Annotated in this window: 49 protein-coding genes, 12 tRNA genes, 1 pseudogene and 1 riboswitch (1 of these 63 running past the window's edge); of the genes and pseudogenes, 14 read left to right on the top strand and 48 right to left on the bottom strand. The window is 37.6% G+C overall.

Annotated features, from left to right (window positions below; translation table 11 throughout):
• A protein-coding gene (gene mprF / locus IGJ14_RS05050) for a bifunctional lysylphosphatidylglycerol flippase/synthetase MprF (RefSeq protein WP_019723507.1) crosses the window boundary here: on the top strand, window positions 1-1,212 show its final stretch. Its footprint begins 1,374 nt before the window's first position; 1,212 of the gene's 2,586 nt are visible here — the last part of the coding sequence; the start codon falls outside the window, past its left edge; the stop codon is at window positions 1,210-1,212.
• A gap of 71 nt (window positions 1,213-1,283) precedes the next feature.
• Here mprF and fic read toward each other — a convergent pair whose 3' ends face one another.
• The 3 genes from fic to IGJ14_RS05035 form a co-directional block, all read right to left on the bottom strand.
• The gene (fic, locus tag IGJ14_RS05045) at window positions 1,284-1,889 is read right to left on the bottom strand and encodes a protein adenylyltransferase Fic (protein WP_019723508.1); all 606 of its coding nucleotides are present in this window, start codon (window positions 1,887-1,889) and stop codon (window positions 1,284-1,286) included.
• A gap of 318 nt (window positions 1,890-2,207) precedes the next feature.
• Window positions 2,208-3,395 carry an elongation factor Tu gene (tuf, locus tag IGJ14_RS05040; RefSeq protein WP_019723509.1) on the bottom strand — a complete coding sequence of 396 codons (1,188 nt, stop codon included), beginning with the start codon at window positions 3,393-3,395 and terminating at the stop codon, window positions 2,208-2,210.
• Between the two features lie 406 nt (window positions 3,396-3,801).
• Window positions 3,802-5,685 carry a glycosyltransferase family 2 protein gene (locus IGJ14_RS05035; RefSeq protein ID WP_195273954.1) on the bottom strand — a complete coding sequence of 628 codons (1,884 nt, stop codon included), beginning with the start codon at window positions 5,683-5,685 and terminating at the stop codon, window positions 3,802-3,804.
• Window positions 5,686-5,926: 241 nt separating this feature from the next.
• On the opposite strand from IGJ14_RS05035, the gene IGJ14_RS05030 reads away from it, so the two are divergent.
• On the top strand, window positions 5,927-6,283 hold the full coding sequence (locus tag IGJ14_RS05030; protein ID WP_029594083.1) for a YxeA family protein: 357 nt from the start codon (window positions 5,927-5,929) through the stop codon (window positions 6,281-6,283).
• A gap of 128 nt (window positions 6,284-6,411) precedes the next feature.
• Here IGJ14_RS05030 and IGJ14_RS05025 read toward each other — a convergent pair whose 3' ends face one another.
• Window positions 6,412-7,416 (bottom strand): nucleoid-associated protein, encoded by a 1,005-nt coding sequence (locus IGJ14_RS05025; protein ID WP_019723512.1) that lies wholly within the window; start codon window positions 7,414-7,416, stop codon window positions 6,412-6,414.
• Window positions 7,417-7,575: 159 nt separating this feature from the next.
• Here IGJ14_RS05025 and IGJ14_RS05020 point away from each other — a divergent pair, with 159 nt between their 5' ends.
• The 3 genes from IGJ14_RS05020 to IGJ14_RS05010 all read left to right on the top strand — a co-directional run bounded on the left by IGJ14_RS05020 (window position 7,576) and on the right by IGJ14_RS05010 (window position 9,744).
• Window positions 7,576-8,427, top strand: coding sequence for an aldo/keto reductase (locus IGJ14_RS05020; RefSeq protein ID WP_195273956.1), 852 nt, complete (start codon window positions 7,576-7,578; stop codon window positions 8,425-8,427).
• Between the two features lie 22 nt (window positions 8,428-8,449).
• The gene (locus IGJ14_RS05015; protein ID WP_010735801.1) at window positions 8,450-8,695 is read left to right on the top strand and encodes a hypothetical protein; all 246 of its coding nucleotides are present in this window, start codon (window positions 8,450-8,452) and stop codon (window positions 8,693-8,695) included.
• A gap of 308 nt (window positions 8,696-9,003) precedes the next feature.
• Window positions 9,004-9,744 carry a hypothetical protein gene (locus IGJ14_RS05010; RefSeq protein WP_019724283.1) on the top strand — a complete coding sequence of 247 codons (741 nt, stop codon included), beginning with the start codon at window positions 9,004-9,006 and terminating at the stop codon, window positions 9,742-9,744.
• A 122-nt stretch (window positions 9,745-9,866) separates the two neighbouring features.
• Here IGJ14_RS05010 and IGJ14_RS05005 read toward each other — a convergent pair whose 3' ends face one another.
• The 4 genes from IGJ14_RS05005 to IGJ14_RS04990 all read right to left on the bottom strand — a co-directional run bounded on the left by IGJ14_RS05005 (window position 9,867) and on the right by IGJ14_RS04990 (window position 16,848).
• A complete protein-coding gene (locus IGJ14_RS05005) occupies window positions 9,867-11,468 on the bottom strand; it encodes a phosphatase PAP2/LCP family protein (protein WP_019724284.1) in 1,602 nt (533 codons plus the stop codon).
• A gap of 20 nt (window positions 11,469-11,488) precedes the next feature.
• Entirely contained in the window at window positions 11,489-12,628 is a 1,140-nt protein-coding gene (locus IGJ14_RS05000) for an FtsW/RodA/SpoVE family cell cycle protein (RefSeq protein WP_010735804.1), read from the bottom strand.
• The gene (locus tag IGJ14_RS04995) at window positions 12,618-13,763 is read right to left on the bottom strand and encodes an FtsW/RodA/SpoVE family cell cycle protein (protein WP_010735805.1); all 1,146 of its coding nucleotides are present in this window, start codon (window positions 13,761-13,763) and stop codon (window positions 12,618-12,620) included. The genes IGJ14_RS05000 and IGJ14_RS04995 overlap by 11 nt, the downstream gene beginning before the upstream one ends.
• 84 nt (window positions 13,764-13,847) lie before the next feature.
• Window positions 13,848-14,015, bottom strand: a riboswitch (M-box (ykoK) riboswitch).
• Between the two features lie 394 nt (window positions 14,016-14,409).
• A complete protein-coding gene (locus IGJ14_RS04990; protein WP_081277455.1) occupies window positions 14,410-16,848 on the bottom strand; it encodes a hydroxymethylglutaryl-CoA reductase, degradative in 2,439 nt (812 codons plus the stop codon).
• Window positions 16,849-17,303: 455 nt separating this feature from the next.
• On the opposite strand from IGJ14_RS04990, the gene IGJ14_RS04985 reads away from it, so the two are divergent.
• Window positions 17,304-18,461 (top strand): hydroxymethylglutaryl-CoA synthase, encoded by a 1,158-nt coding sequence (locus IGJ14_RS04985; protein WP_062805420.1) that lies wholly within the window; start codon window positions 17,304-17,306, stop codon window positions 18,459-18,461.
• 30 nt (window positions 18,462-18,491) lie between these two features.
• Here the strand turns inward: IGJ14_RS04985 and IGJ14_RS04980 are convergent, their stop codons facing one another.
• On the bottom strand, window positions 18,492-19,214 hold the full coding sequence (locus IGJ14_RS04980) for a class I SAM-dependent methyltransferase (protein ID WP_195273958.1): 723 nt from the start codon (window positions 19,212-19,214) through the stop codon (window positions 18,492-18,494).
• 204 nt (window positions 19,215-19,418) lie between these two features.
• Complete coding sequence (locus IGJ14_RS04975; protein WP_430608354.1) at window positions 19,419-22,085, bottom strand: cation-translocating P-type ATPase; 2,667 nt, start codon at window positions 22,083-22,085, stop codon at window positions 19,419-19,421.
• Between the two features lie 337 nt (window positions 22,086-22,422).
• Here IGJ14_RS04975 and cls point away from each other — a divergent pair, with 337 nt between their 5' ends.
• The gene (gene cls / locus IGJ14_RS04970; protein WP_195273961.1) at window positions 22,423-23,874 is read left to right on the top strand and encodes a cardiolipin synthase; all 1,452 of its coding nucleotides are present in this window, start codon (window positions 22,423-22,425) and stop codon (window positions 23,872-23,874) included.
• A gap of 183 nt (window positions 23,875-24,057) precedes the next feature.
• Here cls and IGJ14_RS04965 read toward each other — a convergent pair whose 3' ends face one another.
• The 8 genes from IGJ14_RS04965 to IGJ14_RS04930 form a co-directional block, all read right to left on the bottom strand.
• Entirely contained in the window at window positions 24,058-24,597 is a 540-nt protein-coding gene (locus tag IGJ14_RS04965; RefSeq protein WP_155756830.1) for a hypothetical protein, read from the bottom strand.
• A complete protein-coding gene (locus tag IGJ14_RS04960) occupies window positions 24,584-25,243 on the bottom strand; it encodes an ATP-binding cassette domain-containing protein (RefSeq protein WP_019724307.1) in 660 nt (219 codons plus the stop codon). Before IGJ14_RS04960 ends, IGJ14_RS04965 begins: the two co-directional genes overlap by 14 nt.
• A gap of 10 nt (window positions 25,244-25,253) precedes the next feature.
• Window positions 25,254-25,997, bottom strand: coding sequence for a hypothetical protein (locus tag IGJ14_RS04955; protein ID WP_019724306.1), 744 nt, complete (start codon window positions 25,995-25,997; stop codon window positions 25,254-25,256).
• Window positions 25,976-26,731 carry a hypothetical protein gene (locus IGJ14_RS04950; RefSeq protein ID WP_019724305.1) on the bottom strand — a complete coding sequence of 252 codons (756 nt, stop codon included), beginning with the start codon at window positions 26,729-26,731 and terminating at the stop codon, window positions 25,976-25,978. Before IGJ14_RS04950 ends, IGJ14_RS04955 begins: the two co-directional genes overlap by 22 nt.
• A complete protein-coding gene (locus IGJ14_RS04945; RefSeq protein ID WP_019724304.1) occupies window positions 26,721-27,503 on the bottom strand; it encodes a hypothetical protein in 783 nt (260 codons plus the stop codon). The genes IGJ14_RS04950 and IGJ14_RS04945 overlap by 11 nt, the downstream gene beginning before the upstream one ends.
• Before the next feature lie 318 nt (window positions 27,504-27,821).
• Window positions 27,822-28,637, bottom strand: coding sequence for a bifunctional hydroxymethylpyrimidine kinase/phosphomethylpyrimidine kinase (gene thiD, locus IGJ14_RS04940; RefSeq protein WP_065096600.1), 816 nt, complete (start codon window positions 28,635-28,637; stop codon window positions 27,822-27,824).
• A 149-nt stretch (window positions 28,638-28,786) separates the two neighbouring features.
• Complete coding sequence (locus tag IGJ14_RS04935) at window positions 28,787-29,227, bottom strand: universal stress protein (protein WP_010735813.1); 441 nt, start codon at window positions 29,225-29,227, stop codon at window positions 28,787-28,789.
• Window positions 29,228-29,422: 195 nt separating this feature from the next.
• A complete protein-coding gene (locus IGJ14_RS04930) occupies window positions 29,423-30,820 on the bottom strand; it encodes a glycoside hydrolase family 1 protein (RefSeq protein ID WP_019723474.1) in 1,398 nt (465 codons plus the stop codon).
• Between the two features lie 153 nt (window positions 30,821-30,973).
• Between IGJ14_RS04930 and celB the strand changes: the two genes are divergently transcribed.
• From celB to IGJ14_RS04910, 4 genes are all read left to right on the top strand, one after another.
• Window positions 30,974-32,245, top strand: coding sequence for a PTS cellobiose transporter subunit IIC (gene celB / locus IGJ14_RS04925; RefSeq protein ID WP_019723475.1), 1,272 nt, complete (start codon window positions 30,974-30,976; stop codon window positions 32,243-32,245).
• Window positions 32,246-32,548: 303 nt separating this feature from the next.
• Window positions 32,549-33,271, top strand: a complete 723-nt coding sequence (locus IGJ14_RS04920; RefSeq protein WP_195273963.1) for a GntR family transcriptional regulator — start codon at window positions 32,549-32,551, stop codon at window positions 33,269-33,271.
• Between the two features lie 252 nt (window positions 33,272-33,523).
• Complete coding sequence (locus IGJ14_RS04915; RefSeq protein WP_019723477.1) at window positions 33,524-34,501, top strand: ring-cleaving dioxygenase; 978 nt, start codon at window positions 33,524-33,526, stop codon at window positions 34,499-34,501.
• 20 nt (window positions 34,502-34,521) lie between these two features.
• Window positions 34,522-35,124 (top strand): alpha/beta hydrolase, encoded by a 603-nt coding sequence (locus IGJ14_RS04910; protein WP_019723478.1) that lies wholly within the window; start codon window positions 34,522-34,524, stop codon window positions 35,122-35,124.
• A gap of 207 nt (window positions 35,125-35,331) precedes the next feature.
• On the opposite strand, the gene IGJ14_RS04905 is transcribed toward IGJ14_RS04910, so the two are convergent.
• The 8 genes and pseudogenes from IGJ14_RS04905 to IGJ14_RS04870 all read right to left on the bottom strand — a co-directional run bounded on the left by IGJ14_RS04905 (window position 35,332) and on the right by IGJ14_RS04870 (window position 39,261).
• Window positions 35,332-35,595: a hypothetical protein gene (locus IGJ14_RS04905; protein WP_019723479.1), complete on the bottom strand. Its 264-nt coding sequence runs from the start codon at window positions 35,593-35,595 to the stop codon at window positions 35,332-35,334.
• A gap of 371 nt (window positions 35,596-35,966) precedes the next feature.
• Window positions 35,967-36,272, bottom strand: a complete 306-nt coding sequence (locus tag IGJ14_RS04900) for a hypothetical protein (protein ID WP_019723480.1) — start codon at window positions 36,270-36,272, stop codon at window positions 35,967-35,969.
• A 9-nt stretch (window positions 36,273-36,281) separates the two neighbouring features.
• The gene (locus IGJ14_RS04895) at window positions 36,282-37,529 is read right to left on the bottom strand and encodes a lipase (protein WP_195273967.1); all 1,248 of its coding nucleotides are present in this window, start codon (window positions 37,527-37,529) and stop codon (window positions 36,282-36,284) included.
• Window positions 37,526-37,933 (bottom strand): hypothetical protein, encoded by a 408-nt coding sequence (locus IGJ14_RS04890; RefSeq protein ID WP_019723482.1) that lies wholly within the window; start codon window positions 37,931-37,933, stop codon window positions 37,526-37,528. Before IGJ14_RS04890 ends, IGJ14_RS04895 begins: the two co-directional genes overlap by 4 nt.
• Window positions 37,929-38,203 (bottom strand): annotated as a pseudogene (locus IGJ14_RS04885) (lipase); the annotation flags it as partial. The pseudogene IGJ14_RS04885 and the gene IGJ14_RS04890, both read right to left, overlap by 5 nt.
• Window positions 38,200-38,607 (bottom strand): hypothetical protein, encoded by a 408-nt coding sequence (locus IGJ14_RS04880; RefSeq protein ID WP_019723485.1) that lies wholly within the window; start codon window positions 38,605-38,607, stop codon window positions 38,200-38,202. The pseudogene IGJ14_RS04885 and the gene IGJ14_RS04880, both read right to left, overlap by 4 nt.
• A gap of 19 nt (window positions 38,608-38,626) precedes the next feature.
• Window positions 38,627-38,857, bottom strand: a complete 231-nt coding sequence (locus IGJ14_RS04875; protein WP_019723486.1) for a hypothetical protein — start codon at window positions 38,855-38,857, stop codon at window positions 38,627-38,629.
• Complete coding sequence (locus tag IGJ14_RS04870) at window positions 38,854-39,261, bottom strand: hypothetical protein (RefSeq protein WP_195273970.1); 408 nt, start codon at window positions 39,259-39,261, stop codon at window positions 38,854-38,856. Before IGJ14_RS04870 ends, IGJ14_RS04875 begins: the two co-directional genes overlap by 4 nt.
• Window positions 39,262-39,725: 464 nt before the next feature.
• On the opposite strand from IGJ14_RS04870, the gene IGJ14_RS04865 reads away from it, so the two are divergent.
• Window positions 39,726-40,946: an MFS transporter gene (locus IGJ14_RS04865; protein ID WP_195273972.1), complete on the top strand. Its 1,221-nt coding sequence runs from the start codon at window positions 39,726-39,728 to the stop codon at window positions 40,944-40,946.
• 136 nt (window positions 40,947-41,082) lie between these two features.
• Here IGJ14_RS04865 and IGJ14_RS04860 read toward each other — a convergent pair whose 3' ends face one another.
• The 7 genes from IGJ14_RS04860 to IGJ14_RS04830 all read right to left on the bottom strand — a co-directional run bounded on the left by IGJ14_RS04860 (window position 41,083) and on the right by IGJ14_RS04830 (window position 48,177).
• Window positions 41,083-41,751 (bottom strand): DUF624 domain-containing protein, encoded by a 669-nt coding sequence (locus IGJ14_RS04860; RefSeq protein ID WP_195273974.1) that lies wholly within the window; start codon window positions 41,749-41,751, stop codon window positions 41,083-41,085.
• Between the two features lie 12 nt (window positions 41,752-41,763).
• Window positions 41,764-42,600: a carbohydrate ABC transporter permease gene (locus IGJ14_RS04855; RefSeq protein ID WP_019724157.1), complete on the bottom strand. Its 837-nt coding sequence runs from the start codon at window positions 42,598-42,600 to the stop codon at window positions 41,764-41,766.
• Window positions 42,601-42,613: 13 nt separating this feature from the next.
• On the bottom strand, window positions 42,614-43,510 hold the full coding sequence (locus IGJ14_RS04850) for a carbohydrate ABC transporter permease (protein WP_065095643.1): 897 nt from the start codon (window positions 43,508-43,510) through the stop codon (window positions 42,614-42,616).
• A gap of 219 nt (window positions 43,511-43,729) precedes the next feature.
• A complete protein-coding gene (locus IGJ14_RS04845; RefSeq protein ID WP_066025600.1) occupies window positions 43,730-44,995 on the bottom strand; it encodes an ABC transporter substrate-binding protein in 1,266 nt (421 codons plus the stop codon).
• 35 nt (window positions 44,996-45,030) lie between these two features.
• Window positions 45,031-46,164 carry a glycoside hydrolase family 88 protein gene (locus IGJ14_RS04840; protein ID WP_195273976.1) on the bottom strand — a complete coding sequence of 378 codons (1,134 nt, stop codon included), beginning with the start codon at window positions 46,162-46,164 and terminating at the stop codon, window positions 45,031-45,033.
• Window positions 46,165-46,175: 11 nt separating this feature from the next.
• Window positions 46,176-47,963 (bottom strand): DUF2264 domain-containing protein, encoded by a 1,788-nt coding sequence (locus tag IGJ14_RS04835; protein ID WP_195273978.1) that lies wholly within the window; start codon window positions 47,961-47,963, stop codon window positions 46,176-46,178.
• Window positions 47,872-48,177, bottom strand: a complete 306-nt coding sequence (locus IGJ14_RS04830) for a hypothetical protein (protein ID WP_181055179.1) — start codon at window positions 48,175-48,177, stop codon at window positions 47,872-47,874. Before IGJ14_RS04830 ends, IGJ14_RS04835 begins: the two co-directional genes overlap by 92 nt.
• A 331-nt stretch (window positions 48,178-48,508) precedes the next feature.
• Here IGJ14_RS04830 and IGJ14_RS04825 point away from each other — a divergent pair, with 331 nt between their 5' ends.
• A complete protein-coding gene (locus IGJ14_RS04825) occupies window positions 48,509-49,564 on the top strand; it encodes a LacI family DNA-binding transcriptional regulator (RefSeq protein WP_065095639.1) in 1,056 nt (351 codons plus the stop codon).
• A 181-nt stretch (window positions 49,565-49,745) separates the two neighbouring features.
• Here the strand turns inward: IGJ14_RS04825 and IGJ14_RS04820 are convergent, their stop codons facing one another.
• Both IGJ14_RS04820 and IGJ14_RS04815 read right to left on the bottom strand, forming a co-directional pair.
• Window positions 49,746-51,419: a heparinase II/III family protein gene (locus tag IGJ14_RS04820; RefSeq protein WP_104775703.1), complete on the bottom strand. Its 1,674-nt coding sequence runs from the start codon at window positions 51,417-51,419 to the stop codon at window positions 49,746-49,748.
• A 3-nt stretch (window positions 51,420-51,422) separates the two neighbouring features.
• Window positions 51,423-52,271, bottom strand: a complete 849-nt coding sequence (locus tag IGJ14_RS04815; protein ID WP_104775704.1) for a discoidin domain-containing protein — start codon at window positions 52,269-52,271, stop codon at window positions 51,423-51,425.
• Between the two features lie 595 nt (window positions 52,272-52,866).
• On the opposite strand from IGJ14_RS04815, the gene IGJ14_RS04810 reads away from it, so the two are divergent.
• The gene (locus IGJ14_RS04810) at window positions 52,867-54,378 is read left to right on the top strand and encodes a helix-turn-helix domain-containing protein (RefSeq protein WP_195273980.1); all 1,512 of its coding nucleotides are present in this window, start codon (window positions 52,867-52,869) and stop codon (window positions 54,376-54,378) included.
• A 417-nt stretch (window positions 54,379-54,795) separates the two neighbouring features.
• Here IGJ14_RS04810 and IGJ14_RS04805 read toward each other — a convergent pair whose 3' ends face one another.
• The 13 genes from IGJ14_RS04805 to IGJ14_RS04745 all read right to left on the bottom strand — a co-directional run bounded on the left by IGJ14_RS04805 (window position 54,796) and on the right by IGJ14_RS04745 (window position 57,662).
• Complete coding sequence (locus IGJ14_RS04805) at window positions 54,796-55,803, bottom strand: hypothetical protein (protein ID WP_430608345.1); 1,008 nt, start codon at window positions 55,801-55,803, stop codon at window positions 54,796-54,798.
• A gap of 738 nt (window positions 55,804-56,541) precedes the next feature.
• Window positions 56,542-56,625, bottom strand: a tRNA-Leu gene (locus IGJ14_RS04800).
• Window positions 56,626-56,641: 16 nt separating this feature from the next.
• A tRNA-Gln gene (locus IGJ14_RS04795) sits at window positions 56,642-56,713 on the bottom strand.
• Between the two features lie 9 nt (window positions 56,714-56,722).
• Window positions 56,723-56,795: transfer RNA gene (locus IGJ14_RS04790), tRNA-His, on the bottom strand.
• 64 nt (window positions 56,796-56,859) lie between these two features.
• Window positions 56,860-56,944: transfer RNA gene (locus IGJ14_RS04785), tRNA-Leu, on the bottom strand.
• A 16-nt stretch (window positions 56,945-56,960) separates the two neighbouring features.
• Window positions 56,961-57,031 (bottom strand) — tRNA-Cys (locus IGJ14_RS04780).
• A gap of 38 nt (window positions 57,032-57,069) precedes the next feature.
• Window positions 57,070-57,141: transfer RNA gene (locus tag IGJ14_RS04775), tRNA-Gln, on the bottom strand.
• A 10-nt stretch (window positions 57,142-57,151) separates the two neighbouring features.
• Window positions 57,152-57,224, bottom strand: a tRNA-His gene (locus IGJ14_RS04770).
• 2 nt (window positions 57,225-57,226) lie between these two features.
• Window positions 57,227-57,300 (bottom strand) — tRNA-Trp (locus tag IGJ14_RS04765).
• Between the two features lie 6 nt (window positions 57,301-57,306).
• Window positions 57,307-57,387, bottom strand: a tRNA-Tyr gene (locus tag IGJ14_RS04760).
• A gap of 1 nt (window position 57,388) precedes the next feature.
• Window positions 57,389-57,464: transfer RNA gene (locus IGJ14_RS04755), tRNA-Phe, on the bottom strand.
• A gap of 43 nt (window positions 57,465-57,507) precedes the next feature.
• Window positions 57,508-57,580: transfer RNA gene (locus IGJ14_RS04750), tRNA-Asp, on the bottom strand.
• Between the two features lie 9 nt (window positions 57,581-57,589).
• Window positions 57,590-57,662: transfer RNA gene (locus IGJ14_RS04745), tRNA-Val, on the bottom strand.
• Window positions 57,663-57,671: the final 9 nt, after the last annotated feature.

Below are 57,671 nucleotides of genomic sequence, written 5' to 3'. Positions count from 1 at the left end.
ATCGTGATCGGTGTTTATAATATGCCCACTTTCCCACATCGTAATCATCGGTTTATTTCATTTTTTCTATTTCCATCAGAAAAAATTTGGTTGTCTGGTTTTCTAGCAATTTTAGCAGTAGCCTTTATCATGATTTTATTTGTCCACTATCTCCAAGGTAAAAAGGCACAAGTTGGACAAGAGTTAGATGAAGCGGTCGCCACCACGATTTTAGAAACTTACGGCGGTAATTCAGATAGTCAACTGATTTTTTTGAAAGATAAACGGATGTTTACCTATGAAAAAGACGGGGAAGCAACCGTCTTGTTACAATTTGCTAGTTATAACAATAAGTGTGTGGTGATGGGCGATCCCTCAGGCAAAAAAGAAGATTTTCCAGAAGCAATCGAAGCCTTTATCGCAGAAACAGATCGCTTATGCTACTTGCCAGTCTTTTATGAAACGAGCGAAGAACTGGTTATGATCCTTCATGAATTTGGCTATGATTTTATCAAAATGGGCGAAGAAGGCCATGTTTCGTTAGCCGACTTCACGACTTCTGGGAAAAAAATGAAAGGCACACGTGCGATACTGAATCGCATCGAACGAGAAGGATTCACGTTTGAGGTACTTCAACCACCATTTTCTTCCCAACAAATGGCTGAGCTTAAAACCATTTCTGATCGTTGGCTAGGCAGTCGCAAAGAAAAAGGCTTCTCATTAGGTTTCTTCTCAGAAGACTATTTACAGCGAGCACCGATTGCAGTCGTCAAAAACGATCAAGGTGAGTTGGTCGCTTTCGCTTCGATCATGCCGACTTATACGAATGATAAGATCGGAACGATTGATTTGATGCGCTATGATCCAGATACTGCACCTTCCGGTAGCATGGACTATTTATTCATCCATCTTTTTGAATATATGAAGGAGGAAAATATCCAATGGTTCAATTTGGGTATGGCTCCTTTGTCTAATGTGGGGACTTCAAGAAAAAGTTTCATTCAAGAACGGATTGCTTATCTAGTCTATGAATTTGGCTCACATTTCTATTCTTTTCAAGGGTTAAGAGAATACAAAGATAAATATGCCACCAACTGGAGATCTCGCTATACACTTTATTCAAGAGATAGTTGGATCGCTTATGTAATGATCACGTTATTGATCATTGACAATGCGCCCGTTGATCAAAAAACAAAGCCTTTGAATGGCTTAAAAAAATGGTTTCGTAAATAAAAAAACGCCTGATTTTGCTGTTTTAGTCAAAATCAGGCGTTTTTTGTTTATTCACAAACCTTTCCCTTCTTTTATAGATCATCAATCGTATATTCAGAATAACCTTCATAAAAATAACTCACATCGATCCCTTTCATATAAAGTTCACGATCGGAAATCTTATCCGTCAACGCGTTAGAAATCAAATAGCTGATCTCTAAGTCATTGATCGGACTACGTTCCATTGCAGATAAATAATCAGACTTGTCAATTAGATTCCAGTCAACCACTTTCTGTATCTCCGATTTCAAAATGAGATCTAACCAAATTCTAGTACTCCTACCGTTCCCTTCACGAAAAGGATGAGCGATGTTCATCTCTACATATTTTTTGATGATTTCTTCAAAAGTAGACTGTGGCATTTGGTCAATATGTTTTAGAGAATACTCCAAATACATGACCGGCGCAAACCGAAAATTTCCCTTTGCACTATTTACTGAGCGAATTTCCCCAGCAAAACCATCAATTTCAGAAAACAAATAGTCATGGATTTCACTTAACCCTTTGAACGTTCCAATTTCTAATTCATCTATTCTTCCAGAATCATATAATTTTTTTGCTTTTTGCTTACTGATTTTTTCTTCCGCTTTTGCCAACTCGACTTGACTGGTCAATCCTAATTTATTTTCTAAAATCATTGAATCCCCCATAACTTTTTGTCATAGTTTTTTAGAAACACAGATATATTTATTATAACAAATTTATAGACATGGTAAAAACAAGAAAAATCGATGGAAACAAGCAACAAGGATACTAGTCGTATTGCACCTACTAAATTCTCATAACATGTTGTTCGAAGATTCCCCCACAAAAAAAAGCGAGAAACCCAAAAATTCAAAGAAAATTTGGAGTTTGCTCGCTTTTTTATCGGTGATTAACACTTCTATTAGAACTATTGGACAAGATATTCAAGTAAATACCTTGTCCAAAGGTTTTATATTTTTCTATAAAAATACTTACGCTTCGATTTCTGTTACCATTCCTGAACCGACAGTTCGACCACCTTCACGAATAGAGAAAGTCGTTCCTTGTTCGATTGCCACTGGATGGATCAACTCTACCTCGATGGTTACGTTGTCTCCAGGCATGACCATTTCTGTTCCTTCTGGCAACACGATCGTACCTGTTACATCTGTTGTGCGGAAATAAAATTGTGGGCGGTAGTTATTGAAGAATGGTGTATGACGTCCGCCTTCTTCTTTCGTCAATACATAGACTTCCGCTTTGAATTTTGTATGCGGTGTGATTGAACCAGGTTTCGCAATCACTTGGCCACGTTCAATATCTTCTCTTTGGATACCACGTAACAAGATTCCTACGTTATCTCCAGCTTCACCATAATCTAACGTTTTACGGAACATCTCTACCCCTGTCACAACCGCTTTTTTCGTTTCAGGTTTGATTCCGATGATCTCGATTTCATCACCGACACGAACAGCTCCACGGTCGATCCGACCAGATGCTACCGTTCCGCGACCAGTGATTGAGAAAACATCTTCAACTGGTAAAAGCAATGGTTTGTCGGTATCACGTTCTGGTGTTGGGATATAGTCATCCACTGTTTCCATCAATTCATTGATCGCAGCTTCTGCTTCTGGGTCACCTTGCAATGCTTTCAATGCAGATCCTTTGATGACAGGTGTGTCATCACCTGGGAAACCATATTCATTTAGTAATTCACGAACTTCCATTTCTACAAGATCGATCAATTCTTCATCATCGACCAAATCAACTTTATTCAAAAATACAATCAAATATTTTACACCAACTTGACGTGATAAAAGGATATGCTCGCGAGTTTGAGGCATTGGTCCGTCTGTCGCAGAAACAACTAAGATCGCACCATCCATTTGAGCGGCACCTGTGATCATGTTCTTCACATAATCCGCATGTCCTGGTGCATCGATATGTGCATAGTGACGTTTATCAGTTTCATATTCTACGTGTGCTGTGTTGATGGTGATCCCACGTTCACGTTCTTCTGGAGCTGCATCAATGCTTGCATAATCTTGAGGATTTGCTAAGCCTTTTTTCCCTAATACTGTCGTGATTGCAGCAGTCAATGTGGTCTTCCCATGGTCAACGTGCCCAATGGTTCCGATGTTTACGTGTGGTTTACTTCTATCAAAATGTTCTTTTGCCATAATTAACAAACCTCCTAAATAGTCTTATGCACTGAATGATTTCAGCTCATCGTCCATAACAGTTTTTTTAGTATAAACTCAAAAAAACAACTACACTTACTTTTTGTAAGTTATGAACAAACCCTATTATACGTCAAAATTGGTCAAAGTCAATTAAAGTGTTTCGATATACTATTTCAATAAAAAGTGTGTAGGATATTAGTCTTCACGCATATTCAAAAAGCGAATATACAGCGGGAACAGAAGCAACCTCTCCGGAAATAAGACGGCAGCCACAAAAATTTGAAGAACATTTTACGTGGCTGCCGTCTTATTTCTCGAGGCTAAATACTTCTGTGCCGACCTCTGTCATATCGCTATTGTTATTATTGACAGCGTTCGTTTACTATTAGTAATGGTCATACTCTCAACTTTGTAAAGTATCGGTTTCCATATCGAATTCTAATTGTTTTGCTGCATTCAACTGATCACTGTAGTAACTTGCAAGTTCTTCTGCAGAAGCTTGTGTCAAATTATTAAATGAGAAAGTCGCATATCTCCCATGATTTTCTTTACATATCGAATTGATTCGGAGTCCAGTTTTCTCATCCATAAATAAATAAGCTTTCCCAGGTGTAAAAGTAGGAGTAACTAATTTTTTGGAACGAAGTCTAAATCCGTTATAACTCATTTGATACATCTCAAATGATTGGGATAGATAACTTAGTTGTTTCTTTGTTACAATGCTCAATGCTTCACTGTCGCTTTCAATTTTTCGATTTTTACCAATCAAAATCGCATAGAATAACCCATAGAGGTTATACACTGACCAGAGAAGTGTCACAATATAGCCTGTTTCATATCCTTCTCCTCGATAAAGTCGGTACAATGCAACGATAGAGGCGAAAGCGATCCAACCAAATAGTAACATGTGAGGAAAAACTGTTCGCCAATCAAAAGATTGACTGTCAACAAGTTCCTTTTTTGTCACTTTGAATTTTTTTTCCGAATGAAAGAACTCTTTGATCAATGCTCTAGTATGGATCGGCGCGACAAAACAATCATAGATATGCGAAGTAGTAAGATTCCTGATTTTAGGAACATACAACCGAAACGAAAGAGAAATCATGACAAACGGTGGTAAAAAGAACAATAATAACTGATTGTTGTTACTTCGAACAATAAATATATCAAAGACCATAAAAAGAGTTGGTGCTAATAAAAAAATGATTTTTTGAAATGAAGTAAACCAGTACAAATAAGAATTATAGTAACACAATTTTTGCATACGAGATAACCCTTTAAATTTACGTGGTTTAAAATGGTCAAATATTTGCTTTGTACCTTGGGCCCAACGTGTCCGTTGAGAGGACAGCTCTCGAGCTGTATAAGGCGTGATTCCCAAAGCATAAGCTTTATTTATGAAAATCGTTTCATAACCAGCATTTTGCAATAACATCCCTGTTGCCATATCTTCAGTAATGCTTTTTGTTGGGACGCCACCTATCTCCTCTAAAGCACTGCGTCGAATGATAGCGTTGGTCCCGATATGGATCAACGCATTTTCACGTGAAAGAGCTGGTTCTAAAAAACGCATAAATAATTCCTGTTCATTGTAAAATGATTTTCTCAATAATTGGAAGGGATCTTTATTATAAAAAGTTTGAGGATATTGAATTAACGCAACCTTTGGATTTCTAAAATAATCGATAGCCTCGTAGATAATATTTTTCTTAACGATGAAATCAGCATCTAAAAGCAAAATCAAGTCGCTACTTGTTTGTGAAAGTGCATAGTTGATATTTCCTGCCTTTGCGTTCTCGTTACCTTCTCTTGTCAGATAACCAATATGGTATTTTTCTGCAAGTTCTTTCAATTCCTCACGATGACCATCATCACAAATATATATTTTCTTATTTGGATAACGTAACGCTTTGACAGCCAAAGCAGTCGCGATCACTAATTTATTATCCTCATTATACGTACATATAAACGCTGCTACACTTGGTTGAAATGGCTCCTCATCGTAATGAACTCTCACGGACTCTTTCGACAACTTATTAGAAAACAAGTAAATAAAAAAACCATACACAAATAAACCAATAAATTCTGCCACATATAAAATAAGACCGAAAGTTAATGATATCACGCCATCATTTGGGATCGTGTAGAAAAGACGCCAGATCAAGTATACAACCAAAAATGCTAAAGTTAATTTGGAAAAGAATGGTTTTATCTTATTGTTTCTTTTTGCTAACACATAAAGTCCAAAAATTATACCAAACAAACCAACTAAATAATACAGTTCCATTTTAATACCACCTTTCATAACATTATTATATAATTTGTGTTTTTTTAAGCAAAGCAACTAGCTCTCCTAAAATTCGATTATCGTAAGCTCAACTTTGAAAAATGTTCTCACAGAAAAATTAAGTATTTTATACATAAAACGGCGAATATGCCATTATTATATATAAATACGATAAATTTTGGACTTTCGATAGACGAATAATAGATTTTGTTGAATAATAGTATCCGAGGTGAAAAAAATGATAAAAAAATTGATAGCATTATTGATTGTATTGGGAATTTTCCTAGGAGGAAGCTTTATCGCTTATGATTATTTCTATGGCGGTGAAACTTATTATACAAAAATCACCACTAACGGAGAAAAAGAAGTTGACTCAGCAGACAATGACATGGACGTTTCTATTTATGTATACGACCAAAATGCTTACAACGCACAAGGAGAAGAAAAAGCAGTCACTTTACGTGAAGCGAGGGAACGTCCTTTAAAAATGGATGCTTATTTAAAACTAAAAGTTAATTCACGTAAAGGCGTCATCAGTTGGGAAGAAGTAACAGCTTCTCAAGTGCCGGACAAAGCGTTAGATCAATTAGATCAATGAACCAGTTTACAATAAACAACACAAAAAAAGCAGTCAACACCACAAGACTTGAAAAACGATCTTCGTGGATATTGACTGCTTTTTTACTATTCACTTTTATTTGGTTTCTTTGATTCATCTAAAAGAAACTATAGACGATTCAATACTTCGTCCACATTTTTAATCATGACAGAGATCGTACCATCAGGATTATTGACAAATTCAATCAGATCCGGGTTACGATAAACGTCTACTGGTACAATCAATTCAATGCCATTTGATAAACGGAATTTTTGCTTTCCGAATTTTTTCTCTGAGATTTCTTGTACTTCTTTCACTGGTGGTGCTTCTGGAATAAAGCCTTGTTCTTTGACTTCTTCTTGGAATGCTAACTTGGCAGTGATATTTTCTTTGAATACTTTCTCCGCGATCATTTCATGATCCAATCTACCTTTTTCTTCGATCGTATCATACACAGCTTCTTTTAAGTCCGCCATGATATCGAACTCTTCTGCTTCAAACTTCTTGCCTAGCTGCTTCGCCACTTTTTTTATCACTTTGACGTTGTCTTCCAACGAAGGTGCCGGGACGCTCTCAATCACTTTTCCCGAAAAGTACCATTCTTTTTTACCAGAGAACTCATAGCGTTTTTCAATCAACTCATACGTCAGATCTGTCAGATTGACTGCTAAGGCTTCATCTGCTTTTTGAGATTTTGAGCCAAGGATCGCTCGGTTCAAAATCAAACGGTTGTCAATACCGGCTTCATCTGCTTCCACATAGTGAGTATAAGCATCACGATAATTCACTTTCAATAAAGCTAAATACATCACAGTATCTACTTCATACAAGACAACGAAAACATCTGCACTAGGTGCTTCCTCACTTTCTGCATAGATGTCAAACCACCGTTGGACTAAACGCTCACTTTCTTCGACAAAATTTTCTTGACACTGTTTCAAGTTTTGAGAAAATAGGCTTTCTTCAGTGAGTTGCCCTGTTTTAGTTTGTGCAGAAGAGATTTTTTGGATCTTCTTTTGTAGAAAGTCCCTGACAAAATCTTTCGTAAGATCCAGTTCTTGTTGTGAAAATACAGGAGATCCTGTTTCTCGATCAATAATATGCAAGATTGCTTTTTTTAAATAGATATCCATCGTTTCATTCCTTTCTGCTCTAGTTTACGGAAAATCAAACAAAAATACCAGAGACAAAATGGAACGAACAAAAAAATATTTTATAACAAACAAAATACATTTCTTTTTTTAGAAAATAAGCTACACTTAAAGTGTACTAAAATCAAAGGAGCTGAAAGTATGAATTCACTAACATCTACTTACCGTTTATCAAATGGCTATGAAATCCCTGTTGTCGGTTTCGGTACTTGGCAAACCCCTGACGGAGACGTTGCTGTTTCCTCAGTTAAAGAAGCATTAGCTGCCGGTTATCGTCATATTGATACCGCTCAAGGGTACAAAAACGAAGAAAGTGTCGGACAAGCAATCAAAGAAAGTGGTGTTCCAAGAGAAGAGATTTTCTTAACGACTAAACTTTGGAACGAAAACCATAGCTACGATCTAGCAATGTCCTCTTTCGAAGAGTCCTTAAAAAAATTACAAACAGACTATGTGGATCTTTTATTGATCCATTGGCCTAATCCAGTTTCTTTCCGCGAAAATTGGCAAGAAGCGAATGCCGAAACATGGCGTGCTTTTGAAGAGTTATACGAAGCGGGCAAAATCAAAGCGATCGGTGTCAGCAACTTCTTACCGCATCACTTAGATGAACTTGCAAAAACAGCAAAAATCATGCCAATGGTCAATCAAGTATTTCTTGCTCCTGGCGAATTGCAACCACCTGTTGTTGAGTACGCGAAAAAACATGATATGGTCCTTGAAGCATATAGCCCTCTTGGCACTGGTAAAATCTTCGATGTCACAGAAATGCAAGAGATTGCCAACACACACAATAAGAGCGTTGCCCAAGTAGCGCTACGTTGGTCATTACAACATGGTTTCTTACCATTACCAAAATCTGTCACACCAAGCAGAATCAAGGAGAACACTGAATTATTTGATTTTGAGCTATCAGAAGAAGAAATGAAGACGATCGACCAATTAGATGGTGTCGTCGGCAAAGCAAAAGATCCAGATACTACACAATTTTAAAGGTAAAGGATAGTGATATTCTATGAACCCCGTGGACCGCTTAGATCGTTTATCTGAAAAAGTGACTCAGACATTTGATCCAGATTTCATCTTTTTGATCCGTCCAGAAAAAATCCAGCATTTTCCTGCTCGAAACTGGTCAAGGGATGAAAAACTTGCGGAAATAAAAAAACGCTTGGATCATTCATTGATGACGATGCAATGGCAAGGACATGAGGTCATCTATTCACCAGAACTAGTCACCTTTGCCTTATTGCCAAAAAAATAACTAGATGAGGGAGCATTAGTCTGTGGACTTTTGCTCCCCTTTTTGAGAGATTGGAACAGAAGTATTTAACCTCGGGAAATAAGGCGATATCTACGAAATTGTTCATCAAATTTCTGTGGATGTCGCCTTATTTCCGAGAAGTTTACTGCTGTTTCCACCGTTTATTCAGTTTTAGCATATGTGAGAGGTCGATAATCCCACTCAATTTTGTTTTTCCATCGAAGTAATAAAAGTTTTTTCTTGATAAACCTTTTCATTTGCTCGTTTTTTTCTTATAATCGAAAGGGTATGAATGAAGGAGAGTATTTATGAAGAAAAAACAAAAACAAAAATTATTAAAACAATTCCGTCCTTCTTTAGATGGAATTCGCACGCAATTATTCCGTTCATTGGAAGAAGAAAGTTTACGCCGTTATGGGCTGCCATTGCAAGTCATGCTTGATCCTAAAAACCGTCAAGTCTTAATCATTGGCTTAGCAGGACAAGCAAATGAAGATACACGCATCAATGTACCAATCGACGATAACTTTACTGCTGTCTTGAAACGTATTCGTTCTGGTGAAGCAACGATTTTTGAACGTTTCCGTGACAACCTATTGATTGAGATTGTTTCTTACTGGAATGATCAACGCATGAAAAAAGATCAACCAACGGCTCAACCTGTAGCGACACCAGTCACTAATGACGCGTCTGTAAAAGAAACACCAACAAAAGAAGTTGAAAAAGTTGAGACAACTTCTCAATCAGTCAATAAAGAAGCAACAACTGACAAGAAAACAAGTGATGAAAAAGTAGTGACAGATTCTTTGACTTTCGATGATTTTGCAAAACTAGTAGCAGAATATCCGAAGTTCACTGCTGAAAAAACAGCAGATGCTGTAGTGATCAATGAAACAGTCAAAGACGACACACGAAAATTAGCAGAGATCTCTATGTCTGCTGTCAATGAATTTACGATCGAAAAAGCTTTAGAACGTAAATACAAAGTGAAATTGACATTCGTGCCATTGATCGAACAATTTGCCGCTACACCGATCAACGAAAGATAAACGCAAGCAAATAGATTGCGTGATGATTTTTACCTAAAAAAGCAGCTGAAATGACGATCATCGTTCATTTCAACTGCTTTTTTTATCATTTATAAATGTAAAAAAGAGAATATCAATTGTTCCTATTGTTGCGCTGCGTTCTTCCCTGTTGTTTCTAATTGCTCTTGCACCAACTGCATCACTCTCATCCGTTCCTCATCGGGTATCTTCTCGTAGTAGATCCCTGCTTCTCCCAAGATGCCATCACCAATATATTGTTCACCTTTCAACTGATGGTTCGTGATATTGGATAATGCCGAATGGTATTCATTCATCATTCCGAGCATTTCATCTAAGGACATATCCGTTGTCCCATTTTCACCGACTACCTCTAAAAGCTGGCGATAATTGAATAAACTTTTCACAGATAAGAACTCATTGACTAAAATATTGACGACTTCCCTTTGCCTTTTCTGTCGCCCATAGTCATCCTCAGGATCTTCTGCTCGCATGCGCGCATACTGTAATCCTTCCCAACCATTTAATTCTAGTGTACCTTCTGGATAATGGATGTCTTCTGCTGTAAACTCAAACGCATTATTTACAGTGATTCCTCCCACAGCATCGATCAACGCTTCTAATCCATCCATATTCAACGATACATAGTGATGAATCGGTATATCAAGATATTGTTCAACCGTATCCACCATCATGTCGATACCACCGTAAGAATGAGCATGGTTGATTTTATCAACCAGTCCATCCATATTGGCAATTTCTACGAAAGAATCTCGAGGAATACTAGTGATCGTCGTTGTTTTCTTTTGATTATTCAATGTCACCAACATGATCGTATTTGCACGATAGTCCGTTTTTCTAATTGAATTATTGGCGATACCTAAAACTAAAATGCTGACTGGCGTATCCTTTTCCCGCTGAACGGTTTCTCTTTGTAGCGGTTGTTGCATCGAAGTCACGGTCTGTCTGGCATCGTAGTAAAAGCGAACACCATATGCAACTGCAGAACCTACTAATAGGAAAAGAAATGCCATAATAGACAATAAAACTTTTTGTTTTCTAGTGAATATTCGTTTTTGTTGGTGCTTTTTTCTTACTGTTTTTTCAGTGATAAAAGAGAAAAACAGACTATAACATAAGAAAACAACTGAAAAACTCAGTAAAAAACCTGCTAAGATATCGCTAGGATAATGTACTCTCAAATAAATTCTAGAACTAGCAATCAATAATGGATAAAGAGCCCCCACCCATACTAGTTTATTTACCCTTTTCTCACGATAAATAATGTACATGGTGATCAAAAATACTAAGAATAGCGTCATAGACAAAATCGAATGACCACTTGGAAAAGAGTAAGAAGATCTAGGAATCAATTGCTCCACATCAGGTCGTGTCCGCTGGATAGCTTGTTTCATCACGTAGCCAATCAAACTAACTGTCAAAACCATTAAGACTTGCCAAATGGCTAATTTATGGTATTGTTTCCGCCAACTAAAAATTGCCAGCAACCCTGTGAAAAATAAAGTAGGAATAATCGTTGCTAGTTTTGCAAAATAACTAAAAAATGTTGTTAATACTGGGAATTCGATTAATCGCTCCTGTTGATAAATGGCTAAATCGAGTTGGTTGAATAAGGTGTTTTCTGTCATAACTAGTGTGGTCAAAGTCGTCAATAAGACGAATGATACGAATGCTACCACCAATGTTCCTTTTGGCATCTGTTTCATAATAACTTCCCTTCTACTTCTCATTCATACTTTTTAAATCCTAAAATAATGCCTAAACCACAGCCAATAACCAAGAGGGAAGTTCCTCCTTGACTTAAAAATGGTAAAGGAATCCCTGTTAATGGGAGTAGACCGATCGCAGCTCCAATATTTTCAAACACTTGGAATAACAAACCAAATACGAAGACAATCGCAAAATACACATTTCCTTTATTATTTGTTTCGATTGCACTATAAATGATTTGGTAAAAAAGATAAAAATATAAAAAGAGCACAGAAACACTTCCTAAAAAGCCAAATGTTTCAGCAATCACTGTAAAGACCATATCTGATTCACGAACGGGCACATAGATAGGATTGATTGCTTCGGCCCTGCCACTAAACCCACCTGCCCCGATAGAAAGTAAACTTTGTGATTGTTGATAACCAATCGATTGGCTATATGCAAATGGATCAACCCATGCGCGTACTCGATCTAACTGATAAGTCTTAAAATTCAGACGATATAAAATCTGGTGTCCGTATTCAGTAAAAACTAAAGCAATCAAAATGGCCCCGAGAATAACTAGAATCGAGGTTATTGCCGTCATGATCTTCCAATGTACCCCAGCGATCATGAATAATGCCCCCAAGCATATGACAAAAACCAAACTTGTTCCAAAATCTTTTTGCATGTACATCAATAAAAAGGTCGGTAAACTAACCAGTAATATCTTTCCTACATAAAATAAATCAGTTTTAACGGTTCGTTGTTTCACCTTTTGCTCATAGATCAAGGTCAAATAAACAACCACTAAGATAAAGGTGAGTTTCACTAATTCAGAAGGTTGAAATGAAAAGCTGCCAATCCTAAGCCAACGTTTGGTGCCTGTGAGTTGAAACATCACCGGATCATAAAACTGATACAACAGGCCCATCACAAAAAGTGAAAAGCCATAAAGATAAGGAGAATATCTTAACAATACGACTGTTTTCACTCGTTGTGTTAGAAACAACAGCCCGACCGACATCAAACAAAACACGATTTGTCGAAGCACGACTCCTCGGACTGGAACTTGGTCATAAACAGCTGCCCCATATTGCACACCGACACTTAATAAATATAAAAGAAAGATTGGTAAAAATAATGCATAGTTGAATTCATTTATTTTAAATTTCATTTTGCTTACCTCGTGAGGACAGTTTCAGGCAAACGCCCAAAAGCATGGATAAAATCAAATAGCTTGATCCTCCATAACTAATAAAAGGAAGCGGAATACCTGTCATTGGGATCATGCCACTGATACTTGCAATATTGATACTTGTCTGTAGCAATAACAGCATCCCTGTTCCCAAATAAATCAACCCGATCTGCTGATTTGGTTCATTCGCACTCAAGACAAATAAGCGCAAAATAATCGAAAATAACATTGCTAGAATCAGTAAGCCCACGATCAGACCTAACTCTTCTAAAATAATCGAAAAAATAAAATCAGTCTCGGCTACTGGTAAATAGCCCTTTTTGGTAATACTATTTCCCAATCCTAATCCAAAAAGCCCACCGTTGTACATGGCATAATAAGATTGACTCATCTGAAATCCTTTTCCATAAGGATCTAAAAAAGGATTAAAAGCAATGCTCAAGCGATCATAAGTATGAGCAAAAATACTTGGTAATAGGTCATTTTGCCCTAGTAAATAAATAATGCCGCCAAGGAGCAAAAAGAGACTGAACAGTCCTGCAAAAAACAATAAAATATAGCGAACTGGTAATTGAACCGTCGTGATCATGATTGCAGCTAAGATGATCAACAAGATCGCACCAGCTACTTTTGGTTGGAATAAAATCAGCAGAGAACATAAAGCGATGATAAAAAAGGGTTTTTTTAATTCATTCAATGATTGCTTGGGTTTTCTAAAATAATAAGCTAAATAAAAAATCATACCGACATTGACAATTTCAGCAGGTTGAAATTGAAAACCTGCAATTGAGATCCATCGTTGCGCCCCACTGATATTGACACCAATCCCAGGTACCTTTGTCAAGATCAGACCCACGATACCGATCCCCATCATTATTTTTACGATTCGATGATTGAGTATAAATGCAGGTTTCACTCGGTAAATGAAAAAAATCATTGCCCAACTAAGTGCTACAAATACCATTTGTCGAACTAAAAGTTGATTTGTACTTTGATCGAATGACATCAAACGGAACGTACTCGCACTATAGATCATCAATAATCCTATTACACTGATCAACAGATATGGTACGAGCAAATACAAATCTATTTTTCTTATGTCTTTTACACCCATCCTATATTTCTCCTTTGTGTTACAGCGGAGATACGTCACTTACCCATCTTGAATAAAAAAAGCCAAACGAAAAAAACGATTGGCTTTTCAGTCTCATCGTGTGAGTTTTGACACTAAACAACGTAAAGATTTCTCTTAGCTATCTTATGAAGAGCCTTAATCCGACAATTCCTGTTTTACACATTGGCGTCTTTCGACGTTTCTGCGCAATAGCCTATGTTTGTTTAGGAGTCTCGCCTAACAAGTTATTCTATTTGAGGAAAAGTATACCTGTTAGATTATTTATTCACAAGAGAACCTCAAATAAGCTTAAAAAACTTTAGCTTTTTTTAATGTTATATAAATTATTTTTAAAATTTAATAATATATGTTCTATATTTTTTAGATCAGAGTATGTAAAAAAACGTAACAGAAAACCTTTAATCGACAAGGTCTGTTACGTTTTGTTTAATATTATACAACCTCACATAAAAATGAAAATAGCATAAAAAGACGTGATGGTCTCTTATGAAAAAAATAAATTTCAGATTATAGATTCTTCATACTTAGCATAGGTATTTTTTTATGTGTTTTGAGAGGCACGTTATAATAATGAAAATTATTTGTCATTTTCCCTCAGCTACTACGCCCATTTCGCAAATTATTCCTAGTTTTTGCTCGCCTGGATAGCTTCTAAGGCAGCTAGTGCGCTTTGTTGGTTGATCGTTCCTGATTCCCTAAGCTTTGCGGCAACTCTCTCGATTTCGTCCCCTTTGGCACCAACTGTGATTGCCAATGCTCTCGCTTGTAAGGACATATGTCCTTTTTGGATACCGTCACTAACAAGTGCACGCAGTGCCGCCAGGTTTTGTGCTAAACCAACAGCTGCAATCACTTGTGCCAATTCTTGTGCAGAATCAATTGCTAACATATCTAAAGAAGCTTTCGCTTTCGGTAAGACGCGGGAAGCCCCCCCTACTGTCGCGACAGCTAAAGGAACCGTCAATTTCCCTACCAAATGATCTTCCTTGATTTGCCAGTCAGTCAACCCTTGGTAACTACCATTTCGAGCAGCATAGGCATGAATAGCCGCTGCGGCTGCTCGTGTATCATTTCCTGTGGCTAAGATGACCGCTTCGATACCATTCATGATTCCTTTGTTGTGGGTCGTTGCCCGATAAGGATCCAACTTTGCGTATTCACTCGCTTGACGAATCTTTTCAGCAATCAGCTGACCCGTTTCTTTGTCCTTTGCCAATCGCTCAAAAGGAATCATACAAGTCGCGATCGCTAAAGATTCAGTCGCCAGATTACTTAAGATACTGAACAAGATTTCTTCTTCAGGGAACCATTCTTTGATACGAACCGCAACTCCTTCCAAAATCGAGTTGATGATATTCGCCCCCATCGCATCTTTGACATCCACTAAAAAATCAAGTGAAAGATAGGCATGCTCGCTCCCCATAAATTCTCGAGTAGAAATTTCTCGGACACCTCCACCACGCTTGACGATCGAAGGATAGCTTTCGTTTGCACAAGTGACCAATTCTGGTTTTCTTGCTTCAATGACTTCTTTGATTTTTCGATAATCACAACGACCAGTCAAGACGATTTGCCCACGCATCAATCGTCGGGGTATCTGAACGCTGATATCGCCACATATTTTTGCACCATTGCTCGCTGCAGCAATTACAGAAGGTTCTTCCGTTGCCATAGGAATCCATTTTTTTTGACCGTTCACTTGAAAATTCAATGCGACACCTAATGGGATCTCTACTTGGCTGATTTGATTTTCAATCAAATGGTTGGCGATATCTTCTGTTAAAACAGATTCTTTAAAACCTGTTGCTTCTGCTTGAGAAATCACTTTTTCTTGAACTAATCGCTGTCTACGTTGTTCTGGCGTTAGTTCATAAAACTTTTTTTTTTCGTTATCACCAGTTTGTTGCAAATTAGCTTCCAAAAGAACAGCTAATCCAAGACCGCCACCAATACATAATGAAGCTACTCCGTATCGTTGGTGCTGCCTTCTTAACGCATAGCCTAAAGTAGTCAAGATACGAGCGCCACTAGCACCAATCGGATGGCCTAACGCAATCGCACCACCATAAATATTGACTTTCTCTGATGGGAGATTCAATTCACGATTCACAACGATCGATGACGCAGCAAACGCTTCGTTAATTTCAAATAGATCGATGTCGTCCAAGGAAAGCTCTGTTTTCTCCATCAAGGTATTGATTGCTTTGATTGGAGCTACCCCCATGATACTTGGATCGATCCCAACTTCAGAGACTCCTTTGATCGTAGCTAAATACGGTAAGTCATGAGCAATCGCATAGTCTTTCGACGCTAAGATCAGTACAGAGCCACCATCGTTCAAAGGTGAAGCATTTCCAGCAGTAACTGTGCCGTCCTCCGCAAAAACCGTCCGTAAGGTGCTTAATTTTTCTAATGTACTATTTCCTCGCACTGCTTCATCTGTTGCAAATACTTCTTCATTACGGGAAATTGGAATGATTTCCTCCTTGAAGACCCCTGACTCGCTGGCTTGTGCTGCTTTTAATTGTGAAGCCAGTGCATATTGATCTTGCTCTGCTCTCGTCACAGAAAATTGTTTTGCCACATTTTCTGCTGTCAGTCCCATATGAGTATTGGAAAATGCATCGGTTAATCCATCATTGACCATACTTGAGATTTCTTCGATTTTCTCGTTTTCTGGATCGCTCACTTGGATCATCGGCGCTCTAGTCATGCTTTCAACACCACCGGCTATGATCAGGTCCGCTTCGCCTAGTTGGATTTGTTGACGCGCAAGGATCACTGATTTCATCCCAGATCCACAAACTTCATTGATTGTCATTGCCGGAACACTTACGGGGATTCCGCTATTGATCGCAATTTGTCGTGCAACATTTTGCCCATTCCCTGCTTGAAGCACATTTCCAAAAATGACTTGATTGATTGCTTCTTTGTTTATCCCTGTTCGTTCAAGGATTTCTGTTGTAATGAATGTTCCCAACTCAACAGCAGAATAACTGCTTAAGCTACCACGATACTTTCCAATCGGTGTTCGTGCAGCATCTATAATAACGACTTCCTTCAAGTTAAGCCACCCGTTGCCAAAGCCTATAAATTTACTCATCCACGTATTACATAAAACGCGACGGATTTATAGGTGTTACAATCTTTTGCGCAAACGGATTCCCTCCTTATTTCTCATATATTTGCGAAAAACGTCACGCTGTAACCGACGAGACATTCTTCAAAACGTTTGTCTATATCAAATGGATAGAACAATGTGAATGGTTTCGTAAAAATTAAAATACACTTCTTATTAAATTGTATAAAAGATGGACAGTTGATTATTTTCTAACTGTCAAGTATCTCCTACAAAAATATACCATTCTTTACCGGAAATACAAATATAACATACACCTTTTAAAAAAAGCGCTATATTTTTTTACAAATCCTTAAAAATTAGCTTTTTTGTATTTCTTTTAGCGATTTTGTGATACTTTAATAAAGTAAGTTTTTTATCATGAGTAAAGAGGTGTTGAAATGAAAATAGGGATTGATCGTCTTTCCTTTTTTATTCCTAATTTATTTTTAGATATGACTGAATTAGCAAACAGACGTGGAGATGATCCTGCCAAATACCATATCGGGATCGGTCAAGATCAGATGGCTGTCAATCAAGTTTATGAAGACATCGTCACGCTAGGAGCAAATGCAGCGAGTAAAATCGTCACAGAAGAAGATCGTGAAAAAATCGATATGGTCATTGTAGGTACCGAATCAGGCATCGACCAATCAAAGGCAAGTGCTGTGATCATCCATCATTTGTTAAAAGTTCAACCTTTTGCTCGTTCATTCGAAGTAAAAGAAGCTTGTTACGGGGGAACAGCAGCTTTGCACATGGCAAAAGAATATGTCAAAAATCATCCAGATCGTAAAGTCTTAGTGATTGCGAGCGATATCGCCCGCTACGGTTTAGCAAGTGGTGGTGAAGTGACTCAAGGTGTAGGTGCGGTCGCTATGATGATCACACAAAACCCTCGGATTCTTTCTCTTGAAGACCACAGCGTCTTTTTAACAGAAGATATTTATGACTTTTGGCGTCCAAATTATAGTCAATATCCTGTAGTAGATGGTCCTTTGTCCAACTCTACTTATATTGAGTCTTTCCAAAAAGTCTGGAATAGATATAAAGAAACAACAGGTCGAACACTTGCTGATTATGATGCGCTTACCTTCCATATTCCTTACACAAAAATGGGGAAAAAAGCGTTACAAAGTGTGATCGAAGAAACAGATGAGGCAACGCAAAAACGTTTGATGGCTCGTTATGAAGAAGGCATCACCTATAGTCGACGAATAGGAAATCTATACACTGGGTCCCTTTATTTGGGGTTGATTTCTTTATTGGAAAACTCTCAAGCATTGAAATCGGGTGCCCGTATCGGATTATTCAGCTATGGTTCTGGTGCTGTGAGTGAATTTTTCACTGGATATTTAGAAGAAGGCTATCAAAACTTCTTATCCAAAGAAGACAATCAAGCGATGTTAGATAACCGTGAAGCATTGACGGTTGATCAATATGAAAAGATCTTCAATGAAACATTACCGGGAAATGGTGAAACAGCTGAATATCATTCAGATCTACCTTACTCGATCTATAAAGTAGAAAATGATATTCGTTTTTACAAAGAAAAATAATGAATGCAAAAAACTGACCTCGATCGTTGACTAATAGATAGTCAATAATCGATAGGTCAGTTTATTTGTACTCTGAATTGTCTCACTGTTTTTAAATAATTCTTGGAGAGCCGACTGGAAACGTGGATCATCTTGCATTTCTTCATAATAAGCCCGCAAAAATGAAGCCGTGACTTCTTCCTGTGAATCATAAGTGAATTCAGTTCTCTTATAAGAAAGGTGTTTCTTTGCTAAATACGTCTCAAACCGATCCATAATAGTTGGCGAGGTGTTAGGGTCAGATTCCTCGATCCCTAAATGCCTTTCAAGGGGTACGAAGACATTATCTTCTGAGGAGACTACTCTTAGGATCAAACAAGCTCTCGTCGCTTTCCTACGCAGTTTTTCCAATTGTTCACAAGAAACCAAGGCGGGATTAGCTGCCGAAAAAACAAGTTCATAGATCTTCTCTTCTTGTAAAAAACTAGCAAGGTCTTGCAGAATGAATTGACAGTTATTTAGCCCCAGTACTTGTGCTTCATGTTCAGCATACACAAGCATTTCTTCTGAAAAATCAATCAGCTCATATTGATCTATTTCTTTTGCTAACGGCAGATAACGCCCTGCACCACCGGCAACATCTGCGAATGATCCAGCTGGTAATAAATCCTCGCTTTTTAGATAAGCAACGACATCCTCTACGATCGTCGCACTGGATTCTTTTTGTGATTCGTAATAGTCTTTCGCAAAGGTATTCCATTCTTCTTTGTCCATTTGGATGATTCTCCTTTCTTTTTCACTTTTCGGAATAAATATTTATATAAGAGAAACCGATGAACCTTGTTACTTAGTATAAATCAAAATCCACGAAAATCGAAGAAACGATTCTCGTGGATTTCTTTTTGATTCGAAAGACTTAAAACGATCAAATTTCATCGTCATTCGTAAGTGATAGATGAACTATTTTGTCTTTGATGATTATTTATTTCCTTGTACACGCACCAAGATCATCTTAGTGATTTCCATCAATACAACTGTTACTAGCGCGATTCCGATACATGTGAAGACTTCAGTCAATCCAAATGCTGCTGGGATCGAGAAGACTTCTTTTAGTCCTGGGATCATCGCAATACAGTAAAGCGCACTACATACAGCAACTGCTAATAGCACACTGCGGTTTGAGAAGAAACCAGCTTGGATCGCTGTTTGCGTATTTGAACGAGCAGGGAATGTTTGCAACGTACGACACCAAATCAATGTTGTAAACGACATCGCTACACCAAATTCAGGAGAATGTTGCATTCCTAACCATTGAGCAAAAATAACTGCAATACCGATCAATACGCCACGATACGTTACAGAAATCAATGTTTTGTCCGTAAAGATACCTGAATTTGGATCTCTTGGCGGACGTTTCATTGTCGCTGGCTCTGCTTTTTCAGTTCCTAACGCGATTGCCGGTAATGAGTCATTGACTAAGTTGATGAACAATAATTGTAAAGCTGTAAATGGATTTGACCAATCCGCAATCAAAGCAAAGATGATTGCGATGATCGCACCTAAGTTTCCTGAGAACAAGTAAGAGATAGCCTTTTTGATATTATCAAAGACATTACGTCCTACTTCCACTGCACTGACGATCGATGCAAAATTATCATCTGTCAGAACCATTGCCGCAGCATCTTTGGCTACGTCAGTACCTGTACCCATTGCAATACCGATATCTGCTTGTTTCAAGGCAGGAGCGTCATTCACTCCGTCCCCTGTCATCGCAGAGATATGACCTTTTGTTTGCCAAGCACGCACGATACGGATTTTATTTTCCGGAGATACACGAGCATAAACGGTTACTTTTTCTAATACTTCATTCAATTGATCTTCTGATAACTCATCTAATTCTGTACCAGTCAACGCTTGGTCACCCTCAGCAAAAATACCGATTTCTTTTGCAATAGCTACCGCAGTTGTTTTGTGGTCCCCAGTAATCATGATCGTTTTGATTCCAGCACTTTTCGCTTCTTTCACCGCTTGTGTGACTTCTTCTCTTGGCGGATCGATCATTGCCATGATACCGACTAAAATCAAATCATCTTCATCATCAAATGATAATTCTAAGCTATTGATTGGACGGTAAGCAAAGGCTAATACACGCAATGCGCGATTTGAGAATGCTTCGTTTTGTTCTTGGAATTTTTTTCTTAACTCGTCTGTCATTGGCACGACTTCACCATTTACCAACGCTTTTGTACTACGACCAAAGACGATATCAGGTCCACCTTTGACAAATAAGAATTGTTGATTGTCGATTTCATGTGCTGTCGACATCAATTTTCGATCCGAGTCAAATGGTAATTCCGCTTGTCTTGGATACGTTTGACGGATCTCACGATAAGGTTGGTTCATTTTTTCACTGAAGTCAATAAAAGCTACTTCTGTAGGATCGCCTAATTTTGAACCATCTTCACTGATCGACGCATCATTTGCCAAGACACTGATCTCAACTAAACGACGTTCATCGACAGACCAGTTTTTTGGATCATTTGAAAAATCACCAGTTGCTCCATTGGCTAAATAATAGTCAACAACCGTCATTTTGTTTTGTGTCAATGTTCCAGTTTTATCTGTACAAATGATACTCGTTGAGCCTAATGTTTCTACGGCTGGAAGTTTACGGATGATAGCATGTCGCTTCGCCATTTTATTGGTTCCAAGTGACAAGACGATCGTTACGATCGACTGCAATGCTTCAGGAATCGCTGCTACGGCAACCGCAACTGCAAACATGATGGCACTAACGATATCTGCCGTCATATCTCCTGTTCCGCCACCCATATAGATACGGAATAACTGGATACCTAAAATCACCAATGATAAGCCTAAAATGGCTAAACTTAACTTCTTACTGAATTTATCTAGCCCACGTTGTAGTGGTGTCACTTGTTCCGTTGTTGATTCTAATAAACCAGCTACTTCACCGATTTCTGTATTGTTTCCTGTAGCAGTCACTAAGAATTTCCCACGACCATAAGTAATGATCGTCCCGCTAAACACCATGTTCGAGCGATCGCCGATCGGTACAGTTTGAGTGATTTCGACCACTTCTTTTTCAGCTGAGGTCGATTCACCGGTCAACATTCCTTCGTCAACTTTTAGTGAACCAGCTTCTAATAATCGTCCATCCGCCGGTACATAGTCACCTGCATCAAGTAGAACGATATCACCAACCACTAGTTCATTCGCTGGAATCGTCATTTCTTTTCCGTCACGAATCACTTTTGCATCTGGTGCAGAAAGGTTTTTCAACGCTTCAAGCGAACCTTCTGCTTTTTTCGTTTGGATCACACTGATCACTGAGTTCAATAGCAACACGGCAAAGATAACGAAAAATTCGATATAATCACCCATCACCATTTGAATCAAGGCAACAACTAGTAACACAATTACCATCGCGTCTTTAAAAGTTTCGAGAAACAGTTTCCAAGTTGGCTTCTTCGGCGCTTCTTTCAGTTGGTTCAAGCCATCTCTTTCCAATTTTTCTTTTGCTTGCGTACTACTCAACCCATCAGGTGAGCTTTGCGTTTGTTGCATCAACGTGTCGATCGATTCTTTGTAGACCGTTGATTGTGCGTGTTCCTTGTTTTCCAACTTTCATCCCCCATTTTAGTTAGTGTTTCCGCTATCGCCTGAAAAAAAAGAGACCTAAGACAAATGCGGATTTGTCTTAGGTCTCACCATTTCATACAATACCAGAAAACCATTTGGTTAACTTACTGTTGATATTATCACAACAAATGTTGTCGGTTACTCCCCTAAGGAGATATTCAACTGTACTTTTATCCTACATGATTTATTTTTAAATTGCAACAACTTTTGCTTATCGCTCATGATATTTTCAAAAAATTTCCACCTTTGTTTTCTTGTGAATAGGCTTCTCACCTTTCTCATGCTATACTAGTGTTATTATATAAAGGAGGATTCACTCGTGGTAGGAAGCATTATTACTTTCTTATATGTACTGAACGCACTTATTGCACTTGTAACTATCTTGATCAAACCTCGTGACGTCGCAGCGATCTGGGCATGGTTGCTCGTTTTATTTGCTTTACCTGGTTTTGGTTTTATTCTCTACCTTTTCTTTGGCCGGGGGTTGACCGACAAGAAAAAATTCCATCTCCGTCAGAGTGATTTGAGAGAACTGGAGAATTTCCAAGATTTCAAGGGAGATACCTTGGAACATTATGATCCCATCATCCAGAATGAAGATCATCAGCACTTCGTTGATTTCTTTTCATCCTTGAATCAAATGCCACTCACTCGAAAAAACGCCGTCACACTCCTGACAGACGGTCAAGAAAAATTAACTGCTGTGCTGAAAGATATCGAAGCAGCCAAGCACTCCATCCATATCGAATATTATGCTTTTGTTACCGACAACATCGGTCAACAGATCTTAAAAGTATTGGAAAAAAAAGCAGCAGAAGGTGTCGAAGTCCGCTTACTCTATGATGCCTTTGGTTCTCATGGCACAAAAACAAAAGATTTTAAAAAGTTAGTCGAAAATGGCGGTCATGTCCATACATTCATCACTTCCCAGCGGGCACTTCTACGCTTCCGTCTGAATTACCATGATCACCGGAAAATCATTGTGGTTGACGGCAAGATCGGCTACACAGGCGGATTCAATATTGCCAATCAATACGTCAATCATACAAAAAAATTCGGCTATTGGCGTGATACACATATCCGTATCTATGGCGCCGCAGCCTCATTACTACAACTACGCTTTTTAATGGACTGGAATGTCTCTGTTCCAGATCAAAAAAAAGTCGGCTATCATTTAGATTATTTCTTTAAAGCAGAGAAAGAAGATCAGGATCAACTATACCAAACATCGATCCAACTTGTATCTAGCGGACCGAACAATGAACGGGAACAGATAAAGTTATCCTTTATCAAGCTGATCAGTTCAGCAAAAAAACGTGTATGGATCCAAACACCTTATTTAGTACCTGATGAGAGTGTGATTGCTGCGTTAAAAATCGCTGCCGCTTCTGGCGTAGAGGTGAAAATCATGATCCCTAACAAACCAGATCATCCTTTCATCTACCGAGCAACTCAGTACTACGCTCGCCAATTGATCAAAGAAAATGTACAGATCTTAGTTTATGAAAATGGCTTTTTACATGCGAAAACATTGATCATGGACGACGAAATCTGCATAGTCGGATCAGCCAACCAAGATATTCGTAGCTATCGTTTGAATTTTGAAAGTAGTGCAATCATTTATGATCCAGCTTTCTTGCAACAACTAGCCGACCAATTTGTACTTGATGAACAAGCAAGCAATCCGATGACTACTGAAACAATCAAAGAAATGTCAAATTGGTTGCTGTTCAAACAACAAATCTCCAGACTATTCTCACCGATTTTGTAACCTATTTTTCCTTCAATAATCAACAGTTGTAATGACAACCTTATTTCATTGATAGGATATTTCAAGAAAGAAACTCCCTTAGCAGATTTCTCAAAGGCTGCTAAGGGAGTTTCTTTTGTTGAGCTGTCTTTACAGTATTAAGAAAAAAAGAGACCCTTCAAAATTTCCATTGAATTGGAACGATCATAGCTGGATAGCTACACCTTTATAGACTCCTTTATCGTAACTAACATGATAATTCGCTTGATCAAATCGAAGTAAAGCTTGAGTTGTTAACACAAATTGAAAGGATTCTTCTACTTTTTCTGCATCGACCGTGTAGACATATGTAAGCGTCGTTTGCTGTTGAGGATCTAGTACCTGTTGCGGAAAGTCAACATCACCTGTATTGTAATAGTTGTAGCCACTAAATAACCGACTTTCTTTCAAAATTGCCAAATCCTGGGCATCCGGCGATATATTTTTGACGTTTACTGTAACTGTCACAGGCATAAACTCATATTGGTCCATCGGGTTCCCACCATCATAATGATAGGACTTTCCTTTAGAATAGTTTAAAACAGTAAGTTCTAAATCATTTAAAGAGACTACGTCGTTCAAATGGTAAGTGGTAATTGCAAATGATTTGGGTACTCCACGATTGATTTCGATAATACGAGTTGCTGCGACTGCTAAGATTATTGAACCGCCTAGACAAAAAAAGAAAATTTTACTTTTTTTCATCATTCGATACCTCAATTCTTGAAAGACTTCCACGATCAACTTGATAAAATTTGGTGCAAACTCTTTGCAAATCTTCGTTTCGATGACTAGTCAGCAAGACTAGCTTATTTCTTAACTTCAATTCTTCAATAATCTCGATCAATAATTCGATGCCTTGATTATCCAACCCATTAAAAGGCTCATCTAAAATGATCATCGTCGGGTCGCCCATCAACGCTTGTGCGATTCCTAAACGTTGTTTCATTCCTAAAGAATAGTTGGCAACCTTAACTTTCTGTTTATCCAATAAACCTACGAGTGTTAATAGTTCAACAATCTCAGCTTTTTTGACATTATCAGTCAATAACGACAAGCTATATAAATTATCAAAACCTGTCATCGAACCAATAAATCCAGGATTTTCAATCAACATTCCTGTATGAGAAGGAAAGTCTACTTCTTTGCCGATTGTTTCTTCCCCTACCTTGATCTTTCCTTTTGAAAGACGAATAAAGCCACAAATTGCTTTAAAAAGCATTGTTTTACCCGAACCATTTTGACCGATGAAACCTACAACGTCACCAAGCTCAGCTGAAATCGTTGCCTCATTAAGGATTCGTTGTTTTTTTCTTTCAACGGTTACTTCTTTTATTTCTAAAAATGCCATGGAAACCCTCCTAAAATATGTGCCTACGAATGAAAAATAAAATACCAACCAAATAACCTAACAATAATCCCAACTGTATTCCTAAAACCACGAATAATGTAGGATGGGTCAAATAGAAATGAATATCATTAGTTAGAATCAATGAATATTTATAAGGCATAAACTTAAAATTGACTAGACTTGCAACAACCAACATGCCCATGCAAATCAATAACGAGAAGATACCGTTTGAATAAATAAAATAAATGAATGTGGCTAAAAAATTAAGCAAGATTAGCGTCGAAAATAAAAGAAAGCTATAGTGTATAACAGCCAACGACCAAAAATCAGCGGAATAAAAAATAAAAAAAAGTACGCTGAAAAAAATGAGAAGATAGGCAAAACAATCCACTATGATCGTAAGAAAAATTGAAATTGCCAATTTACGTCTACTTTTGATCCGGATCAATAAAAAAATACTTTGTGTTTCCAATAATTCAATGATCGGGAAAAAAATAAATAGCAATGAGAACAGATGAAACAAAAGCCAAAGATAAGGAAGTAAATAGTCTGTATAGTTATGAATAGGATAAGGACCTTGAAACAAGAAAGTAAGGATACTTTCTCCATCAAAAAGAATCCTAGGATACATATACTTAATCGCTAAAAGGTAACCTATCAAAAACACCCCAGTAGAGATCCACCATTTTTTCCCATAGGTAAAGGTAAAACTGATCATCCGTCTAGTGACTATCATGATCGAGGTAAGCACCATTGGTTGGACCTCCTTAGTAGAATGACTGTATATTTTGCTGCAAAAAGCAAAAGGTTCAGAGAAATCAATAAACCAAGCCAAGCGATAAATGTACCTTGAGCCATTATTTGTTGTCTATTAACGATAAACACGAGATTAAAAGCCGGAAATGAGTCAACTAAGTTTATAATAAATACTGTCATAACCATTAATACAACGACTAAATAATTTCTAATTACTCTATTTAATAAGAGAAAAAGATGTCCCATAAATAGAAATTGTAAGTACTTGATGGCTGCGATCTTACCAACATTCAATAAAGTTAGCTCTGCCTCCACCAATTCTCCCTTAACGAGAGCGTACATGATGAGGTAGGCGAAAATAAATCCCAGGAAAACGAAAATTATGTAGAGGATCAGACTCAAAACTATGATTAGATCCTTATTCACCAATAGTTTCAACTTTGTTTTAACATGTAATAAGTAAAAATTTTCTTCTGTTTTTTTATCTATGCTATGGATAAAAAACAGCCATAGCATCAAATAAATAGAACTGATAAATCCATTTATTCCTCCATTTAAAATACCGTATGGTCCATAAAGCAGTAAATCTAACTCGTCGTATTGTTGTCCCATCTGATAATACTGATAAACTAAATTACCCAAACTGAAGATCATCCCTATGAAAAAAAATCCCCAGATTTTCTTATGTGAAGTAAGCGACAAATAATAGCAAATGGTTTGCTTAAATCTCATTCTTCTTCACCCCATAGATCACCGTCATGACTGCAAATAGCAGTATAGTTATGACAAACAAAACGCCTGTCAACTGAAGATTTTCTGTACCAATAAATTGATCACTCAAACTATATTTTGCAGCACGCAACACACTGATCAACATATCGCTGACTAACACAAAAAACATTGGAATCAAGATAGCAAGGTAACGATTATGTGTTAAATAAGCGCAAATACTAGCAAATAAAGAGAGACAGCCACCATACAAAAAGAGAAAGGCACTTCGCACTAACAAATAGATGCTTGGATGGTCATAATACAAATGGGGCATGAATTCATCAGAAGGGACCAAAAACATACTATAAAATCGATGCAAAGGCGTCACAGGTATAAAAAACAGGAGGCTAATAAAATTAACAAGGACAGGAATAACCACTAAGCATCCACCAATGAGAAAAGCCAACAAAAAATGATTGATCAAATACTTTTTTAACGTGATGTGAGACACCATCGATTTCATATAACCACTCTGGCGATCTTCCGCTAAAATATCACCGATCGGAATCGTTGCAAGCAATGAAAAAGAAAACTTAAACGTTATTAAAGTAACCGCAGGAATAACAAGCATATGCAATGAATAAAGACTGGTCGGTTCGTCATACCCTCCCTTCCATGGGTATTGCCCAATGATACCATATGTAAACAAGCAAGATAAACCTAGAACTACCATAAAAGCTAACATATAAATAAATTGACGTCTTCTTAGCACACGATATAGAATTGCTTTCATAAACCTTCTCCTACTAAAGATTATTTTTTGTTTGCGCTTTCTAAAAACCAAGGCATACTAACCACGTAGCATATAATAACACAAAAAAATTAACAAAGGATGTAAGAAAGATGAAAAAAAGGTTATTTTATGAGACTATTTTGTTAGAGGTGAGTTAGTTGGAGTCCAGACAGTGTTTAACTATTTTTCAAAAAACAACTACTTATTTTTCTAAAGTTATCTACTTAATCAACAAACTCCCCTGAGAACCACCAGAATCCATTAGGATGCACTAGTAGCTATCAGGGGAGTGCTGTTTAAAATCATTTTTGCTATCAGTTAGTCGATCGTACTTGCCGCCCAATGATTGATTGGGCCATATTTATGTCCAATAAAAAGTTCTTCTTTGATTGCTTGATTGACATATTGTTTCGCAATACGGATGGCTGCTTCCACTGTTTCTCCTTTTGCTAATTCAGCAGCAATACACGCAGATAAAGAATCACCTGTTCCATTGATGCGATCTGTTGCATAAAATGGTGCTTCTAACCAAAATGTTTTTCCTGAAGCTAAACGAACATAATCCCTCACTGTTTGTTGATTGGAATCACTAGTATGATGTCCTTTGATCAGAACATTTTTGGGTCCCAGCTCTTGGAGGATCTTAGCCGCTTTTTCATAGTCTTCTTCTGTTCTCAATTTGAGACCAGTTAGTTTTTCGGCTTCATAAAAATTAGGGGTCACTACTTCTGCCAATGGCAGTAATGCTGTTTTTAATGTAGTCAATGCTTCTTCTTCCAATAATTGATTGCCATGTTTCGTCATGATGACTGGATCAACGACCAAGGGACCGAAATCATACCTTTGAATATTTTTGACCACGGTATTGATCAATGTCGCATCTGCTAGCATCCCCGTCTTTGCTGCTTTGACTTGGTAATCCTCTGCAATCAGTTCAAATTCTTTATCGATAAAATCTGTAGGTAAAGGAACACTTGCACCGATTCCATAAGAATTTCCAGCGACACAAGCAGTCAAAACAGATACCCCATAGACCTTTCTTGTAAAAAACGTATGCAAGTCTGCTTGCATCCCTGCACTTCCATCACTATCTGATCCAGCGATCGTCATTACTTGGACATATTGTTGTTCCATTTCATCCATCTCCTATTTGAAATACGTTTGTCTTGTTTATCCTACCGCATTTTCTGCTGAAAAACAAAAAAGGATGCGCAATAACTCATGCAGCATCCTCAAAAACGGATAAATTATATGTTAAAAGTAAATAGTTCGAACAACATCTTCTATTTTACTACTAATACATTGCATTTCGCGTGATTTACCACATAAGAAGTCGTTGAACCAACCAATGCACGTTCAACGGCGTTTAACCCAGTCGCCCCCATGACGATCAAGTCAATTGGCTCTTCTGACTCGTTGAAGTTTGCGATCAATGTTTTAGGATAACCGTATAACACATATGTTTTAATATCCGTCAAACCTTTTTCGATCGCTAGATTTTGATGTTCCTTCATTTGTTTGTCTGCCACTTCATCTAACTCTTCTTGTAAACTTGTTGTGACAAAAGCAAAGTCACCAAAATAATTTCCTGACACCTCATTTACATACAAGATGTGTAATTTTGCTTGATTTCGTTTTGCTGTTGCGATTGCTTCAATAAATGCTTTTTCTGATTTTTCTGAACCGTCGATTGCTACTAAAATATTTTTATACGTGTCTACCATTGAAACCGCCTCCTTCTTTTCTTTTAGTGTAGCACGATTAGAAACGAAGAACAATTCTTATGGATATGGTTCAAAAGCCCCTGGCTCCAACAGAAAAAATAAGGCAGAAAATCTAATTTTTAGATTCACCGCCTTATTTCAAAATAATTTATCCCATTCATTTAGTTATAAAATAATTGATTTTTAAGCCATTAATTAAGCGTCAAAACCATTATTTGTTGCTACTTCTTTAAACCAGTGTCCTGATTTTTTGATCGTCCGTTTCCCATCTTGATCTAGATCGACTGCGATAAAGCCATAACGGTTTTTATACGCATTTGTCCATGACCAGTTATCCATACATGTCCACATATGATACCCTAAACAATTTGTTCCTTCTTGAATGGCTTGATGCACATATTTCAAATGATCTGTCACAAACTCGATACGATAATCATCTTCGATCATGCCTTGTTCATTTACGTAGCGCTCTTCCCCTTCGACACCCATGCCATTTTCAGAGATAAAGCATTTGATATTGCCATAATTTTCTCTCGTATTCGTCAAGATATCATAGATACCTTTCTCATAAATTTCCCAACCACGATAAGGATTCATTTTTTTATTCGGCATATCGTAGTTATCGAAATAATCATCTGGTAACGGCGCACGATTATTGTCGATCGGTGTTTCTTTCGCTTTGATCCGTCGTGGTTGATAGTAATTGATTCCTAATAGATCCACTTTATTTTCTTGGATGATCGTCAAATCGCCTTCTTCCATAACAGGCATGATATCCAATTCTTTGACGATATCGATCAACTCTTGTGGAAATTCACCTTTTACTGCTGGATCAAGGAATGAGCGATTGAAAAAGGCGTCCGCAATCGCCGCAGCTTTCACATCGTCCGCATTATTTTCGTCACGTGGATAACTTGGAGTCAAATTCAGGATAATACCGATCTCCCCATCTTGTCCTGTTTCATGGTAGATCTGAATCGCCTTCGCACTTGCCAAGTTTTCGTGGAAACCCACTTGAACAGATTCTTTGAAGTCCACATGATTTGGATAGTGGAACTGATAAAGATAGCCACCTTCTACAGGGACGATCGGCTCATTGTGCGTAAACCATTTCTTCACAAGATCGCCGAATAACTCAAAACATGTTTTGGCATACTCAGCATAAGCATCAACAGTCTCTCTCGCTAACCAGCCACCTTTTTCTTGTAAAGGCATCGGCATATCAAAATGGAAGAGATTGACGAAGGGTTCAATACCATTTTCAATCAGTTCTTCAAAATACGTACGATAGAAAGTGACTGCTTGCTCATTTACTTTCCCTGTACCATTAGGAAGCAAACGACTCCACTGGATCGATGTTCGGAACGTATTATGACCAGTAGCTTTCATCAATGCGACATCCTCTTTATACTTCGTGTAGACTTGAGAAGTCTTGCTTGGCCCTACTTGGTTAAAAAACTTCTCAGGCTCCAAGTCGTACCAATGATCCCAAATATTTTCTCCTTTTCCATCTCCTGCTACACGTCCTTCTGTTTGTGGTCCACTAGCAGCTGAGCCCCACCAAAAATTTTCTGGAAATACATAGTTTGTCATGTTTAGTCCCTCGCTTATTTTTCTTTTGATAACGTAATCATACCAAACCATAAAAATAAATCAATACTTTTTAAATAAATGACTAGACATTTATCCAGATTGAAGTTATACTCATTTTGTAATCGATTGCAAATTATAATAGAGGTGAATAAAATGAACGGTTTTATGGATAAACTTGCTCAGAAAATCATGCCTTTAGCGAACCTACTAGGGCAAAATCGTTACTTGACAGTGTTACGGGATGCATTTATGTTATCGTTTCCTTTAACGATGTTCGGATCGATTGTTGTCGTTTTCAATAACTTACCTTTCTTTAGTGATGCGACTAAAGGAACGTTGTCTAGCTTATTTGGAAATGGACAAAATGCAACAATGAGTATCATGTCTGTCTTTGTTACTTTTGGTATTGGCTATTATTTATCTAAATCATATGATGTAGAAGGTATTTTTGGAGGGGCTGTCTCATTCGCCAGCTTCTTGATCTTAACACCTTTCGTCATGACAACTGTTGGTGGCGAAGAAGTATCAGGTGTGTTGACTCTTGATCGCTTAGGTGCAAAAGGAATGTTCATCGGTATGATCGCAGCTTTCATCGCCGGTGAAATCTATTGCCGAATCACTAAACGTGGTTGGCAAATCAAAATGCCTGCAAGCGTACCACCAGCTGTGACGAAATCATTTGCAGCGTTGATCCCAGCAGTGGTTACTTTAACTGTCTTCTTGATCATCAATGCAGTGATGACTGGTGTCTTCCACGCAAACTTGCATGATGTGGTTTACGAAGTTATCCAAAAACCATTGACTGGTTTAGGAAGTAGTTTACCTGCAACTTTAATTGCTTTGTTCTTTGTACAATTCTTATGGTTCTTTGGTCTTCATGGTCAAATCATTGTCAACTCTGTGATGGACCCGATTTGGAACACACTCATGCTTGATAACTTAGAAGCATATCAAAATGGTCAAGAATTGCCACACATCATCACAAAACCATTTATGGAAACATTCACTGTCGGAATCGGTGGCTCAGGTATGACTTTAGCTGTTGTACTATTGATGGCCTTTGTTTTGAAGAAAAAACAATATCGTGATGTCGGTCGTTTAGCTCTTGCACCAGGAATCTTCAACGTGAATGAGCCAGCAATTTTTGGTTTACCGATCGTATTGAACGCAACTATTTTGATTCCTTGGGTTGTCGCACCATTAGTCGTAACAACGTTCAACTACCTTGTAATGGCAGCAGGTATCGTACCAGCGCCAACTGGTGTCTCCGTTCCATGGACAGTGCCAATCATCGCGAGTGGTGTCTTAGCCACAAACTCATGGTTAGGTGGCTTACTCCAAGTGATCGATTTTGTGATCGTTGCAGTTATCTGGTATCCGTTCTTGATGATCTTAGATAAACAACCTGATATGGATGTTGTTTGATCCTATACTAAAGGAATGTAGTATTTGAAGTTGAAATAAACATATTCACGAACAATAATCAAAGAAGCATCCACGAAAATTTGCTCGTTGCATTTTCATGGGTGCTTCTTTAAGTTTTGAAACATACATAAATTGGTATTTTATTGATCGCAATGAGCAACTGTCCTCTATAAAACATCAGTCAGCTATTTCCTGTACCAAAATTAAAAAGTAAATTCTCTGATAAAGCTATCCGCGCTTCTCATGCTTTTATTGGTTGTCGGCGCTATGATCTTTCGTTATACTCAAAGTGAGGTGAAAAACGTGCCAAAATATGAAGAAATCTCAAATGTCCTAAGAGATCGAATCCGTTCAAAAAAATATCCACCAAATAGTTTTTTACCAAATCAGGTGGATCTAGTCGAAGAATTCAACGCTAGTCGAATGACGATCAAAAAAGCCATCAACATCTTAGCCATGGAAGGACTCGTTTATTCCCAAAGAGGGTCTGGAACTAAGATTTTAAGCCATCCTTATTTAAACAAAGATACTTCTCCAGCTAATGAATACGAAGGATTAAGTTTACAAATGAAACGCCGACAACGCTCGCTGACAAGTCAGATCATTCAATTCGATGTTGAGTTTCCTAATGCTTTTATTCAAGAACGCTTGATGATCGATGCGGAACAGCCTGTGTATAACATTCATCGCCTACGTATCTTAGATGATGAACCGTATATTCTAGAACACACTTTTATGCCAGTGCAACTTGTCCCTGGATTAAAGAAAGAACATCTACTATCATCGATCTACGACTATTTACACAAGGAACTTAATGTCCATTTTGCCGGAGCCTATCGCGCGATCTCAGCAGATAAAAGTTCTGCCTTCGATCAACAATATTTGAATTGCGCCGAAACAGATCCAGTTCTGGAAGTCCAACAAGTAGTCTATCTAAAAGACGGACAACCGATCGAGTATTCATCAAGTCGCAATCGTTTTGATGTCCGCAACTATTCACTGTTAGATGTCCGTGGAAATCAGTAAGCATTTTTGACTGTTCCTATAGTCATTTCAAAAAAGCAACGTCTACGATCTTACTATCGTGAGCGTTGCTTTTTTGTATCGTCTTAGCTGACTACACCTCTTCCTCTCATTAAATCGAGCGAACAATATTCCAGAAGCAACCTCTCTTTCAACTAGCAAGACATATTTATTGCAAAATTTTTGGTGACGCCCTATACTAACTTTAATAACATTTACTTACTTTTTGTAAGTTAAAAGAAAAGAGGATAAATTATGGATACAACAATCAGAGGCGTCCACCATGTGACAGCAATGACATCTAGTGCAGCAAAAATCTATCGCTTCTTTACAGACATTTTAGGCATGCGTTTGATCAAAAAGACAGTGAATCAAGATGATATTGAAACTTACCATTTATATTTCACCGATGAACACGGCTCTGCTGGTACAGATATGACTTTTTTTGATTTTCCTAATCAGCCAAAAGGAACGAAAGGAACGGATACGATCGCGCGCACTTCTTTTCGTGTTCCATCCGATACAGCATTAGAGTATTGGTTGGCTCGCTTTGAAAAATACCAAATCACTCATTCTGAGATCAAAGAACGTTTTGGTAAGAAATATCTTGAATTCGAAGATTTCGATGAACAAGCGTATCAATTGATCTCAGATGAAAAAAATAGCGGCGTTCCTGCGGGGATCCCTTGGAAAAACAGTAGTATACCAACAGACGTGGCAATCACTGGACTTGGTCCGGTCATCGTACGTGTGAGTGATCTTGAGCCGATCCGAACAGTATTGCTGGCCTTACTCGGTTTTACAGAAATCGAACAAGTGGATGATTTTTATTTATTTGAAGTCGGTACGGGTGGGAACGGCGCTAGCATCATCGTCGAACATCGTGCTGATCTACCAAAAGCGATCGAAGGATATGGAAATGTCCATCATCTCGCTTTACGCGTCGCTGATCATGAAGCACTACAGTTTTGGATCAATAAAATCAACCAAACGTCCCTACCTAGCTCTGGATTTGTTGATCGATTTTACTTTGAGTCTGAATATTTCTTAGCTTCTACGCACGTCTTATTTGAATTAGCCACCGATGGCCCTGGATTCTTTGGAGATGAACCCGCAGAAACAGCTGGAGAGATCCTTGCTTTGCCGCCATTATTAGAAGGAAAAAGAGAAGAAATCGAAGCGTATGTTCGACCTTTTGACACGCGTGATGCAAACCAAAAACGGGTAGATTAACGACGACAGGAGTGAGTCATTTGAAGTATCTTTATAGACAAGGAAAAGCAACACAAAAAAAATTGATTTTACTTCATGGAACTGGCGGCGACGAACACTCACTTTTGGAAATTGCAGAGTTTCTTGCACCTGAAAGTACGCTTTTATCCTTTAGGGGGAACATCAACGAGCAAGGCTTGAATCGTTTTTTCAAAAGAAATGGCTTGAACCAATTCGATTATGAAAGTTTAGCTGAACAATCCACAAATCTGTATAATGAAATCAAGGAAATCAGTCACTTACAGGATATCTCATTAACTGATTGGATCGTTGTCGGTTTTTCAAACGGAGCAAATATTGCCGCTCATATCATGTTGGCTCAACAGACAGAACTAAAAAAAGGGCTCTTCTTTCACCCGATGTCCTTAGATGACTATCAGGAAAAATCAGAACTCCCTGACACTTCTGTCTGGTTATCCTTTGGCGAAGGAGATCCAATCGTTTCTAATACTTCATTTAGTCATTTAGTTCGCGAATTTGATTTACGAGGCGCCAAAGTAACAACACAAATCACAGATCAAGGACATCAATTGACAATGGATGAGTTGACCCATGCCAAGCAATGGCTTGATACTTTAGACTAATGCATCGCGTGTTTTTTGAAACGAAATCCATCATCCAACATCGAAAAAGAACTTGGGAAAACAAATCGTTTTCTCAAGTTCTTTTTTACATTTTAACTCCACTTGTTGGACGAGGTAGCTTGCAGTTCGGATAAATCAATTATAAAAAGAAACACAGAGTGAACAGCCCGCCAAACTAACACTTATTATTCTCATGATAACACTGACTTATTCAAACACTTTCAATTCTTTTTCTTGTTCATCGAATACTTCTATTACCTTTTTGGCAAATCCTCCTTTTAAAGAATTTTCTAACTGATCACGACTACTAGAAAATGAATTTTCCGCTTCCTTTACCGCATCCTTATGGGTTTTATCCGTCGTTTTCTTTTCTACCGCTAAATTTCCCTGCATGGCAATTCCCACAGTTTGGACATTCCATCGCTCTAAAGTTTTTCTTAATTCATGTAACAAATCTTCTAATTCATCCATGACTTCCCGTTGCCAAAAATCTATAATTAGTTCCTCAAGATAAAGTTATCTAACATCTAATTTATAGAGATTATATATTTTGACAAACTAGTTTCCTCCTTATCTACCTCTTATTTTTGAGAGACTTTACGCTATAACCAACGAAAGCGCTCCTCAATCATTCTTAAATTTCTCTTCTGATTGATACATTTTTACAGACTAATCTATATGAGACAATTGCCAAACATGGCAAATTCGAATTTTAAACTCCACTTTCATCGAGTAAAGCAGAATTAACTTTTAATATAATTTCCCCTCAACCAGAAGATATGCATTATTGATCCGTTTAAAATGACATGTTGGTATGTTTCTATGTAATTATTTCTCTTTTATCACTGATTTAACATTCGATAAGCCGCTTGATACTCTCGTTCTAAATCATCGAATCGTTGATGTAACTGACGTCGTTCTGAATTTAGCGCTGACTTATATTGCTCTTCTGCAATCTGATATTGTTTCCTTGCTCTCATCAATGGTTCGTTATCAAGGGCTAACCCATTTAGACTTCGCCTTAACAGTTGTTCAGATTGTTCAACTACTTCTTCTCCTTTTCGGTTGAAATAACGCAACAAGTCTTCCTCTTCTTCTAGTTTGATTCGTTTTCTCTGATAGTCTGCTTGCAACTCTTCAATCGTCATTTTCTTCCCTCATCCCTTTAGTTGATTGGCTAATTCTTGATCTCGTGCGACTAAATCATCGATTTTATTTTTGATTTCTTTCGCCAATTCGTCATAGCGTTCGCCTTTTCGTCTGGCTTTTTGGATTCTTTGTTGACACTTTTCCTTTGGCGTCATTACGTGTGTTTCCCATGTCACGCCAACAGATGCCAATGTTTCTTTTACTTCCCAAGCAGTCAAAGAAGGTGCAGCATGTTCCGCTCTTCGTACCTCTTCTGCCCAATTCATTTCGATTCGTTCAATACTACTCTGATTGATTCGAATGACTTCTTCCATTGCACTTTTAGTCTTTCGTCCCATTGTTTCTACAACTACCTTTGTTTGACTATGATTCAAATAAATTCGCTCATTCGCTGATAAATGTCCTCCACTCGCAGTAAACTTCTCACGCCATTTTTTCAACGTACCCAAATGACTTGAGAAATCACTCATTGCTTTATGTTTTTCCTGTTGTATACTTGCTTTCGTATTATAGTCGTTCTCTGGAATGATTAGATTTCCGTATTTATCAAACCTCCAAATATCTAAACCATGATAATCAAACGGATTAATTAACCCCATTTCCATACTTATTTTTATTTCTGCGCCTGTTCCATCTCCCATGAGATTGCCAATCAATTCATCCCCACGATTACGATAATTCGTCAACATCCCCGGATTTTCCTTTATCCATTTTTTTGCTTCTGGAGATAATAGTTCGTAAGGATCTGGTCCATTGAACCCAACATTTTTCCATTGGTTTTCAGCTGCGACATACAAGGCTAGATACTGTCCTAATGAATGTCCAGTTGTAGAAATTTCGGCATCTTTATACTCATTCTTTACCTCTTTCGCAAACTCAGTAGCGGACGTCAATTGACCCAAAAAACGTGCTTGCCTGGTTACTAAAGAAACCACTCGATTATCTGAGCCATCGAAAAGACCAATAATCGTTCGTAAGTCTGTTTCTAGATCCTTAAAATCCGATGTATTTGTTCCTGCATAAGAAATCACTACTTGGGAAGTATCAACGTTACCTTTTTCATCCAGCGGAGCAACTGCCATAGCTTGCATGCCATCTGTTTTAGAGTTTTCACGGAGTTTTAGTATTTTGAATTTTTTCCCGCAAATAAATTTTATAGAACCTTCTCTAAAACTTGTATTATGCTTTAAGTGCTTAGGGTCTAACCAATATACTCTATCGCTAAGCCACTGATACTGCTCATCTGTAAATGTCATATTTCATCCTCCTGACCATTACTATAAGTTACTTTTATTTTTCTTGTGGTTATTCCTTCTTTTTGTATATCTATATCTTCTATTCCATAAGCGCCTAATTTATTTGTTTGTGATATAAAGCCATAATCAAAATAGACTGACTCTCCTTTAGTATTTGTCATTGTGACCATTGCTCCATAAAATCCAGTCATATCATTTCTATCAAATTGTTCAATTTTCACTTCTGCAATATCCGCAAATGTATTTTTCAAAGCTTGAACCGACTGTTTCTCTACTGCTAACAATTCTTGCGCTTTTCTTTCTTCTCTCTTATCCATATATACTTTCCCTCCAATTACGATTATTACCAAACTGATTATTACTGTGATACCTATTAACAGTTGTTTATTCATTCGTTTTTTCATTTTCTATATCCTTAAAATCTGATGTATTTGTTCCTGCATAAGAAATCACTACTTGGGAAGTATCAACGTTCCCTTTTTCATCCAGTGGAGCGACTGCCATAGCTTGCATGCCATCTGTTTTCGAGTTTTCTTTGAGTTTTAGTATTTTGAATGTAGTCTACCAAATTTCCTTACTGTGTCTTCTTTTAAAGTAGGGTCATATTTTTTTTTAGGATCTAGACGGTATACTTGATTACTTATTTTATTATAGTTCTTATCAGTAATTATCATACATACTCCTCCTTACTATTGGAATAAATCACTTTTACTTTATTCTTAGTAATTCCTTCAACTTGTATACTTCTATCTTCAATTCCGTATGTATCAATTTCTCTACTATTCTTTGAAAAATCATACGAAAAATAAACAGCCTGTCCTTTTGTGTTTCTCATAGTGACGAGCATGCCATACGAACCTGTCATATTGTCATATCCTGTTTGTTCAATTTTTACTTCTACAATATCCGCAAATGTATTTTTTAAAGCTTGGACCGATTCTTTTTCTGCGATTAACAATTCTTGTGCTTTTCTTTCTTCTCTCTTATCGATGTATACTTTCCCGCCGATTCCAATCATTACCAAACTAATTATTACTGTGATGCCTATTAACATTTGTCTTTTCATTCGTTTATTCATTTTCTATATCCTTAATATCTTATATATTTGTTCCTGCATAACAAATCACTACTCGGGAAGTATCAACATTCCCTTTTTCATCCAGTGGACCGACTGCCATAGCTTGCATGCCATCTGAACCAGAGTTCTCTTGAATCTTTAAAATTTTATATTTTTTATCTATTTTAAAAATAGTTCCCTCTGTCATATCTGAATCATATTTCTTATCATCATTTGGATCTAACCGATATACTTTATCACTAAATGTCATAGTTTACCCTCCATATTATTTGAGAATACGATATGGATCGGTTCTTTTGTGATCCCTTCTTTTTGAACATTTACATTATTGATAATATATGAACCAATTTCATTTCTCTCTTTCCAAAAAGAAAAAGAAAATGAGTCCCGTTCCCCTTTTTTATTTTTGATTGTTACAAATAGGGTGTATGACCCTGTCATTTCATTTTTAGCAGAACCTTCAAATTTAACCTCTGCAATATCCACAAATGTATTTTTCAAAGCTTGAACCGACTGTTTCTCTACTGCTAACAATTCTTGCGCTTTTCTTTCTTCTCTCTTATCGATGTATACTTTCCCGCCGATTCCAATCATTACCAAACTGATCAGCACTGCTATGCCTATTACAAGTCGTTTGTTTATTTGTTTTCTCATCTATTCCTCTTTTCCTTTCAAAAACAAAGTTTCGCTTCTCTATTTAATAGATACGTCAAATACAATCAAAAAACGAAAAACTTGAGAACATCCTACAAACAATTTATCAGCTATCCCCCACCAGATAACATCGTTATTTAATATCTGTTTATTTTTATGTAAATCCAAATTCAATGCGATTGATTCATCTTTATATTAGAAGTTTTAATTTCACCACTAAATCTTAGAACGATTGATTATGTCACTCATCCTATCATTTTTACATTGTTATTTATTACATTCCTAATAAAAGATCTTTTTAGTATCATAATCGTTTGCATGAGTACTTCCCTCCTATTTGTTCTTTACAAATTTTTTTAGATATGATAAATTCATGTCAGCAATTAGGACACATTCTCCGAAAAACCCTTTTGGGCATATAAATTGTTAAACACATGATTTATATCAAAAGGGAGAGAATACAAATGTCAAAAATTATTTATGATGAAAAGAATTGGAAAACGAACATAGCATACTTACTAACATCGCAAGCCATCTCAATGATCGGAACGATGTTGGTACAGTATGCTATTATTTGGCATGTCACATTATCAACCCAATCAGGAACGATGGTTGGTTTGATGAACGCTATTGGCATCTTACCAATGGTGCTGGTCATGCCTTTTGCAGGAGCACTTGCTGATCATTACGACCGAAAAAAAATCGCTATTTTATCTGATAGCTGCGTTGCACTTGCTTCTTTGTTCATGGCGATTTTATTGATGATAAACAAAGAAATGGAGCATAATCTTTTCTTATTATTGGGACTGATATTCATTCGCTCTGTAGGTCAAGGATTTCAAACGCCTGCTGTTTCTTCGATCATTCCACAAATCGCCAAAGAAAAGCACTTAGTAAGGATCAACGGCATTGATCAAACGATCCAAGCTGTGATGATGCTTGCAAGTCCTGCATTAGCAGCGACATTACTGACCGTTTTACCTTTAGAGATGATATTGATGATCGACTTTGTGACAGCAGTTATCGGTGTGACTATGCTGTTTTTCCGAGTAACAGTTCCCCCATTGAAATCTCTAGACACAAATAAAATAAACGTGTTAGCCGAAATAAAATCAGGTATCAGTTACCTACGTACTCATACTATCCTGCTTGCATTGATCATCGCTGGTTTTATGGGCAGTGTGTTTTCTACACCTGCTGCAAATTTAGCGCCTTTACAAATCACTCGTAATTTTCATGACGGGTTGTGGCAGCTATCGGCCATTGAGATTGGTTTTGCTTCTGGTATGTTAGTTGGAGGATCTGCGATGAGTACTTGGGGAGGCTTTAAGAACAAAATCAAGACAATTGCTTTAGGCTATTCATTGTTGGTCATCCCTTTTGTTTTGCTAGGTCTGACATCAAATTTCTGGTTGTATTTCGCCATGATGGTAGCAATTGGTTTTGTTGTGCCCATCTCACGAACTGCTATGGTTTCATTCTTCCAAGCAAAAACCGATCATGCACATATGGGGCGTGTCATGAGTTTAGTAACAATGGCAATCAGTATTGCTTCACCGGCTACGATGTTGATTTTAGGTCCATTAGCAGATGTCATCTCAATTGATTGGATCATGATTGCAAGCGGGCTGTTCCTAATACCACTTGTCCTATGGCTATTGGTTGGAAAAAGCTTTCGATTCTAGTATCTATTGAACTTTCCCCTATATCTTCGTGGCACTGATCAATGAATATTATTCAAAATGATTAGCCCCCAAAAGTTAGATTTTTGGTCTCACTTTTGGGGGCTGGTTGTTTTTCAAATTTTTTATTCTTTAGCGTCTACTGATTTTGACTTAAATGTCGATAGGTCTGCTTACAGTTCAAATAAATCAAGCCTAGAAATAAACAGGGAGTGAGTAAGAAACCAAATTGGGGCTTAATGACCATCACGACCAACAAAAGAAACACCAAAACAGTATTCAATAAACTAATGTACCACTTTTTCACTACATAATAGAAAGAGACATGGTAGATGTTTCGTATGGAGATTTCTGGATTTTTCACTTGGAGATAAAAATTATTGATTATCAGATTAATGGCCAAGATAATGAATATAAAAAAGAAAGGAATGAGCCATTTTCCGATTTGTTGGTCCATGAAAAACAGGATATCGACAAAAGAAATCACGATTACAAGATATCCTGGACCACCTAAGTACATACTTTTTTTCCATAACGAGCGATACAGTTGAAAAAAAGTTTTGACTGGGACTTCGTTTTCTTGGACTCCCTCAACAAACCAGGCAAAAGTTGTCATGGTGGCAGGTAAGAAAAAAAACAGACTTCCTAAGAAAAAGAGGCTATTCCTGATATCGATTGCAGTAGTTACTACGACTAAAAAAAATGGGAGATTCACAAGTAATAAGCATAAATTACCCGCCAGAAAACTATATGCTAAACAAAACAGTTTCATGTAAACATTCGTTTCAAATGTTTGTTTTTTAAACATAGTCTTTCCTTTCTATCCTTTGACCCCAGAAGAAGCAATACCTTCAACAAAATATTTTTGCATGGCTAAAAAGACGATCGCAACGGGTAAAACAGACAACACAGATGCTGCCATGATCAAGGCATATTCCGTATCATACAATCCGACGAACATTTTTAATCCTAATTGGATCGTTTTATTTTCTGTAGATGACAGATAAATAAAAGGTCCCATGTAGTCATTCCATGTATTAACAAAAGTGATGATCGTCAAACTAGCCAAAGCTGGTTTAGTCAATGGTAAGATGATCCTGCGATAGATGCCCCATTCGGATAATCCATCAATTCTTGCACTTTCGCAAAGTGAATCGGGAATACTACTATAGTATTGTTTCAATAAAAATACCCCAAATGCACTAAATGCTTGTAACAAAATCAAAGAAAGTAACGTATCAGATAATCCTAATTGCCGCATCATGATAAATTGTGGGATCATATAGGATTGCCAGGGAACAGCGATCGTACCGATATATGCAAGAAAAAGGAGGTTTCTTCCTTTAAAATGCATTTTAGAGAAACCATAAGCAGCAAAACTTGATGTAAATAACTGGATCAACGTGATCACGATACTTAAAATGGCTGTATTTTTGAAAAAGGTCAATAATGGAATGCGTGTCCAAATGACCGAATAGTTTTCTGGATGCCAGGTTTTAGGTATCCATTGGATCGGAACCGAAAAGACATCATTGTTCGCTTTGAATGACGCAGAGATCATCCAGATAAAAGGGATCAAAGTGAGCAGTGAAAAAATTAGAAGTAACGTAAATACTAAAATTTTATGAAATGATTTTTTTTCTGATCGATTATTCATCCGTTCTCCTCCTTTACACTTTCTCTCGGATCTGATTCCATTTAAACTGGATGACTGTAATCACAAGGACGATGACAAACAAGACCATAGCAATCGCGGAAGCATAGCCGAAATTGAATTTTACGAACGCTTCACTATAAACTTGATAAACTAACACATTGGTCGCACGCCCCGGTCCTCCATCAGTCATCACTTGAACAAGGTCAAAAATCTTGAAGCAATTGATAACCAACATGATCGTCACAAAAAAGGTTGTTGGGCGCAATGCAGGCACGGTGATGTGGATGAATTGTTTCCATTTATTTGCACCATCCATTGCAGCTGCTTCGTACAATTCTTTCGAGATCCCTTGTAAGCCAGCTAAGTATAAAATCATGTAGTATCCCATTCCTCGCCAGACACTAACGATAATGATCGCTGTCAATGCCCAATCTGAACTAGACAACCAACCAGGGGGATTTTCGATAACCACACGTAAAAACTGGTTGATTGGTCCCATAGTAGGATGGAACAACATACTCCACACCACTGCGATTGCTACTAATGATGTGACATACGGAAAGAAAAAAGCTGTCCGAAAAAATTTGACTCCTTTGATTTTCTGATTCAATAAAATGGCCAAGCCCAATGAACATATCAATGTCAACGGAACCACACCGATCGTATACAAAAAGGTGTTTTTAAGAGAGATCCAAAATGTATCATCCGATAACATGCGAGTGAAATTTTGCAGACCAACAAATTCGGGTGTACTAAAGGAATCCCATTTCATAAAGGCTAAAATCAATGAAAAAACAACAGGTACTAAAGTAAAAATCAAAAATCCAATAAAATTTGGCGCAATAAATGACCAAGCAATCAACGTATTTTTACGTTTTAGTTTACGTGAAGCTGACTTCGTTACTTCCATAGCTTGATGTCAAAAAAACCAATTGGTTCTTTTAACGCTCCCCCTTTCATTAAAGGCAATAACAGGTATTCCTGTTAGCTATACACTGAAGGCGCAGAGAAAGCTCCTTCAGCATATAGTTGACAAGATAGCGGAGGAAAATCATTTATCCCCCTTATTTATTTGATATGAAAATGAAAGAAATCTTACACCTTCAAGACAAAATTGCCACACACCTTTTTATTCACTTTCTTGTTTTACTCGTTTTTCCATATTACCAATTGCTTCTTTTGGTGTTTCGTCTCCTACTAAAATCAGTTCATGTTCTTCTTGTAAAATCTTATCGATAGCTGGTCCGTTTTCATCCACTGGAAACTCAATAGCGATCTTCTCCGGATTGAAAGCTGTTTGTGAGACTTCGTCATTTGGCATTCCGTTGCGGCTAAAGTACAACTCATTGATCGCATCTGTTCGATAAGAAGGTACTACACCTACTTCTGCTAATACTTTAGCTCCCGCTTCACCCGAACAAAAATCAAGGAATTTTTGCGCTAGTTCTTGTTCTTTCGAGTTCTTATTGATTGCAAAGGCTGTTGGTGACCCAAATGTTTGGATTTCCTTTCCTTTTTCATTTTGTGGCATTTGAGAAATCCCCCATTCCACATCTGTTGTTCCAGCATCGATATTAGTCAACAAAGCGCCCATGTACCAAGAACCCATATACATCATGGCTGCCTTGGAGTTTTCAAATTGAGATTGATAGGTCACATTCGTCGACTTGGCCGTACCAAAATCCATCTGTGCTTGGTCTTCTTGCATCCGCAATACACGGTCATAGTACTCACCTAAAAATCCATAATCTGGCTCCACCAGATTTTTATTATTTTGCGCAGCAGCAATCGCTTGAACAGTCGAACGCCACGTATGTTGGTATGCACCGTATACTTGCTCTTCTGGTTTTGAAAGTTCTTTCGCTAATTCTTCGTATTCTTCCCAAGTCAGATTATCTGGATAAGGCAATCCTGCCTCATCAAATAACTTTTTATTATAATAAAGCACCCAAAAGTCTGTACGATACGGTTGCGCATAGGTTTTTCCATCAATATCATACATCTCGTAGCTTTCCATGGCAGGGTCTGTGTCTAAATCTTTGATGTGGGAAGACAGATCGACTAATTGATCTCTTAATGCATAGTTGGAATAAGACAAGAGATTTTTCATCGTCAACACGTCTGTCGAATCTCCGCTAGCTAACATCGTGGTCAATTTCGTATCATAATCATCTGAAGCAATATCTACTGGTTTCACTGTTACCCCAGGATTTTCCTTTTCAAATGCCCGAAAAAGTTTGTCAAATTCTGGCGTAGTGTCATAATTCCATGTACTGACTGTCAACACCGTTCCGTCCGTTTGATCTTGTGCTTGGTTTTCATTTCCGCAGGCTCCCAACCATAGCCCCCCACTAACAAGTAATCCAGCAACTAAACTTTTTTTCCAAAACTTCATATTCCAATTCCCTCCATTTCTTTCATCTTAGTTTTTTACCAGTAACTGTACCAAACTTTTTTCAGTCTTATCAGGGCTTCTACATAGTAGTAATCCCCCCAGATCATGCACTCCTTCACTCCTTTATTTGATTTTTTGTCATAGACTCCTTCAAGTAACAAGCCGTTCGATTGTGGCGAATCCACACTTGTATAATCAGTTGATAACGTTTTCATAATTGCGATAGCAACAGTCTGATAATATTCTTTTTTCGGATCGCTTAATGGCAGTTGCTTCGCCAGTTCCAATAAACCACACACTGCGATTGCCGCAGCGGAAGTGTCTCTTTCTTCACCACTGCCATCATGAAATACTAAATCCCAATAACAGATAGTGTCTTCTGGTAAGCAGTTGATGAAATAGTCAGCCAGTTTTTTGGCTGTTTCTAAAAACGTGTAATCACCTGTATGATTATAACTCAGTGTAAAGCCATAGATTCCCCATGCTTGCCCACGCGCCCAACAAGAATCATCTGAAAACCCTTGTTGTGTCTTACCACCGATTGCTTTGCCAGTTTTCGGATCAAAATAATACGTATGATATGTCGTAAAATTATCACGAACGATGTAACGTTGTGTTTGTTTGGCATGGGCATAGGCAGCTTCTTTATAACTGCTCTCTCCCGTCATATTAGATGCAAAATACAGAAGCGGTAAGTTCATCAGACAATCGATGATCATACGCCCACGTTGGTGCTCATCCTTTAAATCTCCCCAAGCTTGAATGATCTGTGTATTAACGTCATAACGCTTCATCAGCCGATCCGCTGCTTGAATTGCTAATTCTTTTGAAGATTCCCGTCGGTTCACTTGATAATCAGCGACTGCTGAGAGTGTGTACAAAAAACCGATATCGTGCGTTTCAAGCGCAATGTCATTTTCAAGGCGTTGACGAAAAGATACCAATTGTTTTTCGATCGTTGCATCAACCGCTTGGTCATTCGTCAGTTCTTTTACTAGGAAGAGCATCCCTATCCAAAAACTAGCTGTCCAATCCGTGTTTTCCTCTGGAACGTAGACAAGGTCTACGCTCGCAGCAGGTGGTACGGTATCTTGAAAAAGTGTCAGATTTTTTTTGACTTTATTAGTTACAAAATCAATTTCATGTGTCAACCAATCAAATTGTGTCATTCCTACCTCCATTATCTAATCGTTAGTTCGATCGTTTGATTCTTTTGTTGGATCAGTAATTTTTGTCCTTTTTGCTCAATAACTGGCTGGATCACTGTTTCACCAGGTAAAGTCCCTGAAACAAGGGATACAAGCAAGTGTTTGCCTGAGGAGATCTCAGCTGAGACAAAAGGTAACATCGTACGTGGGTAAAAGAGATTCGTATTTGGTTCCGTTCGCACGACATCTGCTTTTTCATATCCGATGATTCCTTCGATCTTCGATGTTCCGATACTTGTTTTTGCTTCGATACTTAACGCATCTCCTTTTGGTAAAGTCTGTTCGAGAGGGACACTAAAACCTCCATCATGTGCTTGTATAGGAGCAGTTGTGTCAATTTCATGGACTCTGACGTGACAGTTTTCCAATGGAATGATCGTGGAATAGATTTTGACGTCTTCCCACGGAGACCATTCATGGATGATACGATCAGGTAGAACAGAAAAATCTAGGTCTAACCCTTTCGGACGGAAATAATGACCATCTTTTGCCAAAGCTAACGTACTGTCGTAAGCACCTTCGTAATACCAATAATCAGATTTTGGGACACTGAAACCGAAACGTGTCGAATAGACGAATTTACTATATTTGGCATGTGGGAAGCTTTGCTGATTGACAAACTGCCCAGCTGGGAAAGCTTGAAGATGCGTCAATGACTGATTGTATTGGTAAAAATTTTTACTTTCCGGCAACGCTAGCGTCTTTTCTTCAATTTGTAGTGGACATATTTCTGCTTGCCAATACGGATGATCATCAGGTACAGCCAATAAGAGAAAACTCTTCATTGCCCAATAAGGAGAACCCGGTCCGTTATACCCTTCTCCAAACACTAGATTTTGATAATGATATCCAACAGTTAGAAGCCCATCTGTCGAGAAAATCTCTTTATCCATCCAGTTTTCTAAATGACGACTAAGCAACCCTTTGATCTCACCCCAAGGGAGTGCTTCCACATCCGCGAACACCAAGGCACTGAAAAAGCTCGCTTGGGCAAAGCGGTATGTCAAGCTACGACCAAAAGGTAATGCTTCGCCATTAGCATCAAACCAATATTTAAATGTTTGAGCAAAAAGAACGGCCCGCTCTTTGATCCGTTTTGTGCGGACTGGATCTTCCTCTGCCATAAAATGGGCATATACTAAGCTGTAATAATGGATCGCAAATGAGACGTAGTAATCATATTGCGTATCTGCCCCATCAAAATACCAACCATTGTCATTGTAAAAATGCTCGATCACTTCAAAATCTTGATCGATTTGTTGCTGTGAATAGGATTTGCCACATTTTTTCAATGCGATATTCACCAAGATACGGAAAAAATACCAATTATTTTTAGGTATCTTACGCGAATTCACTGTGAATAACCATTCTGCCAAGTTCGTCTGTTCCATCGAAGTTAAACGTCCCCAGATTTTTTCAGGATTCAAAAGCAACGTCGTACTTATTGAAGCCATCTCGACAATCAACTGGTCATAGTCTGTTACTGTCCCCCAATACTCATCACTCTGTGGATCAGTCCCTGCAATGATTCCTTTCAGATAATCAGATGCTAATTCAGCATCATCTTCGTCGACCAGATAAGGACCAAATCCCCAGAGTGGTCGTAAAAATGCTTCAACTTCTCTTGTTGCCTCTGAATAGACGGTGCCATGTGTTCCTAGTTTTAATTTACCCGGTTGATTTTTGTAATAAGGACGTAACGGTGCCATTAACTGGCGAAAATTTTCTTGCCATTGTTTTTTTGTACGAAATTGTTGCATGTATATTCTCCCTTTCAATTAAAAATCCTTTGATAAACCCATAATATTCTCCGTAAACGATCACTCCATCGCCCACATTGATTGATGCTGCTTGTTCATTGAATACTTGGTAATCACTGGAACCACTTCTCAGAATAAAGCGATCGCCTTTTTCTATTTGTTCTTGACCATCTGATCGTATAATTTTTCCTTCGATTTTTACCCACTGATGCAATGGAACCTCTGCTGACTGATATTCTTTTTCAGTAAAAACACGCGCCTTTTGCTGGATTTCTTCTTTGATTTGATTTTCAAAAGCCTTCTCTTGTTGTCGGCTATTTGTTTGACATCCTGTACAAAAACTAACGATAAAAATGAATTGTAATCCGAAGAGAAATCGTTTGATTTGGCTCCCCTCCTAATGAGATCGTTTTCTTTTACTAAATTTTACCTAAAATTAGTAAAAAGTCAACATTTTTTTGGTAAAAAAATAAATATTTTTACTTGCCTTTTTACTGAAATTACCTATACTATAATTAATAAAGTCTATTATCCGGAGGTAGCTTATGGCGACGATCACCGACATCGCAAAGGAAGCAGGCGTATCGATTTCTACTGTTTCACGCGTTTTAAATTATGATGATACACTCTCAGCAACAGAAGAAACCAAACGTAAAGTTTTCGAAATTGCAGAAAAGCTGAACTACACTAAATATAAAAAGAAGGCAAAAAAAAATGGCAATTCCCACTCAGCAAATGAACTGTTGAAAAAAAAAGGTGTCCTTGGTTTGATTACTTGGCGCACGAGTGACGAAGAACTAGAAGATATTTATTACATGTCCATTCGTTTAGCTGCCGAAAAACGTGCAGTAGAACTTGGCTATCACGTCATTAACTTTTCCCAAAACGAACAACATCAAATCCAAACAGTCGATGGCATCTTAGCAATCGGTAAATTCACGCAAGAAAAAATTGATGAATTAAATACTACTGCGCCAAATCTATGCGTCGTCGGATCAAATTTTCCTTTTCACGATTATGACTGTGTCAATACTGATTTTGGTCAAGCCACTGAAGTCGCACTTACTCATCTCTTAGATTTAGGACATAAAAAGATTGCCTATATCGGTGCAGAAGAAAGTGCCAATCTCTACGGGTATCGAACCTACAAAACACCAACGACTAATACGTATATCGATATGATGAAACATCATCAGCTATTCGACGAAAAATATTTTTTCGTAAAAGAAAATAGTTCTCTTGACGTCAAAACGAGTGAATCACTGACAGAAAAAGCCTTAGCACAATGGCAAGACGATCTACCGACTGCCATTTTAGCCGCAAATGATGCTTTTGCTATCGGTATCATCCATACATTGAATGCTCATCAGATCCAAGTACCTAAACAGATCAGCGTGATGGGTATCAATGATTTATCGATTTCTCGCTACATCACGCCACCCCTTTCAACGGTCAGAGCTTATACAGAGGAAATGGGCGAAACAGGCATCAATCTTTTACACGAACGTATCCACTCCCCTGGTATTGCGAAACGAATCCTATTAGATACAGAATTAATCGTCCGTGGCTCAACTACCCCACCAAATAAAAAGAACTCATGATAGATAGATGAACTTCCGATAAATAAGCTAGAAAACCCGAATTTTTAAAACTTTGGGATTTTCTAGCTTATTTACGAAGGAATTGCTTCTGAAACACCATTTATTCACTTGCGAGGATGTGTGTGACACTACCTCATTCCATTAAACAAGTCCCACGCTTACCGCTGATAATCACGTGTCCTCATTTACTTTTGATCGCAATCTTGATCTGGATTGTTTCTTCTTTCAGCAACTGATAAGTCGCTTGGATCAGCGTAGCTTCATTTTTTTGGCCATAGTGATCATAATAACTTTCTCTGATCAATTGCACAGGTTTTGAAAAATACATCTCACACTTTTCTTTTTCTCCTGTGATACATACCATTTTCCCTATAACTTCCACTGGATTCGTCGTTATAAAATTTTCAATAACTAACTGATTTTCTGTTTCGAATGTAAATACATCACTCAGAACAAGTTGTCGTTTCGAACGATCCACTTCTATTGTCCGATCCATCTGGCGTAGTCCTATCTGCGAAGGATACGTGGAAGCCAATTCTGTCTTGAAGACTCCACCAGTTCGCGTTGATTGAAAACTCGTATGTTCTGCCGCAACAGCTCCAGGTAATTGGTAACTGTTCGCAACGATAGGAATGCTATGCCCAAGTGCGCTGTTCACTAAGAAAAGATAACGTGTTTTTTCATCAAAGTAATCTTTTGTATATTCTCCCGCTCCAAGATCAGTAAGAAATAAGTCTTCTCTCGTACCAAATACGAAATGACCAATATCTATATGATTATGGCTTTCATCATTTCGTCCTCCCTTTGCTGCAAACACCAAATTTTCTTTCGAAGATTGAAGAACGCCCCATGCTACATCCTCAAAATATTGAAGGACTTTTTTTTGATCATTCACAATATGTCTTTTTGACCAGAGTAAATTACGTAATAAAGGGGCAAAACGATAACAATGATCAAAATCTAAGTCATTGATTCTCACAATTTCGGGAATTGCGACATGGAACCTTTCCTGACAGAAACTCAATAATCCACTTGGTAACTCCGCTGGGTGGTAGTCGGAAAACGGTATAGCCTCTGTTTCAGCGAGCATCACATCATTAGGGAAAGCCGCGATTTTTTTCACTTTATCACCCAACAGATAGCGGTCATCATCATAAACTTGTTGGTACTTTTCTGCAAAATAAATATAATAACCAAATCCATATGCCCAATAGCTGACGCCTTCCTCACATGCGCCATCCATCCCAAAACTTCGTAAATAAGAGGCCATACAACGATCTACCTTCCTCAATATTTCCGCTTGTGATTCACCGCCTTTTTCTTGTATATCCAAGGCAGCCATACCAATCGAACCACCTACAACCGCACTCCAATTGTTTTCAAATGATTCAAACGGCCATGTGTTTGTTACAAAAGGAACGAAGAGTCGTCGATCGACTTCCGACCGGATTCGAAACGTCAATAGTTCGGATAATTCTTTCTCAAACAACTTGATTATCTCTGCTAACATTTGCCCTGTCTCGGCTGCAAATAAATCGATCCATGTCGGGGAATCCACACGAAAGTGATTCGCTTCAATTGGTAAATGAGCTGGTAAACTCCAACTATACTCATTGCAGATCTCCCACAAAACTTGTTCTAACCCTTCAACTACTTCGGCTTCTTTTTTTTGCAATAAGGACAACGCCAAGACTGTAGCATGTTTACGTCTTGCAAAGTAAGCCTTCTCAAAAACCAATCGCTCTCCAGTCATCAAAAACTCTCTATACCCCGAGACTGGCAACTCAGGAACTACTTTATTCATAAGATACTCTTTTTTGGCTTCTGACAGTTGCTTCAAAAAGTATTTTTTCATTGCTTATCCTTTCATCGGCTGATCATTCATGCCCCACAATTCAATTTGCGTCAATGCAGGAAACGGCGATGGGTCATTCGCTTGAATAAGATCACAAAAACGAATAGTTTTGGTCTTTCTTGCACTAAATGAAAAATATTGTGGTTGAGTTGTTTTTTCGGTCGCAAACGTTTCACTAGTTCCATCGTCAAACTGAATCGTCACATTCGTCCAGTAACTATCATGGGGAAAGTCTGCTCGCCATGTAAAACCAACTTTATCCAATTGGACCTCTCGACCAAAATCAATCGTCAAAGCTGCATCAGCTTGCTGATTGATGCCCCAAGATTGAAATGGGTATGAACCATGAGAATGATTCGCGTATACGCCATCAATCGCATTACACGCAAAGAAAGTGGCATCATTTCTCGTTTCCACATTTGCACTCGCATGTGGATACGCACCAGTTTCTTCTTTTTGATCATGCGGATTCAACGCTAAATTACGATACATCTTCACTTCCTCTTCAGAAGCACAACGAACACTTAGATAATGTCGTCCCCCAGAAAAACGAGTCTCCGGTCTGGCTTTGATACGATTGGAATGAAATGATACTTCATAGGTCCATTTATTTCCCGGTAGATAGACAAGAGAACTTTCTAAAGTTTCATCAAGTTTGACCCATAGGTACCTCCCAGACTCATCCATTTCGACAACTATTTGATCTCCTTCTTGGTACTCAAATTTTCTCATAGACAAATGCACAAAATTTTCTGCTGTCACAACCAAATCTTTTTCTATTTCTTCTTCTCCTTGAAAACTTTTTCTTGGAACGCTTTCTTTATCATAAACCGCTAATGTTAACTTCGTCATTTCACTACCCCCTAGTGATCATTTTTATCTATTATAACGTGACTGGAAAGAAAAGAAAACGATTTATTTTACTAAATATTTAGTAATTTAATTTTCGTTATTTAGTTAGAAATACTATTTCCATTTCTAATAAATTCATATTCAAACTTGCTACTACTACTAAAACTCAGTGTTATCAACTGAATATCTCACTACATATTTATATCCATAAAATAAGTTTTTATTTAAAATTAAATTAGATTAAGCAAATAAATAACCTTATATTGCTAACTAATATTACGCAAAATCAATTATATTCATTATTAAATTTAAGCACAATGAGATTCAACATAACGTTTTATCTATTTAAAATAATATTTCATCTAATTCACAAATGAATTTCACCGCTTAAAAATAAGTTTTATCAAAGATAATGCCAAAAAAAGCCGAGGAAATCATCGCTCATCGACAATAGTTAAATAAAAATGTGAGAATAATGATAAAAAGATTGATTAAATTTTAAATAACTAATAAACTATTAGTAATAACTATATTTCATCTTCTAAAGTGTACTTATTATCAAATTCTACATTTGTCTTAAAGAAAGGTTTCTCTCATGAATAATTTACCTATGACATTACAATTAGATAATCAATTCAAACGACAGTATAACTTACTACAATTTATACGTACGCACCAAAGTAAGAATTTAACCCTTAGTGATCTATCACAAAAGTTAGGAACTTCAAAACCAACTTTACGAAAAGATATCGATATTATCAATCATTCCTTACCTACGATTGATTTTCAGATTACTTACAATGAACAAGGATTCTTACAAATAGATCCTCAAGAAATCTCTGTCGATTCAGTCATTACTATACTAGCTAAAGATACAACCATTTATCGTATGATGGATCTATTGCTTCATAACAAAACGTATAGTACAGAACAATTATCGGACTACTTGATGATCTCTCGTAGTTCAATTTTCAATATCATTCGTCATATGAATGAAGTACTGAAAGAGTATCGCATATCGATAGCAACCGGTCCGCTCACTTTTATTGGCAAAGAAGAAGATATTCGTTTTTTACTTTTTTCTTTTTATTCAAGCTTTGGTGATAGTCAAATCATCGATTCTGATAGCAATCATCATGCGCAATCAATTATCGCTCATGGTCGAAAAAGTGGGATAACTTTTCTACATTTTAGCCATTTTCGTTTTTCACTTTGGTTATCGATTGCTAAAGTTAGAGGGCAGTCTAAAAATTTTTGTCACTTTAACAATAACACCGTTGCTTTAGTCAAAAAAAATCGAGGCTATCAGCTGATTGAACATCTGATTGCCTCCTACTATTCTTCACTCTTCAAGCTAACGATTCCTGAATCAGAATCACTATGGCTGTATCTTGTCTTTTTACATTGTGTCTCTTATTCAAATTGGCAAGGATTAGATGAAGAACGCACCTACGCCTTTCGTTGTCAAGAAGGCGCAGTGGTAGTCGATGCAGTCCAACGTTTTTTATTACAGGTTTTTCCTAAACAGATGCTGGATAATGGTGCTTTAGATAAAATCGAAGCCTTCTTGATCAATACGAGATTACTCTCAAAGATGAGCCCGTCATATGAAATGACCTCTGTTGCTTTGATTGATTTAATGAAAGAAAAATACCCAGAGCTTTTTCACCTTTGGCTTCAGCATTTAGAGCGATTAAAAGTCCATCCGATGTTTGAGTTCACACATCTTGATCATTTAGCTGCTAGCCTGACCACGTTCCATGCAACGATTTTAAGGATCAACTCACAACAACCTCTGAGGGTCATCGTAGCACTACAAAGTTGCCCCTCGATGGACGATTATATTATTCAAGAAGCAGAATTACTCTTCTTGCGACAAATCTCAGTCAAATTTTTGATTGAACAACCAGTAACAAAAAAAGAAATCAATGATCATCAAGCCAACCTGATCATCTGCAACTATGATCTACATGTAAACGAAGATTTCCCGTGTCCAATTCACCGTTTGCCTAATATTCCTACACAAGACGATTGGACGCTTCTAATGGATCGAATCACTCATTTAAATTCAGCCACTTCCACAACAAACTATACAGGCTATTTTTAATCACTTAGATATTTATTTATAAAAAATACCCATTGAATTATTTTGAGATTTCAAATAATTCAATGGGTATTTTTCCTGGCGTATATTATCCGTTCGTATATATGTCTCAATACCGACAACGTTAAACAAAGAAAAAAGCACCAACGTATAGACTACGTTAGTGCCAAAATACCGGCGGCCGGGGTCGAACCGGCACGATCGTGAGAATACCAGATTGTGAATCTCACTCCTCTTTTTACTATAATTCGATCTGATAAAAATAAATAAGCCTATACTGACTTTTAGTCGATTTAAACAAGTTGTGGGTTAACCATCCTTATTATTTTAATTTAGATGATTGCTGCCCTCTTATCTTTATTGATAAGTTGGGGTAATTGATTTATTTCTTCAGCATAGATGAAGGGCCTAAAATGCGTTTCACTCTAGATCAATCGACGATTTTTTCTTTTTTCTATACAGCAGTATATATGGAACTATACAAGCTAATATATTTAACAAAAGGACACCTATCCGCTTTATTGCAATTAAATATAATGAAAAATAATGTAGACCTTCAGCTATAATCTCAAATAAAAGAGTAAAACCAGAATGAGTATACAAAAATGTGATCATCAAATTAAAACATAGAACAATCGTATAAACAACTAGTGAAGTGAGCTTGATCCATTTGTTGTGATTTCCTAAAAATAGTGTGCTTATAAATCCACCAATTATTGTTACAATTGTAGCAATTACCAGTATATTATCAACAAATTGTATATTACTATCATACTTAATTATATTTTCTATTGATAAGACTATCAGTAAGAATATTATTGGAACGGTCGAGTTAACTACAGCTATTTTCTGATAATCTAATCTATTTTTAGCCCGATTTTTAACTTTTAGAATTTTTATGTCTGTGAGCGTTCGATATAAACTAACAACTGTTCTCTCTTCATCAAGTATGTATATGTGGTTAGCCAAAATCATCAATATTACTGATAAAATATAATATATGATCAACAATCCGATAGTAATAAGCTTTAATGAAACATTTGCTGGGATTGAAGTGACGCCCGCCTCATCCAAATAGATAATATTTGGAGCAATACTTAGTACAATAATCCATAGTAGCAGTGTCCCAGTACTCATATTAAAAAGGAACATAGATTTTGAGTGGAAATTCCTTCGATAAGGTAATATTAGATTTAACCACGGCAATAAGAATACAAATAAATACAATCCGAATGACAAATAAACAATCCAAAAATATGCCCCACTCAATAAATAGAATTTAGCTACCTGAGCGGTTCCAAGAGCAAGAATAGCAGTTGAACCTAAAGCAACCACGATTCTCCAGCTTTTTTTAAGATTCATTTTTTTATGTATCCCATCAAGTACATCGTAGATATGTATTTTTGTAATAATATCATGTAGAACCATGGTAATGATCCATTGTACTGCAGTGATACATAGATAAATAATGGGAAAAAGCCACACTAAAACAAAAAAAATTTCATCATCTCCTTCATTAATATCCTTTCTTTATCTTGTATTTTAGTAATATTTAGCAATCAATTATACTCAGTTTTGAATAAATGAAAGAAAGTATACACCTAACTAAAATCACCAACAGGATACTCACTCTTAATAAGTATGAATAATCTATATCTATGATATTAAATCAATATCCATTGGTTGTAAACACCATAACATTTTGTAACCCTATTGATTAGACGAATGGTTCAAAATGACTATCTCTATATATAGATGATAGGATTTTACCTAACGTTTGAATCTATATATAACGTGCAACAGGTAATTGTCTTTTTCTATCTTTATAATAATGAGAGAAACTTCGAAAAATCAGCAATCATAAAAATATTTTTTCATCATTTCTTTTATTTCAGCTTCTGACATTGAAATAGGTGCGCTTCTTACTAAGATTTCTTGCCAAGCCGGATAGCTTTCTTCCTAACTCCCCTATAGAAGATGGGCGACTGCTACCAAATTAGCTTAAAAAGAAAAATAAGAGAAATTAATCAACACTATAAAGATTTACTTTTCCTATTTCTATAATAGATAAAAAGTTGGGTATGACGTTACAACATAAGTACTAGCATTTTGACATAAAAAAAGAACCCTCTAATGTAAGATACACCTACATTAGGGGGATTATGATACCGGCGGCCGGGGTCGAACCGGCACGATCGTGAGATCACTGGATTTTGAGTCCAGCGCGTCTGCCAATTCCGCCACGCCGGCAATAAATAGATAAAAACTGGGGTAGCTGGATTCGAACCAACGCATGAGGGAGTCAAAGTCCCTTGCCTTACCGCTTGGCTATACCCCAATAATAAAGGGCGAATGATGGGAATCGAACCCACGAGTGTCGGAGCCACAATCCGATGCGTTAACCACTTCGCCACATCCGCCATAATAAAACAATTTGTTATTTAATTTCCGAATAAAAAACTAAGATGTGGTCATCTTAGTTAATACCGGCGGCCGGGGTCGAACCGGCACGCCCTCAACGGGCACTGGATTTTGAGTCCAGCGCGTCTGCCAATTCCGCCACGCCGGCAATGTAATTAGTACTAAGGCGGTAACCGGATTTGAACCGGTGATGAAGGTTTTGCAGACCTCTGCCTTACCACTTGGCTATACCGCCATTATACTATTTTAAGCTATAAATTAATATTTATAGGACTGGGGTAGCTGGATTCGAACCAACGCATGAGGGAGTCAAAGTCCCTTGCCTTACCGCTTGGCTATACCCCAATGAAAAAAAGGCGAATGATGGGAATCGAACCCACGAATGTCGGAGCCACAATCCGATGCGTTAACCACTTCGCCACATCCGCCATGGCAGGGGCAGCAGGAATTGAACCCACACTAACGGTTTTGGAGACCGCTGTTCTACCTTTAAACTATGCCCCTATAAAATGGAGGAGAGTGGATTCGAACCACTGAACCCTAAGGAACGGATTTACAGTCCGTCGCGTTTAGCCACTTCGCTACTCCTCCATGGTGGCGCGGGACAGAATCGAACTGCCGACACACGGAGCTTCAATCCGTTGCTCTACCAACTGAGCTACCGCGCCATAAAGAATAAATTATTTATTTTTGTTAATTGAATAGAAATGACGGTCCCGACGGGAATCGAACCCGCGATCTCCTGCGTGACAGGCAGGCATGTTAACCCCTACACCACGGAACCAAATCATTATGGAGGTTAACGGGATCGAACCGCTGACCCTCTGCTTGTAAGGCAGATGCTCTCCCAGCTGAGCTAAACCTCCAATGTATCC

It is taken from the genome of Enterococcus sp. DIV1304_2 (assembly GCF_050555445.1).
Lineage (GTDB): Bacteria > Bacillota > Bacilli > Lactobacillales > Enterococcaceae > Enterococcus_B > Enterococcus_B pernyi.
The sequence above is the reverse complement of the archived record's forward strand: the minus strand, read 5'-3'. Positions and strand labels throughout refer to the sequence as shown.

Coding starts and splice junctions, on each gene's coding strand:
- IGJ14_RS04995 (WP_010735805.1), bottom strand. CDS start 13,763: ATGGGTGTAAAAGACATAAGAAAAATAGATTTGTATTTGCTCGTACCA.
- IGJ14_RS04895 (WP_195273967.1), bottom strand. CDS start 37,529: ATGACATTTACAGATGAGCAGTATCAGTGGCTTAGCGATAGAGTATAT.
- IGJ14_RS05000 (WP_010735804.1), bottom strand. CDS start 12,628: ATGAAATTTAAAATAAATGAATTCAACTATGCATTATTTTTACCAATC.
- IGJ14_RS04850 (WP_065095643.1), bottom strand. CDS start 43,510: ATGGAAGTAACGAAGTCAGCTTCACGTAAACTAAAACGTAAAAATACG.
- IGJ14_RS05010 (WP_019724283.1), top strand. CDS start 9,004: ATGAAGAAAAAACAAAAACAAAAATTATTAAAACAATTCCGTCCTTCT.
- IGJ14_RS04890 (WP_019723482.1), bottom strand. CDS start 37,933: ATGAAAAAACGAATGAATAAACAACTGTTAATAGGTATCACAGTAATA.
- tuf (WP_019723509.1), bottom strand. CDS start 3,395: ATGGCAAAAGAACATTTTGATAGAAGTAAACCACACGTAAACATCGGA.
- IGJ14_RS04815 (WP_104775704.1), bottom strand. CDS start 52,271: ATGACGAAGTTAACATTAGCGGTTTATGATAAAGAAAGCGTTCCAAGA.
- IGJ14_RS04980 (WP_195273958.1), bottom strand. CDS start 19,214: ATGGACAAAGAAGAATGGAATACCTTTGCGAAAGACTATTACGAATCA.
- IGJ14_RS04845 (WP_066025600.1), bottom strand. CDS start 44,995: ATGAAGTTTTGGAAAAAAAGTTTAGTTGCTGGATTACTTGTTAGTGGG.
- IGJ14_RS04865 (WP_195273972.1), top strand. CDS start 39,726: ATGTCAAAAATTATTTATGATGAAAAGAATTGGAAAACGAACATAGCA.
- IGJ14_RS04870 (WP_195273970.1), bottom strand. CDS start 39,261: ATGAGAAAACAAATAAACAAACGACTTGTAATAGGCATAGCAGTGCTG.
- thiD (WP_065096600.1), bottom strand. CDS start 28,637: ATGGAACAACAATATGTCCAAGTAATGACGATCGCTGGATCAGATAGT.
- IGJ14_RS04985 (WP_062805420.1), top strand. CDS start 17,304: ATGAAAATAGGGATTGATCGTCTTTCCTTTTTTATTCCTAATTTATTT.
- IGJ14_RS04820 (WP_104775703.1), bottom strand. CDS start 51,419: ATGAAAAAATACTTTTTGAAGCAACTGTCAGAAGCCAAAAAAGAGTAT.
- fic (WP_019723508.1), bottom strand. CDS start 1,889: ATGATTTTAGAAAATAAATTAGGATTGACCAGTCAAGTCGAGTTGGCA.
- IGJ14_RS04945 (WP_019724304.1), bottom strand. CDS start 27,503: ATGAAAGCAATTCTATATCGTGTGCTAAGAAGACGTCAATTTATTTAT.
- IGJ14_RS04840 (WP_195273976.1), bottom strand. CDS start 46,164: ATGACACAATTTGATTGGTTGACACATGAAATTGATTTTGTAACTAAT.
- IGJ14_RS04905 (WP_019723479.1), bottom strand. CDS start 35,595: ATGGATGAATTAGAAGATTTGTTACATGAATTAAGAAAAACTTTAGAG.
- IGJ14_RS04955 (WP_019724306.1), bottom strand. CDS start 25,997: ATGGTGCTTACCTCGATCATGATAGTCACTAGACGGATGATCAGTTTT.
- IGJ14_RS05015 (WP_010735801.1), top strand. CDS start 8,450: ATGAACCCCGTGGACCGCTTAGATCGTTTATCTGAAAAAGTGACTCAG.
- IGJ14_RS05035 (WP_195273954.1), bottom strand. CDS start 5,685: ATGGAACTGTATTATTTAGTTGGTTTGTTTGGTATAATTTTTGGACTT.
- IGJ14_RS05005 (WP_019724284.1), bottom strand. CDS start 11,468: ATGAAACAGATGCCAAAAGGAACATTGGTGGTAGCATTCGTATCATTC.
- IGJ14_RS04805 (WP_430608345.1), bottom strand. CDS start 55,803: ATGGTTCTACATGATATTATTACAAAAATACATATCTACGATGTACTT.
- IGJ14_RS04880 (WP_019723485.1), bottom strand. CDS start 38,607: ATGAATAAACGAATGAAAAGACAAATGTTAATAGGCATCACAGTAATA.
- IGJ14_RS04965 (WP_155756830.1), bottom strand. CDS start 24,597: ATGAAAAAAAGTAAAATTTTCTTTTTTTGTCTAGGCGGTTCAATAATC.
- IGJ14_RS04825 (WP_065095639.1), top strand. CDS start 48,509: ATGGCGACGATCACCGACATCGCAAAGGAAGCAGGCGTATCGATTTCT.
- IGJ14_RS04930 (WP_019723474.1), bottom strand. CDS start 30,820: ATGACAAACTATGTATTTCCAGAAAATTTTTGGTGGGGCTCAGCTGCT.
- IGJ14_RS05025 (WP_019723512.1), bottom strand. CDS start 7,416: ATGGATATCTATTTAAAAAAAGCAATCTTGCATATTATTGATCGAGAA.
- IGJ14_RS04835 (WP_195273978.1), bottom strand. CDS start 47,963: ATGCAACAATTTCGTACAAAAAAACAATGGCAAGAAAATTTTCGCCAG.
- IGJ14_RS04915 (WP_019723477.1), top strand. CDS start 33,524: ATGGATACAACAATCAGAGGCGTCCACCATGTGACAGCAATGACATCT.
- IGJ14_RS04875 (WP_019723486.1), bottom strand. CDS start 38,857: ATGACATTTAGTGATAAAGTATATCGGTTAGATCCAAATGATGATAAG.
- IGJ14_RS04960 (WP_019724307.1), bottom strand. CDS start 25,243: ATGGCATTTTTAGAAATAAAAGAAGTAACCGTTGAAAGAAAAAAACAA.
- IGJ14_RS04900 (WP_019723480.1), bottom strand. CDS start 36,272: ATGACGATTGAAGAGTTGCAAGCAGACTATCAGAGAAAACGAATCAAA.
- celB (WP_019723475.1), top strand. CDS start 30,974: ATGAACGGTTTTATGGATAAACTTGCTCAGAAAATCATGCCTTTAGCG.
- IGJ14_RS04950 (WP_019724305.1), bottom strand. CDS start 26,731: ATGAGATTTAAGCAAACCATTTGCTATTATTTGTCGCTTACTTCACAT.
- IGJ14_RS04855 (WP_019724157.1), bottom strand. CDS start 42,600: ATGAATAATCGATCAGAAAAAAAATCATTTCATAAAATTTTAGTATTT.
- IGJ14_RS05020 (WP_195273956.1), top strand. CDS start 7,576: ATGAATTCACTAACATCTACTTACCGTTTATCAAATGGCTATGAAATC.
- IGJ14_RS04810 (WP_195273980.1), top strand. CDS start 52,867: ATGAATAATTTACCTATGACATTACAATTAGATAATCAATTCAAACGA.
- IGJ14_RS04935 (WP_010735813.1), bottom strand. CDS start 29,227: ATGGTAGACACGTATAAAAATATTTTAGTAGCAATCGACGGTTCAGAA.
- IGJ14_RS04860 (WP_195273974.1), bottom strand. CDS start 41,751: ATGTTTAAAAAACAAACATTTGAAACGAATGTTTACATGAAACTGTTT.